40 protein-coding genes are annotated in these 41,581 nt (G+C 40.5%); 5 read left to right on the top strand and 35 right to left on the bottom strand.

All coding sequences use genetic code 11. The features are described 5' to 3' along the window. The 6 genes from L1264_RS21515 to L1264_RS16255 form a co-directional block, all read right to left on the bottom strand. Positions 1-347: DUF805 domain-containing protein (locus tag L1264_RS21515; RefSeq protein ID WP_235404227.1), on the bottom strand; the 347-nt coding region annotated here is incomplete at its 3' end. 213 nt (positions 348-560) lie between these two features. Beyond that, on the bottom strand, positions 561-1,088 hold the full coding sequence (locus L1264_RS16235) for a DUF4240 domain-containing protein (protein WP_199527696.1): 528 nt from the start codon (positions 1,086-1,088) through the stop codon (positions 561-563). After that, on the bottom strand, positions 1,085-1,279 hold the full coding sequence (locus L1264_RS16240; RefSeq protein WP_036971837.1) for a YwbE family protein: 195 nt from the start codon (positions 1,277-1,279) through the stop codon (positions 1,085-1,087). The genes L1264_RS16235 and L1264_RS16240 overlap by 4 nt, the downstream gene beginning before the upstream one ends. 59 nt (positions 1,280-1,338) lie before the next feature. After that, positions 1,339-1,779 (bottom strand): hypothetical protein, encoded by a 441-nt coding sequence (locus L1264_RS16245; RefSeq protein ID WP_199527697.1) that lies wholly within the window; start codon positions 1,777-1,779, stop codon positions 1,339-1,341. 2 nt (positions 1,780-1,781) lie between these two features. Continuing rightward, entirely contained in the window at positions 1,782-2,054 is a 273-nt protein-coding gene (locus L1264_RS16250) for a hypothetical protein (RefSeq protein WP_199527698.1), read from the bottom strand. Further along, positions 2,047-2,253 carry a hypothetical protein gene (locus tag L1264_RS16255; RefSeq protein ID WP_135926471.1) on the bottom strand — a complete coding sequence of 69 codons (207 nt, stop codon included), beginning with the start codon at positions 2,251-2,253 and terminating at the stop codon, positions 2,047-2,049. The genes L1264_RS16250 and L1264_RS16255 overlap by 8 nt, the downstream gene beginning before the upstream one ends. Positions 2,254-2,341: 88 nt before the next feature. Here L1264_RS16255 and L1264_RS16260 point away from each other — a divergent pair, with 88 nt between their 5' ends. Further along, positions 2,342-3,148 (top strand): ion transporter, encoded by an 807-nt coding sequence (locus L1264_RS16260; RefSeq protein ID WP_171040467.1) that lies wholly within the window; start codon positions 2,342-2,344, stop codon positions 3,146-3,148. Positions 3,149-3,235: 87 nt separating this feature from the next. On the opposite strand, the gene L1264_RS16265 is transcribed toward L1264_RS16260, so the two are convergent. The 19 genes from L1264_RS16265 to L1264_RS16355 all read right to left on the bottom strand — a co-directional run bounded on the left by L1264_RS16265 (position 3,236) and on the right by L1264_RS16355 (position 24,749). Further along, complete coding sequence (locus L1264_RS16265) at positions 3,236-3,661, bottom strand: hypothetical protein (protein ID WP_199527700.1); 426 nt, start codon at positions 3,659-3,661, stop codon at positions 3,236-3,238. Positions 3,662-3,731: 70 nt separating this feature from the next. Next, the gene (locus L1264_RS16270; protein ID WP_199527701.1) at positions 3,732-4,019 is read right to left on the bottom strand and encodes a hypothetical protein; all 288 of its coding nucleotides are present in this window, start codon (positions 4,017-4,019) and stop codon (positions 3,732-3,734) included. 6 nt (positions 4,020-4,025) lie between these two features. Beyond that, the gene (locus L1264_RS16275) at positions 4,026-4,406 is read right to left on the bottom strand and encodes a VOC family protein (protein ID WP_199527702.1); all 381 of its coding nucleotides are present in this window, start codon (positions 4,404-4,406) and stop codon (positions 4,026-4,028) included. Between the two features lie 152 nt (positions 4,407-4,558). After that, positions 4,559-4,762 carry a hypothetical protein gene (locus L1264_RS16280; RefSeq protein ID WP_199527703.1) on the bottom strand — a complete coding sequence of 68 codons (204 nt, stop codon included), beginning with the start codon at positions 4,760-4,762 and terminating at the stop codon, positions 4,559-4,561. A 14-nt stretch (positions 4,763-4,776) separates the two neighbouring features. Beyond that, complete coding sequence (locus tag L1264_RS16285) at positions 4,777-5,211, bottom strand: GNAT family N-acetyltransferase (protein WP_199527704.1); 435 nt, start codon at positions 5,209-5,211, stop codon at positions 4,777-4,779. Further along, entirely contained in the window at positions 5,208-6,746 is a 1,539-nt protein-coding gene (locus L1264_RS16290) for an EAL domain-containing protein (protein ID WP_199527705.1), read from the bottom strand. Before L1264_RS16290 ends, L1264_RS16285 begins: the two co-directional genes overlap by 4 nt. Positions 6,747-6,876: 130 nt before the next feature. Next, a complete protein-coding gene (locus L1264_RS16295; RefSeq protein WP_235404229.1) occupies positions 6,877-8,835 on the bottom strand; it encodes a methyl-accepting chemotaxis protein in 1,959 nt (652 codons plus the stop codon). A gap of 349 nt (positions 8,836-9,184) precedes the next feature. Then, a complete protein-coding gene (locus L1264_RS16300; RefSeq protein WP_199527707.1) occupies positions 9,185-9,808 on the bottom strand; it encodes an FMN-binding negative transcriptional regulator in 624 nt (207 codons plus the stop codon). A 61-nt stretch (positions 9,809-9,869) separates the two neighbouring features. Further along, positions 9,870-11,012, bottom strand: coding sequence for an aspartate-semialdehyde dehydrogenase (gene asd, locus L1264_RS16305; protein WP_199527708.1), 1,143 nt, complete (start codon positions 11,010-11,012; stop codon positions 9,870-9,872). A 122-nt stretch (positions 11,013-11,134) separates the two neighbouring features. Beyond that, the gene (gene yegS, locus L1264_RS16310; RefSeq protein ID WP_199527709.1) at positions 11,135-12,031 is read right to left on the bottom strand and encodes a lipid kinase YegS; all 897 of its coding nucleotides are present in this window, start codon (positions 12,029-12,031) and stop codon (positions 11,135-11,137) included. A gap of 127 nt (positions 12,032-12,158) precedes the next feature. Beyond that, the gene (locus tag L1264_RS16315; protein WP_199527710.1) at positions 12,159-14,849 is read right to left on the bottom strand and encodes a TonB-dependent receptor plug domain-containing protein; all 2,691 of its coding nucleotides are present in this window, start codon (positions 14,847-14,849) and stop codon (positions 12,159-12,161) included. Positions 14,850-14,914: 65 nt separating this feature from the next. Beyond that, positions 14,915-19,015: a hypothetical protein gene (locus L1264_RS16320; RefSeq protein ID WP_199527711.1), complete on the bottom strand. Its 4,101-nt coding sequence runs from the start codon at positions 19,013-19,015 to the stop codon at positions 14,915-14,917. Between the two features lie 290 nt (positions 19,016-19,305). Then, on the bottom strand, positions 19,306-20,613 hold the full coding sequence (locus L1264_RS16325; RefSeq protein ID WP_199527712.1) for a tetratricopeptide repeat protein: 1,308 nt from the start codon (positions 20,611-20,613) through the stop codon (positions 19,306-19,308). Between the two features lie 17 nt (positions 20,614-20,630). Next, positions 20,631-21,236, bottom strand: a complete 606-nt coding sequence (locus L1264_RS16330; protein ID WP_065979085.1) for an energy transducer TonB — start codon at positions 21,234-21,236, stop codon at positions 20,631-20,633. Positions 21,237-21,248: 12 nt separating this feature from the next. Beyond that, a complete protein-coding gene (locus L1264_RS16335) occupies positions 21,249-21,662 on the bottom strand; it encodes an ExbD/TolR family protein (protein ID WP_036971869.1) in 414 nt (137 codons plus the stop codon). 45 nt (positions 21,663-21,707) lie between these two features. Continuing rightward, positions 21,708-22,235: a MotA/TolQ/ExbB proton channel family protein gene (locus tag L1264_RS16340; protein WP_054552070.1), complete on the bottom strand. Its 528-nt coding sequence runs from the start codon at positions 22,233-22,235 to the stop codon at positions 21,708-21,710. A gap of 3 nt (positions 22,236-22,238) precedes the next feature. Beyond that, positions 22,239-23,606 (bottom strand): MotA/TolQ/ExbB proton channel family protein, encoded by a 1,368-nt coding sequence (locus L1264_RS16345; RefSeq protein ID WP_199527713.1) that lies wholly within the window; start codon positions 23,604-23,606, stop codon positions 22,239-22,241. A 10-nt stretch (positions 23,607-23,616) separates the two neighbouring features. Next, a complete protein-coding gene (locus tag L1264_RS16350; RefSeq protein ID WP_054552068.1) occupies positions 23,617-24,369 on the bottom strand; it encodes a DUF3450 domain-containing protein in 753 nt (250 codons plus the stop codon). A 209-nt stretch (positions 24,370-24,578) separates the two neighbouring features. Further along, a complete protein-coding gene (locus tag L1264_RS16355; RefSeq protein ID WP_199527714.1) occupies positions 24,579-24,749 on the bottom strand; it encodes a hypothetical protein in 171 nt (56 codons plus the stop codon). 105 nt (positions 24,750-24,854) lie between these two features. Here L1264_RS16355 and L1264_RS16360 point away from each other — a divergent pair, with 105 nt between their 5' ends. Beyond that, on the top strand, positions 24,855-25,664 hold the full coding sequence (locus L1264_RS16360; RefSeq protein WP_199527715.1) for a hypothetical protein: 810 nt from the start codon (positions 24,855-24,857) through the stop codon (positions 25,662-25,664). Positions 25,665-25,762: 98 nt separating this feature from the next. Here the strand turns inward: L1264_RS16360 and L1264_RS16365 are convergent, their stop codons facing one another. The 6 genes from L1264_RS16365 to L1264_RS16390 form a co-directional block, all read right to left on the bottom strand. Then, positions 25,763-26,233: an RES family NAD+ phosphorylase gene (locus L1264_RS16365; RefSeq protein WP_199527716.1), complete on the bottom strand. Its 471-nt coding sequence runs from the start codon at positions 26,231-26,233 to the stop codon at positions 25,763-25,765. After that, positions 26,233-26,685: a type II RES/Xre toxin-antitoxin system antitoxin gene (parS, locus tag L1264_RS16370; protein WP_135926452.1), complete on the bottom strand. Its 453-nt coding sequence runs from the start codon at positions 26,683-26,685 to the stop codon at positions 26,233-26,235. Before parS ends, L1264_RS16365 begins: the two co-directional genes overlap by 1 nt. A 185-nt stretch (positions 26,686-26,870) precedes the next feature. Continuing rightward, positions 26,871-27,476 (bottom strand): DsbA family protein, encoded by a 606-nt coding sequence (locus L1264_RS16375; protein ID WP_199527717.1) that lies wholly within the window; start codon positions 27,474-27,476, stop codon positions 26,871-26,873. Beyond that, positions 27,477-28,556 carry a GGDEF domain-containing protein gene (locus tag L1264_RS16380; RefSeq protein ID WP_235404231.1) on the bottom strand — a complete coding sequence of 360 codons (1,080 nt, stop codon included), beginning with the start codon at positions 28,554-28,556 and terminating at the stop codon, positions 27,477-27,479. A 21-nt stretch (positions 28,557-28,577) separates the two neighbouring features. After that, the gene (locus L1264_RS16385; RefSeq protein WP_138558693.1) at positions 28,578-30,467 is read right to left on the bottom strand and encodes a methyl-accepting chemotaxis protein; all 1,890 of its coding nucleotides are present in this window, start codon (positions 30,465-30,467) and stop codon (positions 28,578-28,580) included. 350 nt (positions 30,468-30,817) lie between these two features. Next, the gene (locus tag L1264_RS16390) at positions 30,818-32,089 is read right to left on the bottom strand and encodes a sugar MFS transporter (RefSeq protein ID WP_138558694.1); all 1,272 of its coding nucleotides are present in this window, start codon (positions 32,087-32,089) and stop codon (positions 30,818-30,820) included. A 137-nt stretch (positions 32,090-32,226) separates the two neighbouring features. Here L1264_RS16390 and L1264_RS16395 point away from each other — a divergent pair, with 137 nt between their 5' ends. Further along, on the top strand, positions 32,227-33,444 hold the full coding sequence (locus L1264_RS16395) for an AGE family epimerase/isomerase (protein ID WP_199527718.1): 1,218 nt from the start codon (positions 32,227-32,229) through the stop codon (positions 33,442-33,444). Further along, a complete protein-coding gene (locus tag L1264_RS16400) occupies positions 33,444-34,397 on the top strand; it encodes a carbohydrate kinase family protein (RefSeq protein ID WP_199527719.1) in 954 nt (317 codons plus the stop codon). Before L1264_RS16395 ends, L1264_RS16400 begins: the two co-directional genes overlap by 1 nt. Positions 34,398-34,448: 51 nt before the next feature. On the opposite strand, the gene L1264_RS16405 is transcribed toward L1264_RS16400, so the two are convergent. After that, positions 34,449-36,134, bottom strand: a complete 1,686-nt coding sequence (locus L1264_RS16405) for a M1 family metallopeptidase (RefSeq protein ID WP_235404233.1) — start codon at positions 36,132-36,134, stop codon at positions 34,449-34,451. 199 nt (positions 36,135-36,333) lie between these two features. On the opposite strand from L1264_RS16405, the gene L1264_RS16410 reads away from it, so the two are divergent. Continuing rightward, positions 36,334-38,070, top strand: a complete 1,737-nt coding sequence (locus L1264_RS16410) for a hypothetical protein (RefSeq protein WP_235404235.1) — start codon at positions 36,334-36,336, stop codon at positions 38,068-38,070. Between the two features lie 26 nt (positions 38,071-38,096). On the opposite strand, the gene L1264_RS16415 is transcribed toward L1264_RS16410, so the two are convergent. The 3 genes from L1264_RS16415 to L1264_RS16425 form a co-directional block, all read right to left on the bottom strand. Next, positions 38,097-38,621: an RNA methyltransferase gene (locus L1264_RS16415; protein ID WP_054552060.1), complete on the bottom strand. Its 525-nt coding sequence runs from the start codon at positions 38,619-38,621 to the stop codon at positions 38,097-38,099. Continuing rightward, the gene (locus tag L1264_RS16420) at positions 38,621-39,118 is read right to left on the bottom strand and encodes a YcgN family cysteine cluster protein (RefSeq protein WP_105173481.1); all 498 of its coding nucleotides are present in this window, start codon (positions 39,116-39,118) and stop codon (positions 38,621-38,623) included. The genes L1264_RS16415 and L1264_RS16420 overlap by 1 nt, the downstream gene beginning before the upstream one ends. A 343-nt stretch (positions 39,119-39,461) precedes the next feature. Next, positions 39,462-41,285: a DUF885 domain-containing protein gene (locus L1264_RS16425; protein WP_235404237.1), complete on the bottom strand. Its 1,824-nt coding sequence runs from the start codon at positions 41,283-41,285 to the stop codon at positions 39,462-39,464. Positions 41,286-41,581: the final 296 nt, after the last annotated feature.

Here is a 41,581-nt window from a genome sequence, read left to right on the forward strand (position 1 = left end):
GCCCAGATCCCACCGATTACAGGAACAAAACCAATTAGTACCCACCAGCCTGATTTATTACGGTCATGCCAGCGTTTAATTTGAATAGCTAGCGAACACCATATAAGTGGCACATATAAGATAAGCATAATTATAGAGATAGCTGATTCGCTACCACCCGAAAGCAATGCGGCAATAAACATTAAAACGAATGAAGCAGCAATCATCCCTAGTACTGAAAACCAATAGGTTTTGCGAGGAATGCGGCCGTTAAAAGAAAATAGTATTTCTTTTACACTAAGGCTTGTTGTTTCTGTTGAAGTTGATACTACATTTGATTCTGGGGCTTGATATACGTTTTCTGACACTGTCATTTCCTTTGAATTGTGTTTTAGTAAACTACTATTATTTGTTAGCTCACTGATTTATAACATTAACTAAACTAGTATTAGCAAGAATAAGATAACATAAATTTAGTTAATTTGGGTACTAATAAATTTCTTAGCTCTTTTTTATGTAACCTTTTACCCTAAGTTAGTAGCTTACAGAGCATAAAAAAAGCACCATGAAGGTGCTTTTAATTAACTCGGTTGTTGCCAATATTTGGCATATAAATTTGGGTATGTTTGTTTTAAATACTTGGTTTTATCTTTAAAACGTTTACCTTTTGGTTGCTCAAGGCCAGATGGAATAAAAGGTAACTCGTCGTCATTACGTTCTTCGTAAAGCATACCGGCAATTAAATCGTATTCGTCTAAATACGGGTAAGGCTGTTCGTTTAAATGATAAACCGGCGTACACTCTGCAATTGAGTCTGGGTTTTCAAGCGCCTTTAAAAAAGCCTGTTCACCACGTGAAATAAGCCAACATAAAAACTCAGAGAAACCATAATCGTCATTACAACCGGCCATTACATAAGCGGCACCAAATAAGTCCCAGGTATAGGCTTTGCGCATACGTAGGTTAAACTGCTTATCAAATTCCATCAGCTGTTCGTCAGATAAATCAGTCAGCTTTGCTTTTAATGCATTACAAACAGACTCAGGCTCAGCAGTTTTATCTTCGGCGGTCACGAGTTGCCAAAATTCACTTTCGCTTAAAACACTCATGATAAAATCTCTTTCACGCGCCCTACTTGACCATCATCAAGTTGAACTTTAATGCCATGCGGGTGATTCGGTGATTTAGTTAAAATACGTGACACCACGCCTTGAGTTAACTGACCTGTTCGTTGATCTTGTTTTAATACAATGTTGACTTCGCAGCCAATTGAAATTTGTGAACGCGTAGGCACTGCCATTGCAAAATCTCTTTCAATAATTTTTGCCGATTATAGCTATTTGCGGCTGGCTTACCAAATTAAACCTGTTTGATTGGGCTGTTTTTAAGCAGCTCCTTTGGCAATATCTCATTTAAGCGTTTAATGATAGCATCAGCCTTGCCTTTAATTTGAAAGTCGTAACCTTGGCCGTTGCCATCTAATATGACGGCTAAATAGTTATCAGCAACTTTCAGTTGGGTAATACGGCTTAATTCAAGTGTCTCTTCTTTATCACCATAATAAACCTGCTTAACTGTTAGGCTTGTGTCTGTTGTCGTGAGTGTTTTACTAAGGGCTGTTTTGGCTGCGAACTTTTCTGTTGAGCGATAGGCCTGCACCATAAAACCGATTGCAAATATAAACCCGTTATAAGATACAATAGTATTTGGTTCCGATTGCACACTATAGACACCGAACCCAACACATAGCACAGCCAGTGCTAAATTTAGAGTAACTAACTTTTTTGAGGTTAAATTCATCATTATTCCTTTAAAAATGAAATTGCTTTTGCATTAATAGCTAAATCTACAGCGCTCAATTCTTTGATAATTAGATTGGTAATTAACTGGGTTTGCTCAGCGGTTAACGGCGGTTCTTTACAATAACAACTTACTTTTAGTGATTGCGGTAGCTTTTTTAGATCAGCAGTATGAGTTAACCATGAAAATTCGTGTACCTGATCTTTTGCTAGTTCACACGCTTGTGTTAACGCAACTCGAATTGCTTTGTCTTGACGTTTTTCAGTTTTAGTCATGTTCTGCTTGTTGTTTTTTAAACTCTTCGTAACTGTCCTGCTGGCGCTTTACACACTCGTGATACTCTTTATCAGCCATATAATTGCATTCACTTAAACGTGCCGATTGAATTTCATGATAACGGGCATCTGAGCTACACGCTGATAAACACACAGCAACAGTCGCGATTACGGCCAATTTTAAAGCATTAAAAAACATTTAATTTCCTTTATGTAGTTATACATTGGTGCTGCATTTTCCTGTATATTGCGTGGGTTTAAATAATATTACCAAAGGGTTCTATATGATGTTGTCGCAGTTACAACAGCTGTTTCAGCGTATCGATAAAAGTAAAATTTTTCAATCATTTGTTATTGCTGTTATTGTTATTTCGGCATTAACAGTCGGGGCACACACCTATTCACTTCATCCAACGGCCGAGCTTGCCTTACATTGGATGGACTTAGGCATCACGGTTTTCTTTTTAGTTGAGCTAGTGATCCGCTTTATTGCAAGCCGGGGCTTTAAAGATTTCTTCAGCAAAGGTTGGAACATTTTCGATTTTATAATCGTAGTTGGTAGCCTTTACCCTGCAGCTGGTTCAACAATTTTTATCGCTCGATTACTGCGTATTTTCCGCGTGTTGCGACTTGTATCAATGATCCCAGAGCTTAGACTGCTGGTTAACTCACTTTTAAAAGCTATTCCGCAAATGGGCTATATCGCCCTGCTTATGTTTGTGATCTTCTATATTTATGCCGCTATGGGTAGCATGTTATTTGCTGATATTAACCCGGTATTATGGGGCGATGTATCTATTTCTATGCTCACCCTGTTCAGAATTGCCACGTTTGAAGATTGGACTGATGTTATGTACGAAACTATGGCTGTGTATGAGCTCAGCTGGATTTTCTACCTAACGTTCATCTTCTTAACAGCCTTTGTATTTTTAAACATGATGGTCGGCGCAATTTTAGAAGTTATGTCTGAAGAGCATCGCAACGCCCGAGAAGAGCAAACATCTGATGCCGACATGCCAGCTACCAAAGGGCAAATTGCTCAGCTACAAGCTGAAATGGCCGAACTCAAACAACTATTGAAAGAAAAGCAGTAAGGTTTTTAGCTATTAGGCGCTAGGACCTAGACCCTAGCGCCTGCATTTTAAAACTTATTAATATCAAGCAGCTTTTTGCAATCTAACTCAACCTGAATATTTACGAGCCAACTCTATAATCTCTTCTTTTATAGCTTTCACTTGTTCTTGAGCAGCTGGATGCTCTAGCAAACCCAATTCAATAATGCCTGTGCATTTATTTATAAATGTTTCAGTAGAATTATTTTTCGGTATAAAAATTACATATGCAAACCCAGGCATCAAACTTGGTGTACAACCACCTGGTTTAAGCAATATATTTTTAGGTATAGATTTATTAGCCGATAGAGTGTCAGTTAAATCAAAATCAACTTTAACGTTATTAGTCTCAGAGGTTTTTATTAGTTTTAAATTTGTGACCTTGATTAAGTGAACTGACTTAGATGTTTCGTAAAAATGTTCTAATGAATACCCACAATTACAAGCAATAGCTGAAAATGATTCAAAGCTGAGTAAAAAAAAAGCACCCGCCAAACAATTCTTTTTAATGTCATTAAGCCCTTCATTTAACCTCAAAGCATTTATTTAAATTCATTAATTACTCTCAAAATAAGCTTGATATCTGGCCTTCTGCTATTTTTGTATGACATATAAACAATTCAAAAGGCATACCAATATACATACCTTGATGAGCAGATGAATCCAACACTTCTATAAATATATCAGCAGTTTCTCCATCAAAGAACTCTTTACCCTCTTCAAAAATAAGTCTACAGCTGGTATCAACACGGTTCAAATACGAAATTCGAGTGTAACAACCACTTCCAGTATATCTAAATGCATGAGGGGGGCGTTTTATGACTAAGAATGTAACTTTTGCTGAAATATTCATTACATATCACCCTCTTTTTTCTACTTTCCATGGTGGGTTTAAGCGGTTTTCTCCGGCCCAATACAATTTAATTTTATTCCCTGATGGGTCTTTTAGAATTGCTTCTGTCCATAAATAACGCTGGGCGGTTGGTGGCTGTTCAAAACTAATGCCTTTTTCAACAAGGCTTGCATAAAGCTCATCGAGCTGCTCATGTTCAAAATAAATGACCGCATCATTACTAAACTCTTCAGTTTCTAATGACAACGAAAATGTGGCATCACCATCTGGACATTGAAAGCGTGCGTAATGCGGGGTATCCACAATCTGAATCATTCCTAATGTTAAATAAAAGGCCACCGCTTCGTTCATATCCTTTACAGGCAACGTCACCTGATTGAGATTCATTAGTCACTCCAATGTAATGCTTTATTCGTTGCTTCAGCATATCGCGTTCATTAAATTAAGCAAAAGATAAGTGACGAAAGTAAAGTTAGCGAGTTTCAAGTTTCAAGGAGGAAAGTTAGAAAGCTACAAGGTGAAAGTTTGTAGGAGGCGTTTTAACGCCGAACATCTAAATTCACGGCTGAAGCCGTTCCTACGTGATTCGTCGTGGGCGTGAAACTTGTTTCGCGCGTTTGTAGGTCGTGCTTTAGCGCGTAATTTGAAAAATGTTCAAGGTTTTGTCGCCATAAATGACGACCTACACCAATATCACCTTTCGGCTTGGGAGCCGTTTCAAAGCCTAATATTATATTGCTCACGGCTAAAGCCATTCCTACACAAGTTCCATATGCAATATTGGAAAAGGCTTGCCCATATCATCTAAAGGGGAACGTGAGGCAACTTTAAAACCCATGTGCTGATAAAACCCAACTGCAAGTGGGTTTTGCTCATTTACATCCACTTTGTTGGCAGCTAATTGCTCAATTGCATAGTTCAGAAGTGCTTTACCAACCCCCTTACCTCTTGCGGCATCTAAAATGAACAGCATTTCTATTTTACTAGCGTGTACACCAACAAAGCCTAAAATTGTTTTATGTTCACTCTTAATGCACTTTAAAGTTACGTTGGGAAAAGCTTGCTCAATAATAATTGGCTTAAAAAAGGCTATATCGTCTTCTGTTATAAAATCATGGGTCGCTCGTACTGAGTTTTCCCACACATCAAGTAGCTCTGGATAATCATCAGAGTTCACACTTTCTATTTTCACTGTAATCCTTTTTTATCATCAAGTACTTTATGTAGTTCGGTTAATGATAAAGATTTATAAAAATACCAACCTTGGACTTGATGATCAGAATTATATTCTTTTATAAAGCTGTATTCTTCAACCGTCTCAACACCTTCAAAAATGACCAGACGATTTAGATTTGAAACCAGAGACATGATGGCTAATACCATATCCTTTTTAAATTCATCTGTGATCGATTGGGTAAGTATTTTATCAATTTTAATGATATCGAAGTTAATCTCTGTCAGCCAAACAAGGTTAGATACCCCGGTTCCAAAATCATCAAGCGCTATGACGAAGCCAAAATCTTTTGCCCTTGTAGCAAAATCAGATAACTCTTTTAGAGGCAAACCTATACGCTCCGTTATTTCAATTTTAACTTGCTGAGGTTTTATCTGATACCTATCACAAAGCTTATTCAAGCGGTCTAAATATTCTGGAGTCTGAATTTCATAAGCATTTACATTAATGGCAACTGTGAATTCTGGGTCACGATGCAAAATCGGGGAAAGCTCTATAAATGCTCGTTTAACTGAGTCATATGCCAACTTTGAGTACAAACTTAACTGCTCTGCAATACTCAAAAATAGTTCAGGTGATACGTTTCCATGAACCGCGTCTTTCCACCTAACCAAGCTCTCAACACCGACAATTTTACAATTTTTTAATTCAATAATTGGTTGATACTCTAAATATAAATCGCCGCTTTGAATGGCCTTACGCAGCCTAAACTCGATTGAATGATTCTTATCTAAAAATGAAATAATAGAGTAAGCAATTAAAAAGCTGACTAACCCGATCAAACAAATAAGTAATGCAGATACATACACAGGTAAATAAAGTAATCCAGGACGATTATTCGTTGTTTCAACACAGTATTGAAACTTTTTACTACATATTTCTAATACCTGAGATTTCAAAAAAGTATTGTTTTTTAATTGGTACTGCGACGAGTAATTATGAAAAGTATGCTGCTTATTTTTTGACACAATTTTATAAGAAAACCCCTTATCTAAATGATCAAAACTCTTAAAAGGCTGATTGATAGTAAAAGCAATAACGTTATCTTTTTTTGTAATGTCATATTTAGCCGGAACAGGGAAAATACCACCAACTTTAGCAGCAAATTGATAACCAGAAGGTGAATGATAAAAAACCCCTTCAAGTAAAAAAGGAGCGTCTAATAATCCCCAGTTAGCTGAACACAAAACCCTATCATCAAAAATCAATCCTAAATCATGGGTGTATTCATATTTTGAAAGAATTATACGAAGTTCGTTTATTGTCGTTGCATCACACTGACTCGGGGATATAGCAGAAACATCTCGCATCGAAGCCGCTAAATCACTCGATATGCTTTCTGCTTTTAATAATAAAGAATTGGCAAACTGTTTTTGGTAATTTAGTTGTAGATAACTAACAATGAGGTGAAAGGAAAAGATAAAAAAAACCATGATAAAAACTATATAGATAGTTTGTTTATTATTGTTTGTCTTTAATGTTTTTCCTTTCATGCGTAACTTATCTTTTAGTTATATTATTACAAAAACTAAACCTTAATTACCATTAAATCAACAAATTCCAATAAAAAAGGAACAGAAAATCTGTTCCTGATATAGAAAATGCATTTTGACCCAATTTTAACTACACCTTAAACTTACCGACTAGGTCGGTAAGTAGATGAGATAGCTGATTCAACCGCTCGCCATTTTCACGCGCTCCCTGTGCAATATCACTAACATCGTCAGCGGCGTTTTTAATTTCTACAACATTACGATTAATATCTTCAGCTACGTGCTGTTGTTCTTCGGCTGCGGTCGCTATTTGTGTGTTTAAATCACTTATATTAACGATTGAAGCAGTAATTTCGCTAAATTGCTGCTGTGCAGAATGCGCCAACTCAACTGTTTTATTTGTACGGTTCAAGCTGGTTGTCATTTCTTTAGACACCTGATCAGACATCTTGCGCAACGTATCGAGTTGACTTGCTATTTCTTCTGTTGACTCTGATGTTCTTTGCGATAGCGCTCGGACCTCGTCTGCAACAACAGCAAATCCTCGACCATGGTCACCGGCACGTGCAGCCTCAATAGCAGCATTTAGCGCTAATAAATTAGTTTGTTCAGCAATGCCACGTATAACACTGAGAATCGACATGATATTTTCACTTTCAGCATCGAGTTGGTTTATATCTTGAGTTGCTTTGGTGATCACTTCTGACAAAGATACAACGCTATCAACCGTCTCAGTAATAACACTTTGTCCAAGTTCAGAGGCTTGTTGAGTTTGCGAAGCAAGTTCGGCTGCATTTGCACAACTGGCAGAAACCTCATTTGCTGTTGCCGCCATTTCATTAATAGCTGTTGCCGCCATTTCAAGAGCTTGCTGTTGTTGAGATGTTGAACCCGATAATTGAGAAGCTTGTGACGAGGTGTGTGCAGAAGTCTCACTAACATTCTGTGCGCAGTCATTAATTTGCTTAACCAAGTCCGATATCAAGTTTAAAAATAAATTAAAGCTGTTTGCTAGTTTTGCTGTTTCATCGCGTGTTTTAATAACTAAACGCTTAGTTAAATCACCTCCACCTTGGGATATCTCCGTAAGGCCATCACTTACCTCAGCAATTGGTGCAGAAATTAATTTAGAAATATAGCTAGCAACAAGAATGAATACAGCAATCAGAATTGCACTGATGACTAAAATGGTAATAGTCGTTGCGTTTGCTGCACTCATTACTTCAGATTTTTCAACTAGACCGATAAATTTCCAGCCTAGCTTTTGCGAAGTATAAATATTAGCCAAGTAATCTTTGCCATTAATGTCTATTTCAAACTGACCATGATTGTTATTGGCAAGCTGTTTGTATTTACCATTATCAATCTGGCTTAATTGTTTAAACCGATAATCAGCATTTTTAACATCAACCAGCACATTGCCACTATCTTCAATCAGCATTAGATAGCCGGTTTCACCAAGTTTAATGTTAGCAATAATATCCGTAAGGCCCTGCAAAGAGACGTCCATGCCCTGTACGCCAATAAACTCGCCAGCTTGTTTAATGGCTTTTACTGTGGACACTATAACCATGTCATCTGCCGCCCAATAATAGGCATTGGTTCTTACTGTTTTTCCATTTGCTGCTTTACCCGTTTTATACCAAGGCCTAACTCTTGGGTCATAATTTGCTGTCACTTCACCCTCTGGCCATTGAATATAACCACCTTGCTCGTTCCCCATGTAGATGTAAGCAAGGCCTGGATGGGTTTTGCCTAAATGATCAAATAAGTTAAATGCGGTTTTTTCTGTGTTACTGCCATTTGCGTGCTCAAGTTTCACTGAATTAGGCGATTGCATATGGGTTTTAACGCCTTGCTCGGCGTCTAAAATAGCGGAATGAGAAGCAAGATAATCGACGTTTTTCTCTATTTCGTCAAAAAACATACTAATGCCGTTATCGACTTGTCTCGCCTCTCGTTCGCTTAGTTCAGCGAAATTATCTAATGCCTGCTGTCTTAATTGAGTAATGACTAAAACGGCAATAATTATAAGAGGAAGCGCAATGGCCGATGCAAAAGATAACTTTAATTTTTTAGAAATGTTCATGGAGAGTTCTCAGCTAGGTACTTACGAAAATATAGTTAATCACTTAACTTTCAGCAAGCTATTTAACTTATATTCAATACAACTAAACCACCATTGATAGATTAATAAAATAAGCAATAAGAATTGATATGTACCTACACTTTATATTGACACAAACTTGTAATGTACTAACTTTAAATATTGTGATTAACACGATTTTAACAACAATGGACTTAGCGGTTTCCAACCAATTGGCAGCATTTGCAGGAAGCAAAATTGCTGCCTATTCTTCTCTTGATTTAATAAACAGCAGTGCAGTATAGATAGTATTAAAACAACTTAGCGTAGTAAGTCTTACTGAATCGATAAATCAGCTAGCGTCTAGATTGCCTATCCCTACCCCATATTTAAGCATATAGCTAAGTAAGGCCTGAGCATCTGGGTGTTTATCTGCTTTTAACCCTGTTACAACACCTTGTTGATCTTCATCCGATTTATGCTGGCCTAACTTCTCTTTTGCCTGAATTGAGTCAAGTTCAATTTTAATACCCACTATGCCACGTAATAACTTTGCTTGGTAATCGGCTGGCAACAAACTAGTGTCGTTTAAAATACTCGGCTCGTATTGGCTAATTAGCTCATCGAGGCATGCTAAGGTGTTGTCATCATCGAGGTACTCTACTTTCCCTATGGCATGAACTGCAGCGTAGTTCCAAGTCGATACAGCAGGTTTTTCTGCATACCAAGTGGGTGAAATATAACTATGCGGGCCATTAAAAACCACTAATACACGCTTATCTTGCAAGCTTTTGCCATGACGATTCGCTCGTGACACATGACCATATAAAGTGCCCAACTCGCCTTCATCGGGTTTATAAACTAAAGGCAAATGTGTTGCCTCAAACTCACTATCAACCATCAATGCAAAGCTGTAGTTTTTGATAAACTGCGACACTCGCTCTGGTGTCATTTTCCATTTATTGGGGGTGTGCATTACTTTCCTTTAGTGCTAAAAAAGGCCAGCAAACTGCTAGCCTTAATATTGAAATGTGTAATTAATGTTGGCCATCAACAATAATGCGTAACATACGACGAAGTGGCTCTGCAGCACCCCATAACAGTTGGTCACCAACCGTAAACGCACTGATATATTCAGGGCCCATCGCTAATTTACGAATACGACCTACCGGAATAGACAAGGTGCCGGTTACTTTTACAGGTGTTAAGTCTGTTGCAGTAATGTCACGATCATTCGGGATCACTTTCACCCACTCGTTGTGAGAGGCAAGGATTTCTTCAATTTTCTCAACGCTAATATCTTTGCGTAGCTTAATTGTCATTGCTTGCGAATGACAACGCATTGCACCAATGCGCACACATAAGCCATCAACAGGGATAGGCTGCTGGCTGCTACCTAAAATTTTGTTCGCTTCTACCTGCGCTTTCCACTCTTCTTTACTCTGACCGCTTGGCATTGGTACATCAATCCAAGGGATAAGGCTACCGGCTAAAGGCACACCAAACTGATCTTGTGGTAAATCGCTTGAGGCAATTTTTTCGGTAACTAATTTATCAATTTCAAGAATCGCAGCATTAGGATCAGCAAGTTTGTCTGCCACTGTTTCGTGAATTGCACCCATTTGCGCAATTAACTCTTTCATGTTACGTGCACCAGCACCCGAAGCGGCTTGATATGTCATTGGGCTAACCCACTCAATCAAGTCTTGTTCAAATAGACCGCCTAGCGCTAGCAGCATTAATGATACAGTACAGTTACCACCCACATAGGTTTTAACACCTTGCTCTAAGCCTTGATCAATCACGTCTTTATTGACTGGATCAAGAACAATAATGCTATCGTCACTCATACGCAGTGCCGATGCTGCGTCAATCCAGTAACCTTGCCAACCTGATTCGCGTAATTGCGGGTAAACGGCTTTGGTATAGTCACCGCCTTGGCAAGTGACAATAATGTCCATCTTCGCAAGCTCAGCGATATCATTAGCATCTAAAAGCGGTTTAGCAGGACCCGCAAGATCAGGGCCTAATTGACCGGTTTGTGAGGTGGTGAAAAAAGTGGTGTCGATTTTAGAAAAATCATTTTCTTGTTGCATACGATCTAATAACACAGAGCCAACCATGCCCCGCCACCCGACTAATCCTACTTTTTTCATTGTTTGTTCCACTGTTTGATTCATTCCAATTACCTAAACTGTTAAAAATTAAAGTCCATTGCGTGAGAGTTTAATTTTTACAGGGATAATCTAGCATTGCGGCCAAAGCAAAACCAGCGCAAACCGAGTAACATCAAAATTTTTCATCATCGTATTAGCGGACAACCGTCTGGCAGCACTAAGTTAAGCGCACCAGCATGCACTTCAAAACGTTGTTGTTTTGAGGTGATTGGCTCGCCATCTAAGTTTATTGGCATTTCTGTTTGTGTTTGCCATTCAAGCCATGGCACTTGAAAACGTTTTACCCATTGCTGTGATGAATTAGGATAGTTGCTTAGCTCTTCGATAACCGCTGGTACATCTGAAATTGTAAATGATGTAAACGCCACTAAATCAACCAAGCCATCGTTTATGTATGCATGTGGTGAAAGTTGCTGACCACCACCCGCTTGGCGGCCGTTACACACGGCAGCAGCAATAATATCGCCCGAAGTTCGTTCACCATCAGGGAGGGTAAGCTCGCCACTGTAAGGTACAAAACTCAGCGCTTGAACAAGCCCTGCCAAGGTATATGCGCCACCACCGAGTAAGTTTTTCAGTGCAGGTGGTGTGGTTGCGGTAATTTTTGCCCCAAAGCCCGCACTGGCTACGTTTACAAAATAACGTTTATCAACCTCAACTGTATCAATTGCATACGGCTGACCCTGTGCGGCAAGTTCAAGTGCTGGCAAGTACCCGTCAGGAATGTTAGCGGCTGTGGCAAAGTCATTTGCCGTGCCCATTGGTAAAATAGCAAGCTCTAAACGCTGTGATTTTTCCATTTTCATTAATGCATTAACGGCTTCATTAACAGTGCCATCGCCACCAGCCACAACAACACGTTTCACGCCTTCCTCAGCGGCCTCATTAATAAAGCGCTCAATGTCACCCCCTTCATAGGTAACACGCACAGCAAGAGACTGACTGGCTCGAAATTGACTAATTGCTTCACGAAGCTGCTCATCAGCCGCTTTTTTGCCATTTAAAATTAATCGTAAGTCCATTTTTAATCCCTGTTTTAACACTTAGAACTACCATAACACGCAATGGTTTTTAGACAAAAAAGCCCTGCTATTGCAGGGCTAAATCAACGTTAGGATTTATTATTGTATCCTTCCTTGGGGAGTTTAATTAAAACTCGTAGCTGAAGCCTAAGCTAAACTTAGTGCCTTCTTCTTTCTTCCAAAGTGATAAACCTTCTTGCTCAATTTCTTTATCTTGACCAAGGATGTTTTCAATTTTGAACTTCACTTTTGTGTTAAAGTTCGGGAAGTAAGAATAAACTAAATCAAGCGAATGGAATGGCTTCTCTTCTGCATCTTCATTACCGCGAGTACCCGGTACAATAATACGCGGACCAAACACGTTATATACAAGCGATGTCGAGTGGAAACCATCAGCAGAGTCATAACCCATCTGTAAGTTTGCTACCCACTCAGAGTGACCTACTAAACGGCGCTCATCATTAGTAACAATGTTAGACACGGTATCGGCATCAAGTGCATCTTTTAATTGCTGCTCAAACAACGAATCAACGCCGTCAGAATCATCAATACCTAGTTTCACACTTGAGTCAGATAGCGTAACGTTACCCGACAAGAACACACTCGACCAATCGGCACTGATAAAACTAAAATCAGTCAAGAAATCAACTTCAATACCCGTTAACTCACCCGATTCAGCGTTTGCAGTTAATAGCTGTGGCGCAGCACCACCTACACCTGCAAGCTCTACCATTTCGATAGGGTTTGTAATGTCTTTGTAGAACAATGCAACTGATAAGTTATTGCCCGATGCCATATACCATTCAAAACGGAAATCAGCATTTTTAAGTTTTGAGCTTTGTAATGTCGGTGAACCACGAACTAGGAATTCAGTTAACGGATCAACGAAGAACGTTGAGCTTACATCACGCATATCTGGACGAATGGTTGTTTCGCTTAAATTTAAACGAAATTGCATTTCTTCATCCATAATATAAGTCACAGCTAAAGATGGATAGAAATCATCTTCTTTAATTGCTACTTCAGCTAGCTCTTCTGTTGTCGCATCAAATAAATTACTGTGAGCCTTAAATGGAACCGATACTTGGGCAAAATCTTCCCAGCGAACACCACCAGTAATACGCCAAGTATTATTGATGAAATAATCAGCCATAAAGTAATAAGCATCTAACTTATGCGCCGCACTGTATTTATCACCGTCTGTTGTTCTGTCATCAAAAATGCCAGAACCGGTTGAACTTGCGTAAAAAGCATCATTGTTGATGTTATCGTAAGCGAAAATTTCATCTAAACGTGAGCCATAGGTAAAATCATCAGCAATACCACGGTGCGTAATACCAAATGTCGTATTATTTGCAGTACGTGTTTTCTCTGAGAAATCGCCACCCACTTTTAGTTCAAGCTCATAGCCTTCACCATAAAATGGCATGCCCATGTTCCAACCCCAAGTATCAACTTCATCATGAAGAACTTGGAATTCACGGGTTACGTTAGTAGCTGAAACATCTTGTAATTGCTCAGAAACAAACGAACCATCGTCGTAGTTACGTTGGAAAACAGCATCTACACCACCTGGTGCATCACGATTTGCACGACTTGTGCCGGCATACCAATCAACAAACAAGTTGTTAAAGTCGATAAAGTTGTGTGTGCCTTTTAATTGGCTAGAGAACATTTCACGCTCTTCGTACACAACATCAACGCGACGAAGGTCACGAACACCTTCTTCAGTTTCGTTGGCATCATAGAAATTACGATTACGAACACGGTCACGCATGTCATGCAGTGCAATGTTTGTCATCTCAATTTTATGGTTTGAATTAAACTCATAACCAATATTGAATGTACCACTCCAACGCACATTTTGTTCCGTTGATGTGCCATCGTAATACTGAGCAAAACACTTGTCTTCACAACCTAAGCTGCCAAGGTTAGTACCACTTTTTTCTTGTGCTACTTCCCACTCATTTTCGTACGAAACAGCGGCAAGTACACCAAACGTACCCATTTCACTTTCAAAGCGGTCGCCTAGCGACACTGAAAAGCTCATTTCAGGATCAACGTCTTTTTCAGTTGCTGAAATGTTCCAATCAAGAGCCGACATCAATGCTTGGCGTTCAGCCAGTGTTGTGTTGATATCGCCTTCAAGGCCCGCACCATAAAAGGCATCGATGAACTCACTTGGTAACGCACGAGTACCATCATCACGCCCCATCCAGTCATCATCACCACCTTCATAGAAGTAGCCTGTATCACTGTTATTGGTGTTATAAGAAGTACCAATATCGACTTTAAATAAAAAATCAGTCGGAATTGATTTGGTTCTAATATTTACGTTACCACCACCAAAATGCGCTGGCATATCAGGTGAAAACGATTTTTGAACACTTAAACTTTCAATAATATCTGATGGAAATAAGTCAAGCGGTACAACTGAGCGAGTTGGGTCAGGACTTGGTACATACATGCTGTTAAGCTGAGTACTCGAATATCGCTCACCTAAACCACGAACATAAATGAACTTGCCATCAACAAGTGTCAAACCTGTTACACGACGAAGTGCCGATGCAGCATCGCCATCACCAGTACGAGAGATTTGCTCTGCACCCATGATATCGGCAACGAAAGCTTGATTTTGACGCTCTTGAAGTACCGCCCCAGCACTCCCTTTTAAACGCTGTCCTACAGCAACCACTTCTTCAATTTCTTGTGCTTCATCCGCTGCATAGGCAGTATTCACTGATAAGCCAACTAATGCTGCAAGCACTGCGTGGTTTATCTTTGAACGCACAAGTTTAGAGGGGGTAAAAGATTTCATTATTATACTCCGAAAACAAAACTAGAAGCTGGCCGGGGTTGCCCCCGACCATGGATTAGAAGGGCTTAGTTAAGACCTACTTTTACCCAACCTGCTGTCCAGTCTGTTTGCGCATCCATTGCACCGATGTAATCTACTTTATCGAAGAAGCTATTTAGGCTTGAAGCATCGAAACCGTTACCAAGTAGTGCTGATTCTGCACTTGGTTGATAACCGTTGTCGCTAAGACCTAACATAGCTGCGTCCATGATAGAGTTACCTTCTTGGCCTTCGAACCAAGATTGAACATTACCCGTACCAATTGCTTGGCTTGAGAAGTTATTATCTGCTGTACATGCAACTACTGAGTGGCTGATTGTTAGTGAACCATCTTCAGCGCGAGGAGCTGAATCTGCACCCACTCGTAAGCAGTTTTTATAACCTTCACCACCTGTTACTACTACGTTTTTAAGCATACCCGCAGTACCTGCACGTAAACGGATACCGTTTACACCATCTGCACCGATGATAGTTACGTTAGAGATAGTAGGTGTAGTTAAAGGTGATGCATTTGAGTCAAACTCTGAGTTATCAGCTTCAATTGCATTATCACCTTCTGAAGAAGACTGCTTGATTAATACATATTGTGCATTACCAGTCCAACCGAATGACCAATCTAGCGAGTCATCACCGATGTTTGTCAGTACTAAGTGGCTGATGCTTGCAGTACCACCGAAGAACTCAACACCGTCATCCAGGTTTTCGTGAACGTGGATATAATCAAGTTCAGTTTGGCTACCAACACCTGCAAGTGAAATACCGTTAAGCTCATCACCGTTACCAAGTGTTTTACCGGCTTGTTTTACAACAACATACTTAAGTGTGCCTGAGTTATCTTCTGGTTGGTTACCACCGAATTGACCAGCATCACCTTCTGCAGCAACACCACAGTTTGCAAGTTCATCAGCTGTTGTTTCACCCACTTGGTCACCACAAGAGTTAGCTGGTGCGTTACCAAGAAGTACCACACCACCCCATTGACCAATGCCAGTTTCAGCACCTGTCATATCTTGGATTGATGTCATCACGATTGGTTGAGTTGCAGTACCTACCGCTTCAATCTTAGAATCACGACGAACAACTAAGAAGTCATCACCGCTTTCACCGATTAGCGTTGTACCAAATTGAACATAAAGAGTAGCACTATCAGTGCGGTCACCACCCACTGCTGTACGACCTTTAAGGATCCAGTGAGCATCGTTAGTTAGAGTTACGTCAGATGTGAAAACAACATCTTGTGCTAACTGATACACTGGCTTATCGGTAATTTGTGGGAAGCTTGCTGAAACATCAGTCGCTAGACCTTGTTCCATTGCGTTTGTGATATCTGTAGGGAAGCTAGGGTTAACAGCAACTGTCCAACCTTCCATCCAGTTATTGTCACCGTCAAATGCACCAATGTAGCTTGTTTTAGTGAAGAATGGGTCAAGCTCTGACGCATCAACACCTGCACCTAATAGCGGCGAGCTAGATTTAGGTGTGAAACCATCTGTAGCAAGGTTTAGTGTCGCTGCAGTAAGTGTTTGGTTACCAGTTTGACCTTCGAACCAAGATTGAACATTACCAGAACCAATTGCTTCAGTACCGAAGTTATTCTCTGCACTACATGCTACCACTGAGTTTTCGATAGAAAGCTCACCAGACTCAGCATTTGCAACAGAGTCAGAACCTACACGTAAACAGTTTTTGTAACCTTCTGGGCCTGTGATAACCATGTTACGGATAACACCCGCTGTACCTGCGCGAAGACGAACACCATTTTTACCGTCAGCACCAACAATCGTTACGTTTGAAAGTAATGGCTTAGTTAATGGTGTAGCGTTTGAATCGAATTCTGAGTTGTCAGCTTCGATTGCATTGTCACCTTCAACTGATGATTGTTGGATATATACGTTTTGTGCACGACCTGTCCAACCAAATGACCAGTCAAACGCGTCATCACCAATATCAGTTAGTACAACGTTACGAACGTTTACAGTACCACCGAAGAACTCGATACCATCGTCAAGGTTTTGGTGAACTTGGATGTATTCAACTTTTGTTTTAGAACCAACACCCGCGAATGAAATACCATTTAGCTCATCGCCGTTACCTAATGTTTTACCTGCGTGTTTAACAACAACATAACGAACAACACCTGAGTTGTCTTCTGCATCGTCACCACCAAATTGACCTGCATCACCTTCAGCTGCAACACCACAGTTTGCTAGCTCTTCAGCTGTTGTTTCACCTTGTTGGTCACCACATGAGTTAGCCGGTGCATTACCAAGTAATACTAAACCACCCCATTGACCGATGCCTGTTTCTGCACCTGTCATATCTTGGATAGATGTCATAGTAATTGGTGCTGTTGCATTACCATTAGCATTGATTTGTGAACCACGACGAACAACTAAGAAGTCATCACCTGTTTCACCGATTAATGTAGTACCTGCTTGAACATATAATGTTGCGCTATCAGTACGGTCACCACCCACTGCTGTACGGCCGTTTAAGATCCAGTGAGCGTCATTTGTTAATGTTACATCTGCTGTGAAGGTTGTATCTTCAGCTAAACGATAAACAGGCTTGTCAGTGATTTGTGGGAATTCAGATGAAACGTCTGTCGCAAGACCTTGCGCCATTGCATTTTCGATATCAGTAGGGAAGCCACCATTGATAGCAACAGTCCAACCTTCCATCCAGTTGTTTGTTGCGCTAAATGCACCGATTTGACCATTTGCTAATAATGGTGAACCAGCTAAAGGCATATAACCATTATCATCTAGCATTAAATCAGCCGGTGTTAGAGTTTGGTTACCATCTTGGCCTTCAAACCATGCTTTTACAGTACCGCCATTAATGGTTTCACTACCGAAGTTATTAGCAGGTGTTTGACAAGCAACAATAGAGTTAGTGATAGTGAGTGAACCATCTTCAGCGCGAGGAACTGAATCAGAACCAACACGTAAACAGTTTTCATACGTTGCAGGGCCTGTAATGAAAACGTTTTTCAGCATACCTGCAGTACCTGCACGTAGACGAATACCATTGTTACCTTCAGCACCCACGATTGTTACGTTTTCAATTGTAGGGTTAGTCAGTGGTGTAGCGTCTGAATCAAACTCAGAGTTATCCGCTTCAATCGCGTTGTCACCTAAGTTCGCAGCTTGTTGAATATATACATTTTTCGCAGTACCAGTCCAACCAAATGACCAATCTAGTGAGTCATCACCAATGCTTGTAAGTACCACGTTGCTTACGTTTACAGTACCACCAAAGAACTCAATACCATCATCTAAGTTTTCGTGTACTTGAATGTAATCAACAGTCGTTGCAGAACCAACACCTGCAAATGAAATACCGTTTAATTCGTCACCATTACCCAGTGTTTTACCTGCATGTTTAACAACTAAGTATTTCAATGTACCTGAGTTATCATCTGCAACATTACCACCGAACTGGCCTGCATCACCTTCTGCTGCAACACCACAGTTTGCAAGTTCGTCTGCCGTTGCTTCGCCTTGTTGGTCACCACATGAGTTTGCTGGTGCATTACCAAGAAGAACTAAACCACCCCACTGACCGATAGACGTTTCAACATTAGTCACATCTTGAATCGAAGTCATTGTGATTGGCTGGCTTACAGTACCTACCGATTCGATTTGTGAACCACGACGAACAACTAAGAAGTCGTCACCCGATTCGCCAATTAATGTAGTACCTTGTTGGATGTAAAGAACAGCATTATCTGCACGATCGTTACCAACCGCTGTGCGACCATTTAAAATCCAGTGAGCGTCATTTGTTAACGTTACATCTGCAGTAAAAGTAGTATCTGCTTTCAAACGGTAAACTGGCTTATCAGTGATCGTTGGGAATTCTGAAGAAACAACTGTCGCTAAACCTTGTGTTAAAGCATTTTCGATGTCAGTTGGAAAACCTGTTGTCGCATTTTGAGAATCATCACGACCTGACTGATCGCCGCCGTTATCACCATTGTCACCACCGTTATCGATGATATTAGTGATGTTATCGCCTTCATTTACAGTGGTGTCGCCTTCTTTAACGACTAAATCACCACCACAACCAGCTAAAGAAACTGCAGCAGCTACCAGACTAACTTTAAATAAGTCAGATAATTTCATTGTTCACTCCGTTAAGATAGATATTTAATTATTGTGTTAGCGCATAAACTCAAGTCACCGAAAAGCACTGAAACTTAATGCTTTTGGGTCACTTGAGTTTTAAACTGCGACTACCTTACGGGAGCTGTATGACAAACTAGTTACACTTTAATAAACATAAAATGACAATATTAATTATTTAAAAAAGAGGAAGTTAGTTAATTTTAAGAACGGAAAAAAGCCGCCCGAAGGCAGCTTTGGTGTTGCGATTATAAATTAGTTCTTTTGTACGCTTACCTGTTGAATACAATTTAGAGTAAAGCGGTACGTAATGTTTCGGCGTGCACTTTTTCACGCTTCACATACTTGATCCATTGCTCAGCTAAACGCTGTGACTTTTTGTGCTTTTCAGCTTGCTCAAACGCTAAAATCGAGGCATCAAAGTTTTGTAAATTATACTGCGCCATACCTAAGGCAACATACACATTTGATTCAAACTCTAAACCGCCTTTATCGAGAGCTTTACGCGCTGCATCCGCTGCTTCTTCGTATTTTTCAAGGTTGATACTCACCTCGGCAATACGCTGATCGTACTGGCCATGTGTTACTAAATCAGCTGCTTTTGCAAAGTATTGCAGCGACTTTTCGTCTTCTTTAGCTTGCACCATTGCTTCTGCAACAAAGGCGTAGTTTTTTGCTGATTTTTCAGCCACACCATCTTGCATTGCTTTACTCATCACTTTCGCAGCTTTAAAAGCCAGGCCGTTGTATAAATACACTTGTGATAATTGACGTAAATCTGATTTAGATTTCATGAAACCTTGTTGATAGGCCGCTTCTAAAATCGCTAATTGCTTTTTCTCTGCGCCCGTTTCACCGTACATGCCACCTAACTGAACCCAGTACTCTGGCTTGTTATAAAGTTTCACTAAGCGTTCAAGTACCTCGACCACCTTGTCAGACTGATTAAGTGAGTAGTACATAGCACGCTGTAAGATTAACCAGTTTTCTTTTGGCATTTCGCCTTTACTGTCGGCTTCTGCGATAGCTAAGTTAATGTTCTCAATGCCTTTTTGGTACTCTTTAAGCTGATAATAAGCTTGTGATTTCAATACGTAATAAGCATCTGTTTTAGGCTTGTCGTTAATCGCATCCCACTGTGCTAAATATTTGATTACCTTTTCGTAATCGCTATTGGCCATCGCAAGTTGCGCCAAGCTAAAGGTGGTGCTTACACGTAATGTTTCTGGGATCGCGTCTTCTTTTACTACTTTTTCAAACGATGCAATTGCTTTATCTAAGTCGTTTTCGTTGTAATAAATAAAACCGTAGAAATTATGCATCATGGCAATTTCATACGAGTTCATGCTTGAAGAGCGCTCTTGGATACTATCAAGTGCTTCTAGCCCTGCTTTTGCATCTCCATCATCAGCCAGCTTTTGTGCTCGTGCTAATTGGCTATACACTTTTTCGCGCAGTGCAGGTACTCGTTTGGTTTTTTGCTCCTCAGCGTAAGCTGTTGCCAGTGTGACACCTGGTAACATGCTAACAACGCTTGGGATTACCAGGCTGCTTGTGAAAGCAGCCGCGCAAATCACGGCAACTTTTAAAGGTTTCATAATCGCATTCCTCTTTTCTAACCGTTAATCTGGAAAGAAATTTTGTTCTGTACGCCCGCTACTTCAACGGCTTCACCGTTAACAACGCGCGGTTTATATTTAAATTTAAGTGCTGCATCCATCGCAGCGCGGTCAAACAGTGACTCAGGTTCAGCTTTAATCACTTTTGGGTCACGTACTGTGCCTTGCTTCGTTACTGTAAACTCAACAATCACATAGCCTTCGATTCCACGTGATAAAGCTCGGCGCGGATAAACAGGCGCTACTTTTACAATCGGTAGGTATTCACCGTCGCTTGATTCAAGCGCTAACCCCCCGGATAAATTAACGTCGGCTTCAACACTGGCACCAAAGTCAAAATTGGCATTGCTCGCGTTAGGATCACTGTTTTGCATTTGCGGTGATTCCATTGGCGGAGGTGGCTCTTTTGGCGTTGGTGGCTTTTGCGGTTTACGTTCTTTCTTTTGCACTGTCTCTTCTTTTTTCAGACGAACAAAATCAAGTACGTTTCCTTTTACGGGCTCAGACATGGCCCCTTCACCACCGGTGATCAGTGCCTGCATGCCTAAAAACAGCATGACAGTCACGATACCCGCGATGATTAATGCAACTATATAACGCATCGCTCACATTCCTTATGATGCTTCTTGCGCAGCAATCGACACATCAAATGCGCCTGCAGCTCGCGATGCATCCATTACTTTGATAAGTACATCGGTTGTGGCTTTTTTATCAGCTTGAATAACCACGCTACCTTGTGGGTTTTCTGCTTTTAAGCGCTCGATATTTGCTTGTACTGCACGAACATCGACTTGGCGTTTGTTGATCCAAATTTCACCTTTGTCAGAAATAGCAACTAAGATGTTGGCACGCTCTTTTTTCACTGCCGTTGCCGCTTCAGGGCGGTTTACATCAATACCGGCTTCTTTTACGAATGATGCTGTTACGATAAAGAAGATAAGCATGATGAAAACAACGTCTAGCATTGGCGTCATGTTGATTTCTTCAGCGTCGTCTTCTTGAAATAAATTACCTAGTGGCGCTCTCATTGTTAGTCTCCTAGTGGGTGATGCTTACATCACCCTAAAATTCGTTTAGTGGTCTAAGACCATGTTGTCTTCAAGTAATTGCACTTCGCGTTTTGCACGACGTTGTAAGAACGTTGATGCGAAAACCCCTGAAAGTGCACCCACCATACCGGCCATTGTTGGGATAGTGGCTTTAGACACCCCTGATGCCATCGAACGTGCACTGCCTGTGCCTGTGATTGCCATTACATCAAATACTTCGATCATGCCGGTTACGGTACCTAACAGACCTAAAAGTGGACATAACGCAACCATTACGTTGATTAGCGCAAGGTTATTATTTAGTTGCATGCCAGCGCGTGAAATCATCGCTTGGCGAATTTGCTCTGCGTTCCAGCTGTTACGCTCTGCTCTATTGCTCCAAGTGCTTTTTACGTCTTTCTTGTAGCGTTTAAAGCCACCAAAGAAATACATAAAACGCTCAAGTATCAATAACCACATCGCGAAGATGAGGACCCCGATGACCAAGAGAACTTGGCCACCTGTGTCGAGGAAATCACGTAGAGCATTGATTGCATCAATCAATAGCACCATGATTTATGCTCCTTTCTCGCTTCGCTCTGCGATGATACCTGCGCTTTGCTCTTGTAAAATCAACAGCATGTTTTTAGAACGCGTGTTAAGAAGTGTGTATAAGAATACTGTTGGGATAGCCACAACCAGACCAAGTACCGTTGTTACAAGTGCCTGAGAAATACCACCCGCCATTAGTTTAGGGTCACCTGTACCGAACAAGGTAATTGCTTGGAAGGTGTTAATCATACCGGTTACCGTACCTAGTAGACCAAGTAATGGTGCTACTACAGAGATAATCTTAATTAGCGTCAGGTTACGGGTAATTTTTGGCATTTCACGAATGATTGCTTCGCTTAATTTAAGCTCAAGTGTGTCGTACGCTACATCTGGGTACTGATCTTTCACTTTCATTACACGACCAAGTGGGTTGTCATCACGTGCCACTGTGTCTTTAAGCTGACGACGGATTTTGCTACCCATAATCATCAGAGATACAAAACGCTCAAGTGCAATTAGTAAAGCGATTAAACCAACACCTAAAATGATGTAACCAACTGTACCACCTTGGTGAACTTGCTCTTCAGTATCTGGTGCTTGTACTAAAAGACCTAAGATTGAACCACCTGTAGGGTCAAGTGCGAACGGTACAACACCTGATTTTGCTTGTTGTAAGTCTGTAGCAGTTGCTGTGTAACGGCTGCTTGGCTGACGCGTAAGCTGGCTGATTGTATTTGTAGCCGGTGTGTACTCTAGGTACTTACCATCTGCGATTAAGTTAAATGCACCAACACGCACCACTTCTTTTTGTGCTTTGCTGCCACCTTCAACGATTACATCTGTTGTAAAGCGAGATACTTTACCTTGCTCAGTCATTTCGCGTTGTAATTCAAACCATACTTTTTCGATATCATCGATTGAAGCAAGCTTTGACGTTGAACCCATTTTTTGTGCTAGCTCATCCATGAAGTTACTGCGTCCAGGAAGCTCAGCAGAAACAACTGACGTCATGAATTTATTGCTTGAATCGCCTGCTACTTGTTGTAACACACCGAATAGCTCTTTAAGTGAACCCATACGGTTTGAAAGCGTGTCTGTTAAGTTAGCTAGCTTTACTTCGTTTTCTTCAAACTGAGTTTCTAAACGCTCTGATTCGTTAAGCATTGCAGTACGTTTTGCTTGTGTATCTTTAAGCATTTGTACTTGTTCGTTTTGACGTGCCATGAACTCTTGTTCACGTTGTTTATTTTCAGCGCTTTGCTGTGCTTTACCTTGCTCTAATGTTTTTAGTAATGAGTCTAAATCCATTGGCTCAGCCGCTAGGCTGCTACCAGCAAAACCAAGGCCAGCTGCAAACACGGCCATTTTTGTCATTTTCGTTAATAATTTCATCTCAAACCTCTTATTCAGCAGCGTGGACTGGCAGTGTTAACATATCTGGGGCAAGTTGCTTACGTGCAATGCGTAAACCTTTATTGATTTGGCTGATTGCAGAATCTGGTAATTCAACAAACGATTTAGTTTCTTTATCCCAGCTACCTGCTTTTTTGCCGTCGCGTGTTAAATAAATAAGTTCTAAACGACCGATGCGTAAGAAATCCACTTCGCGCTCTTGGCCATCTACATTCAGTAATGATGTGTACGCTTCGATAGTACGACCGTAATCAACTTCTACTTGGTAAGCTTCAAGTAAGCGGCGGAATTTTTCACTTGAAGTGATGTCTGCGCGGTCCATCATTTCTTTTAATGATGCAATACGCTTGCTACGTTCTTCAGTTAAGAAAGGCACGTCTAGTGCAACAAATTGCTCAAGACCTGTGATCATACGCATCATTAACGGCGTGATTTGACGCTCAATAACTGATACCTGATCCATTGACTCGTTTAACGCGTCCATTTCTGCAATTTGGTTGTTTAATTGCTTAGTAAGTTGCGCGTTATAAACAGTTAAGCCATCAATTTCTTTATTAAGGGCTTTGAATTGTTGTAAACGACCTTGCATTGAATCTGCAATCTTGTCGATTTTAGTTTGTGATTGCGCTGCAGATTTGTTTATCTCGCTGCTTTTATCAATTACTTTATCTAGATCGTTTGCATGTACTGCTGCAGATGCCGCTACAATACCTGCTAAAATCAGTGGTTTAACGCCTTTCATCGCATACACCTTTACTCGTTAAGTTAGCTTAATTTGCTAGTTGGGTTGTTTTATTGTGCGAAAGGATAACGATGAAAAATGACAAGCATGTTGCGCAAAAAATACAAAAATATGACAGCTGTAACAATTAGTTTATATTGCGCAAGAATAAGGCAAAAGTTGCAGGGTTTCCGGGACTAAATATGGGATAGTATTTGCTGATAAGTGCTTTACCAGTCTTGATAATTAACCGGGATAGCAGCATACTTCCCTTTAGTTTCAAGGACTAAAGACGGAAAGCCTTGAATGGGTAAGCTTCTCGCTTGGTTTATTTCGGCCATAAGCAATGAATTTATTTTTTCACTTTCAATTTCTTTAATGAATACGTTTTTTTCTAGCAATTAGTTAATGACTCTGATACTAACTTAGCAGCACTTGGAGCCCGAAAAATATTTAGATGCACATATTTTTCTCATGGTAAATAAGTCAGTTTTATGGATGAGCATATGAAAGTCACCATTTTTTTAATTTCAGCCTATTTTGCAATTGGGGCGGCTTTATTACGCTTCGCGATTCCATTTTTTCTTTTCCCAACCATAGAGCTTGAGCAACCCACATTCGAAGTCGAAAAATATACAATTCAAGAAAATGGTTTAGAAATCATTGCACGATCATACGGTATGAAAGGAACTCCTTGCCTTTTTTTCTTTCCTGGCCAACATGGTGGCATAACTAGATATGAGAGAGAAATAGCAAATAACACCAAATTTAAATCTTTTAATACAATTATCCTTTCTTATCCATCTCAAGATGGTGCTTCAGGTAAAGTTACAAACTTGGAATCTTTTAATGACTTAGTCGTTCAGCTTATAAATAAAACTAAAAAAGATAGTGACTGTTCAAAAACCTTTTTTTATGGCCGCTCTTTAGGTGCGATGTTAGCTGCAAATGTTTCGGTGAATGTAAATTCTCAAGGAATAATTCTTGAAAGCGTAGCTCTCTCCCTTGATAGAGCAATAGAAACTAAACTTCAGAATAAATGGTATTTATACCCCTATCAGATTTTACCGATTAAGCTGTTATTACCACATAACTACATTATTGAAGACTTACTACAGAAACAAAAAACGGCAAATATATTAATAGTTCAAGGGAGTCAAGATAGCATCACGCCATTAAATCAAATTGAAGATGTTGTTACGCGTAATAGGATAAGTTTATTAAAAATTGAAAATGGCAATCATTCTTCAACGTTTTCTTTAGCGCAAAATCAGATCAGCTCAATCATTAGCCATTGGTCTCAACAGTCTGAATGAAATTCAAAGCTTAAATCAAATTGATACAGTGAAGTTATAAAGCGTTAGCCAGGCGCAGATATAAACTTGCTCAATAAAATTTTCGTTAATAATAAAGGCTATTTAAAAATTCGTGGATCGAACTCAAACTCAAGCTTTTCAAAATTTTTAAAACTTTCTTTCATTGCGGGATGGTTTGGATTTACAACATAGTTGTTATCTCTAGGAGAGATTATAGATGGCACCTGGAGTGCCGCAAATTGGGGCTGTGACACATTCAGAAATTCATCTCCAATTTCCTGTGTCTCCTCACTAACTGGTATATTTCTCCACGTGTTAGGTAAGTCTTCTTTATCAAGTTTTGCTATAAATTCGTCTGGAATTTCAATTCGGTAAAGATCATATTTATCGACAATATTTGGATCATTGTTTACATGAACAAAGACTTCTAATGAACAAAGGGATTCTGATTCAGCGAAATACAATGCTTCAGTTCCTTTTGAGTTCCATCTACCACCAAATAACTTTGCTCCAGCAGGACTAAAAGGTGTATCTGCAAATTTTTTTTGTGTTAAACGGTACATTTTCATTATGAAAATACACCGTGCTCAACTCTACCGATAAGATCTTTTACAATTTCAAAGTCTACAGTTGTAGACACCATATCTAACGGCCTTTTGCCTCCTAACCCATAGACACTTTCACGCATCCATTCTAATGCACGTTTCTCATCATTAAATAATTCAGTAGCTAACTTAATAAGCATTGCTAGCCTATAAATCGCGTCACTTTCCTGGGTGTTAAAGCGTTCTCCGTTTTTGAGTCGGCGCTTAATAGTGCTCACTGGTATATGAGTAACACTATGAAACTCGTTCTGAGACAACTTTGTTTTTTCGATAATATTGCGATATACCTTAGGTTTAAATCCTTGGTGTACCGCATCCATACGAGCTGTTTTGGCGTCTTCAATGCCTAGAGCAATCCAAAAACTAGATTTGTTATCGCGACTCGGTTTAAAACTTTTTAATTCAGCATTTGCCATAACAGCTCCCAAAAAAATAGACCATATGAGCTTGCAATATTGGCTCAAATGAGCCCGACTTGCAATAGCTGATCAAAAATAAGCCAAATGCAAAAAATATAAAACAATAATTATATTTGAGATAATCAATTTTTTAAGAGATAAAAACTTTCGCTCTCAGAAGAACATCAATGCAAAAAACGAGATTAAATAGTATCAATTAATTGCTGATAAGTGCTTTGCCAGTCTTGATAATTAACAGGGATAGCAGCGTATAGGCCTTTATTTTCAAGGACTAACGACGGAAAACCTTGAATAGGTAAGCTTCTGGCTTGGTTTATTTCGGCCATAAGTAACGAATTTATTTTTTCACTTTCAATTTCTTTAATGAATGCGTTTTTTTCTAACCCTATTTGCTCTGCAAGGCTTACAAGGGTGCTGATGTCCGATGGATTTTGTGCATTTAAGTAGTAAGCTTTTTGAATGGCGTAGAGCATTTTGTGCTCTTTATTGTGCTGCCTTGCCACAAGCACAGCGCGGCATGCTGGGTAAGTAGAGCGACGTGGTTGCGCGGTTTGCCAAAACTCATGATTAAACGGTGTGCCAAGTTGCTGCTCTATACGGTTCCAAGTTTGCTGTAAAAACTGCTGCATATCTTTTGGCATTGGCTCATCTGAATCGGGAGCAAGGCCACCCACTTTATATTCAATAGCAAGTTTACCACCAAGGGCTGCTTGGAGTTTTAACCAGGTTTCTCTATAGCCCCAACACCAACTACACATGGGGTCGTAAACATAAATTAGCTTTGCCATTTAGCTTATCTCACTCAATTCCGACACTACTAAGTTACGCCCTTTTGCTTTCGCTTTATAGAGGTTGTCATCAGCTTGCTTAATTGTTTTACTAAATTGGCTACCACGTTCTAGGCTAGCAATACCAATGCTGCAAGTAATGGTAACAGACTGCCCAACATCATAAGGGATTTGCTTTTGCGCAACATAAGCACGTAACTTTTCGGCTACAGCATGAGCAATCTGAATCCCTGCCTTAGGCAATAAAATGATGAACTCTTCGCCGCCATAGCGTGCTTTTATATCTGTGCCACGCAATTTATCGTGCAACATAGCAGTAAACGCTATCAAGACCTGATCACCAAAGTCATGGCCATAACTATCGTTGAGAGATTTAAAGTTATCCAAATCAATCAATAATACCGACATAGGTAAGTAGTTTGCCGCTTCAGCTTCAAGGCGAGGCTGAATATGTTCATAAATATAACGACGATTCGCAAGGCCTGTAAGGGGATCGGTCAAGGCATCGCGCTTTTCAATTAAAGTGATATCTGCAATCTTTTGATGGCTTTTTTGTCTGAAGTATTCACTAATTGCAGAAAACAAAATCACCATGGTAAAAGAAGCTAAAAAACGCGACATTTCGACTGGCCCGTATTTAGCTTGACCAATATCTGGCCCGAGTAATAAAACCAATGCACTTAAGTACATGCTACCGACAAGAATACTGCCCGTTCTTAAGCCTAATGTGACATAGCTGACAATAGGGTAAAACATCAACCAATACAGTGCCGTATTTTCTTTGCCACCGGTATAAACCAAAGACATGCATAACAACAAAATAATAGACAAAATGATACTGGTTACCAAAACCAGCGCACCAGTACGGAAGTAATACAACATACATAAAACAATGGTTATATCACTTACCAATAACATCACTGTCAATTGCACTGCGTAAATATGGTAGTTAGACAACACTAACGAAGTGATCAATACGATGGCAAAAAACGCCATAGTAAATAACGTGAAAGCACGGCGTTGTTTATCCGCCGTGTCGACACTGTTTATGGTGATGGCACTAAGCCAGTTTTGTTCCAATTGTAAATGCTCGGTGTAAAATTAAACTTTAAATTTCAAAACAAGTTTTTCTAATTCATAAAACTGTGCTTTTAGCTTAGTGCATTCATTAAGTGTATTGTTAAGGTTACTTTGACCTTGATTAGATAGTTCGCTAATCGAATGAATGTCACTGTCTAAGCTCTGGATCACGTGGTTTTGCTCAGTCGTAGCATTGGCAACACTGTGATTTACGTCGTCAATTGATTCAATAGCTCGTGTGACTTCAGCCATTTTATCGCCGGCAATACGTGCCTGCTCGACACTCTTTTCGCTATCGCGAATACTGGCAGTCATTACTTCTACCGCCGAGGCTGAGCCTTGTTGTAACTGAGAAATAGTGTCTTCGATTTCTTGGGTAGATTGTTGTGTACGATGGGCTAGTTGACGCACTTCGTCAGCAACAACCGCAAAACCACGACCCGCTTCACCTGCACGGGCCGCCTCAATTGCAGCATTAAGCGCTAGTAAGTTAGTTTGTTCACTAACACCTTTTATCACTTCGAGAACTTGGCCGATGCTTACTGTGTGTGCATCTAAACTATTAATAGTTTTTTGTGCTTGCTCCATATTACGAGACAAAGCATTAATAGCCTCTAAGTTATCAGCTAAGGCAGATTGGCTTTGTAAAGATTGGCTATTAGCACTGGTTGCTAACGTTGATGCATTACTAGCACTATTGGAGATTTCTACCGCGCTAGATGTCAGCTCATTGATTGCGGTGGCAACGTTATCAGTGCGTTTTGTTTGGTCTGCATACATGTCGAGGGTGCCTTGAGTTTGATTAACTAAACTCTCAACTAGGCGTTCAAGTTCAACGGTGGTATTTTTAACTTGCTCGATTGATGTATGAATTTTTTCGATAAACGCATTAAAGTAATGGCTTAGCTCGCCAAACTCGTCATTGTTTTCAACCTCAAGGCGGCGGGTTAAATCGCCCTCACCTTGCGCAATGTCTTTAATTGCATCGTTTAAGCGCTGCATTGGACGCATTAAATAGCGAAGTAAAAACTGCATCATTAATACAATCGCAACTATACCCATCAGCATGTAGATAGCCGCCATATTTCTAAATGAAGCAACTGATGAATAAGCAATTTCTTCGTTGATCACCACTCCTAAATACCAATCAACGTTTTGAATCCCTTTAATTTTAGTGAACGAAACAAGTTTATCTAAACCACCTACCTGTACTTCTACAAATTCAGATTTTAACGACAGGCTTTTGCCAAATAAGTCGCGCATGTTTTTATCGTTAAATTTAGTTTCTGGGTGGCTTAAAATTCGCCCTTCACTATCAAGTAAAAAACCATAACCGAAACCTAAAAAGTCAATTTCGTTGACGATTTTAGTTATGGTTTTCATATCGATATCGGCACCTGCAACACCACTAAATACGCCGTTTGCTTGCATTGGTGCTACAGCCGAAATTGTCAGTTCATTAGTTGTTACATCAATATAAGGGGCTGTAAATGCAGTATTGGTTTTGTTCTCAACCAGTTTGTACCATGGACGTGTTGTAGCGTCGTAATCGGGTGGCAACACAACAGATTGGTCATTCAACACAAAGGTGCCGTCAGTGATACCAATATAAGTATTTTTGAAATTACCGGCTTTGTCAGCTGTATTGAGTTGTGTGAGTGTCAGTTCTTTACTGTCGCCAAGTTGATATGTGTCTGCAACCGACGAGACAATCGCTAACTTAGCATTCAACCAGTTGGCTATGTTTTGCGACACTGACTGAGAAATCTCTTGTAGAACCAGCGAAAGCTGCTCCTGCGTTTGGCTGCGCATAGAGATGAAGTTGTTAATCGTGAATAAACCGAGCACGATCACTAAAACCAGTGATGCAGCCACAGTTACCTTGGTGGTAAATTTAAGAGTGCTTTGCATGACAAACCTGTTTGTTATTTTTTTCGTTGTTAGCGCATTTATATTTAACAAATTTAGAGCTCTTTGTCTTATAAATTTAAGCTAAAACTAGAAAAAACGTTCATTATTGAAAATAAACGCTTTCCATAAAAATCAATTACTTTGTTAACGGCAGCAAATCCTGCATCTAAAGTAAATTATTAGATCAATTTAAAAAACACAGTACTGGAACGTTCCTAAAAAACAGGTAAAAAATACATTCTGAATACGTATTCATTAAATCTATTTGTCATTTAACTTTGTTTATAAGACTGAATTACAAACATAAAAAACCCCGCATCTCAGTGCGGGGTTTTTTATTAAATAGCTATTTAAGCTATGCGTTTCTTCCAGCTATCAGCCAAACGTACAACGTTTAAGCCATACCAAGCGATAAATGCATAACAAATCACTGGTACAAAGAAGCTTTGCTGAATACTAACCGTATCTGCAACCACACCTTGTACTAATGGTACTAAGGCACCACCAACGATTGCTAAGCATAACCAGCCCGAACCTTTACTAGTAAGTGAGCCTAAGCTTTCGATTGCAACAGAGAAAATAGTTGGGAACATAATTGAATTGAATAAACCAATCGCTAGTACTGAGTAAAGCGCTACATCACCTTCAGTGAAAATAGTCACTAATAGCAATACAATAACCATCATGGCATTAAAGAATAACGCTTTTGAAGGCGCAATCTTTTGCAGTGCAGCAGAGCCAATAAAACGACCCACCATAGCACCACCCCAGTAGTAAGCAATTAGGCTTGCAGCCGCATGCTCTTCAAGGCCAGCAATATGCTCTTCACCAAAGTAATTTACTAAGAAGCTACCAATTGAAACCTCAGCACCTACGTAACAGAAGATACCCACAACACCCATCATTAAATGAGGTGCTTCAGCTAGGCTGTGGCCTTTCGCTTTACAGTCTTGCTCTTCTGTATGCTCTGCAATTACTGGTAATTTAAAGAAGGCAAATACCACAGCAATAGTCAGTAATGCTGCTGCAAGCATAAGGTAAGGTACTTTAACCGACTCAGCGGTTGCTGCGTTTGCAGCTAACGTACCCGCTGTACCGAAGAATAAAATACCACCCACATATGGGCCAACTGTTGTGCCTAGTGAGTTAAGTGCTTGTGCTAAATTTAAACGTGACGATGCCGTTTTTTCAGGACCTAACGCCACAACATACGGGTTAGCTGATACCTGTAATACGGTAATACCGGCTGCAAGTACAAATAATGCACCTAAGAATAACCAGTACTCATGCACAACAACCGCTGGGTAAAATAACATACAGCCGATTGATGCCACGACTAAGCCAGTTAGTACACCGTTTTTGTAGCCCATTTTTTTAACCAACATACCCGCTGGTAGCGAAACGATAAAGTAAGCACCAAAGAAACAAAACTGAACCAGCATTGCCTCTGTGTAGGTTAGATCGAATACCCCTTTTAAACGCGGGATTAAAACGTCATTTAAAACTGTAATGAAGCCCCATAAAAAGAACAGGGTTGTCATTGCCGTCAGTGGTAGCAGGTAGTTTTTATTTTGCTGCGAACCATCGGCGACAAACGATTGGTTTGTATTTATTTCACTCACGTGGTTTTCACTCCGTTAACAAGTTACCCTTGATTCTACACATTGAAGCAAAAATAGCACAAAGATTTACTAGGAACGTTCCAATATTTTTATTTCCTGCTATAGTTGCAAAACGAACATAGATTTATTGATACACCATGGCCACAGTTGACTTTAAAAGCCCTGTTTTTCTTAAACAGCACATAAAAGACATCCTTGCTTTTTATCATCCTCATTGTGTTGATCATACAGCCCATGGCTTAGCTGGGTTTTATCAGTATTTTAAAAATGATGGCGCAATTTACGATAAACAAACTCGTCATTTAGTATCGAGTACCCGCTTTGTTTTTAACTACGCGATGGCGTATATCGAGTTCAAAGAACCTGAATATTTAAGCCTTGCTAAACATGGTTTAGCCCACCTTGAACATGCGCATAAGCAAGCATCCGGGGGTTATGCTTGGCTTATAAAGCAAGATGAGAGCGGCAAGGTAACTGTTTTAGACGATACCAACCATTGCTACGGGCTTGCCTTTGTATTGCTTGCAAACGCAGTTGCGTTAAAAGCAGGCATTAGCGATTGTAAAAATACCATTTCGCAGGTATGGGACTTATTAGAGCAGTACTACTTTGAACCCCAGCATAATGCCTACTTAGATGAACAAAATGCCGACTTTAGCCATGCAGATGACTACCGAGGCCAAAATGCCAATATGCATTTATGCGAAGCCTTACTCATGTGTTTTGAAGCAACCAACGAGACCCGTTATTTAAAGCGTGCTAAACAGCTTGCCGAGACCTTTACAGTAAAACTAGCTGCACACAGCCAACAGTTTGTCTGGGAGCATTACAATAAAAACTGGCAAATCGATTTAGATTACAACAAAGATGACCCACAGCATTTATTTAGACCTTGGGGATTTCAGCCAGGTCATCAAACTGAGTGGGCAAAACTGTTACTTATTTTACACCGCCATATTGATGAACCTTGGTTGGTAACGCGCGCCAAAAGCCTGTTTGATGAAACCCTAAGCATTGCATGGGATCAGCAACATAGTGGCATTTTCTATGGCTTTGCACCAGATAAGCAAATTTGTGATAGCGATAAATACTTTTGGGTGCAGGCCGAGTCATTAGCGGCAGCGGCCCTACTCGCTGATGCCACAAATGACGAAAGCTATTGGCAATGGTACGAAAAAATTTGGCTGTACAGTTGGCAGCATATGGTAGATCACCAATATGGTGCTTGGTATCGTATTTTATCTGCCCAAAACCAACCTTACAGTGACGAAAAATCGCCAGCAGGCAAAACTGACTACCATACTATGGGTGCCTGCTACGAAGTATTAAGAACCTTAACCTTGAGGAATGCATAATGAGTTTAGTGTGTTTTGGCGAAGCATTAATCGACTTTTTATCAGATGGTAAACAACCAGAGTCATTTACCAAATACGCAGGTGGCGCACCTGCCAATGTGGCTGTTGCAGCAGCAAAACTAGGCCTAAACACCAGCTTTTGCGGCATGTTAGGCGATGATATGTTTGGCCACTTTATTAAAGGTGAGCTAGATCAACATAGCGTTAATACATCTTATTGCCGCTTTACTGATGCAGCCAAAACAGCGCTTGCATTTGTATCACTTGATGAAAGTGGTGAACGCTCATTTAGCTTTTATCGCCCACCAGCGGCTGATTTACTTTATAGCGTAGACGACTTCGACCATGCAATGTTTGCAAATCACGCCATCATGCATGTATGCAGCAACAGTCTGACTGAGCACAACATCTATCAAACAACAATTTATGGTTTAACTCAGGCGAAAAAAGCCGGTGCAATTTGTAGCTTTGACATGAATCTGCGCGAAAACCTATGGCCAAGTATGCGCCATACACTCGATAGAATGTGGCATGTTATATCTCTTGCAGATATCGTAAAACTGTCATTTGAAGAGCTTGAGTTTTTAAATCAAAAAAGCCATCAAGAAATGCCTCTTGAGCATACTATCGATGCCATTTTAAAGGCAGGTGTAACCTGTTTGCTAGTTACCAATGGCGGCGAAGCAATCAGCTTTTACCACGCAGACTTTAAAGGCCAAGTTAGCCCACCAGCTACAAAAGTGGTTGATACCACAGCCGCTGGCGATGCCTTTATTGGTGGTATGCTGTCAAAGATTGGTCAGCATTGTGAAAACAAACAAAGCTTTAAAGCGTTTTGCCAAACCCCAGCAAATATTGAACAAACCATTGCTTATGCAGCTAAAGCCGGCGCTTTTGCAGTAAGCCGCTATGGTGCATTTGCTTCATTGCCGAGCGCGGCCGATTTAGGCTAAGAATGTTGAGTTTAAAGCCCAGCATTAAGTAATTAATGCCGGGCTGATTCGCTATTGCTCAGTTTTACATTTATCGATAATTGGTAAATACCTAAACACCTTCATGTTTGGATCGATCACCACATGATCCCCCGCTTTTAAAGCAATGCTAATCTCGCCACTTTCAACAGAATAAGTTTGTATCGAGCCATTTATTTGCACCGGAACTGGCATAGGGAATGACTTTCCTTGCAAAGAGTTCTTGTTCCATTTAAGTGTCAATCTGTTAGCTGATTGAACAACATCAAGTTTAGGTAATTCAGCCTGCTTAAGATACATATTAAAAAACCATTGATAGTCTTTACCCGTTAAACGATTAACAATGCTAATAAACTCGTCGGTATTTCGATAGCGCGGTGAAATTGGATAAGCCAATTGCTTAGTGTCGTTCACACCATAAAGTAGCTCACGTGTTGCTTGCCAAAATATATCTTCACCAACTAGCCAGCGAAGAGTGTGTAATGTCCAGCCACCCTTGCCATATATATCAGAGTTAAACGCTTGGTCAGATGTTACTTGTCCATCAAGCACAATGGCTTTACAGTTTTTCAGCCCTAAATACGACTTATACATGCTGTGGTTATAAGCTGCGTCACCAAACTTATATAGGCTGTAACTTGGTTGCATATAAAAACCAAACCCTTCATGAAGCCATGCATCATTGAGCTTCTCATGAGTCATTAAGTTGCCAAACCATTCATGAGCTAATTCGTGTTGCAGTAACCAATCATAACCATTTGGGTCGCGTTTGTATTTTTTACCATACGCGTTGATTGTTTGATGTTCCATGCCTAAATGTGGCGTCTCAACAAAACCTAACTTTTCACCGCCCCATGGATATGGACCAAGCATCTTTTCAAAAAACATAACCTGTTGGCGTAAATCATTTTCGATAAGCTCGCGTGCTTTTTGCTCATTTTTTTTGAGTGACCAAAATTCGATGGGCACAGTCGCGCCGTTAACACTGGTGTAATCGGTTTGAATTCGCGTATAGGGGCCAATATTAATTGCAATGTTATAGTCACTGGCTGGCACTGATAACAGCCAATCAAACTGCTGTTTATTACCATCAACTGGCTTCACTTCTTGTAAAACGCCATTAGTCACCGCACTCAGTCCTTCTGGTACTGTTAGACGAATGCGCATACTATCTGCTTTGTCTGCAAAATGATCTTTACATGGCCAAAATAAGTCGCAGCCTTCACCTTGTACAGCCGTTGCTATCCAAGGTTCACCTTCCTCTGTTTTTGAAAATACAAAACCGCCATCCCAAGGAGCATTTTTAGCTATATGAGGAAACCCTTGATAGGCTATAGCAATGCTTACCATGCTGTCTTTTGCTTGTTGTTCACCTAAGTCAACCCGAATTACACCGCCATCACGTTCATATTTAAGAGCCTCCCCTTTTGAGCTCACTTCATTAATTGTAAAGCGGCTATCCAATTTTAATTCTACAAATTGAGTGGCTTCTAGCACTTTAAACTCTGTTCTAGCAACACCTTCAATACGTTGGTTATCTGGAAATACCTCAAGTGCCAAATCGTAGTGCTTAACATCACTTTTAAGTGCAATTGTCGATAAAGCTTGCCCTGTATCACCAATAACAGGATCCAACGCAACAGGTTGTGAACTACAAGCGGCTAACACAGCCGATGCTACGAGGGTTGTTGCTACTTTAAAAAATTGATTTAGTTGCAAAATCCTTTTCCTTATCGTTATTTTTATTTATTCAAAATGACATGAGCAATTATTTATTACTAAGATTTGCGATGAAATTCAGACATAATTTGAAACAAACAAAAATAATGATCTCACTCTAAGAGGTATCTAAACCTAGAACTGTTGATGATAATCATGGTATGTTTTTCAACTAATTAAAGAAAAAGGAATTCATCCTATGAATAATAAGCTTCTTGCTGGAGGCGCGATTGCCATTGTTGCAGGTGCATTGTTGTACTCTCAAAATAAAGCCAGTGTTGATGTAGATTTACCTGAGCTTGCTTACGTGCCTGCCGATACGGCGGTTTTTTATGGTCAACTTAAGCCGTTTCCGTACAGCAAATACTTTGCCCTTATGCCAGATGCAATGAAAGGCACGAGCGATTTAACGCCCATCATTGCTGAGCTTAAAACCGTTGATGATAAGAATGCCCTATTCCTTGCATCACTGATGGAAAAATACCAACAATCACTGAGCTCTTACGATGCCTTCAAATCGATTTGGGGCTTTGGTGATGACTACAAAGGCATGATGTATGCGCAAGGTTTAATGCCGATTGTACGTTTTCAGGTCGCTGATCAAAGCAGCATTATCAATAGCATTAAGCAATCTGCTGATGAAACAGGTATTGCGTATACAACAGAAAGCCTTGAAGGCGTAAGCTACACCCGCTTTGCGATTGAACTTGAAGGCTTAGATAACTTCAACCTAATTGCATCAACTCACAACAATTGGGCTACCTTAACGCTGACCACTGCGCTTTCTAATGATCAAGATTTACGTATTGCCCTTGGTGTAGAAAAGCCGGCTCAATCATTGGCTGAGACTAAAAAACTGCCTGAGCTTATTAAAACTTTCTCGCTTGATGGCAACTCGGTTGGCTTTGTTGATCATCAACGTATCGCCAATGCAGTAACTGGCAAAGAAGACTCTCGCTTACACCAGATGCTCAAAGAGCTACTTGATAAAGCCCAGCAATCAAACGCATTTGCAGCGATTTCAACTCCTGAGTGTCAAGATGATATTGCAGCCATTGCCGCAAAATGGCCTGCAACAGTATCTGGCACAACAAAAACCCGTATTACCGCCGACTACGCCGACTTTGACGTAAAAGCAATATTGCAAAGCACAGATCAAGACTTACTAAATACCCTACAAGCCGTGCGTGGTTTTGTGCCAAAACATACCACTGGGCTTGACGGGCAAATGATGAGTGTTGCTTATGGTATTGATGTAGCAAAAGTCCTGCCGCTAGCGAATACATTAACGGGTGCAATTAAGTCAGCTGAGTTTAACTGTGGCCCAATTGTCGCACTACAAAATGAAATGCAAGAAGTAAGCACCGCTGGCCTTGCTATGATGTCGGGTTTTGCAAACGGCGTGCAAGGTATGAGTGTGAGTGTTCAAGACGCTGCATTGACCATTGATGACTACAACGGCCCACAAATAGACAAACTTGATGCCATCGTTACCCTATCTGCGACCGACGCCCATGGCTTGTATTCAATTGCGCAAGGTTTTGTGCCGCCACTTGCGAACATAAAACTACCAGCCAATGGTGATGCAGTGCTGATCAATGAATACATTCCATCGCCTGTGCCACTTAACTTTGATATTAAAATGGCCCTTAAAGGAAATCATATTGTGATTTTCACGGGTGATAAGTCAGCGCAGATAGCCGAGACTTTAGAGTCGCAAAGTGTCACTAAAAATGGCTTTGTGAACATGGCATTCGACGTACAAAAAATCTTATTACCTTTGCTTGATACGATTGCATCAATGGGTCAATTAAGTGATGAAGAAATGGCTGAGCTTGATTCGCTACGCGACCAACCTGTAGGTGTGTATTTTGCCACAGACATTACCGACAACGGCATTGGCCTTGAAAGTAACGTACAAATTACTAAAAAGTAGTTTTGAGTTTGAATCTAAAAAGAGCGCTATTTAGCGCTCTTTTTTTGTTGCCATTTAAGTGAGTTGTTAGTGTCTCGACTATTACAAATGGTGTCGTTTGAACTCTCAATACCACCGAGTTTGGCAAGTCGGTCGTACAGCACAACATTGCAGGTTGCGGCTAGGTTCATACAGCCTATGGTTGGTACATACACTACTTCATCACACCATTTCAACACGTCTTTACTGACCGAGCCATCTTCAGGGCCAAACACATAAAATGCGTTTTCAGGGTGCTTAAATTCAGGCAGTGGCGTTGCACCTTCAACAAGCTCAATCACCACCGTTGTGGCACCTTCAGGCTTTGCTTGCTCTAGGCTTTCAACTTGCGTGAGCGGAATATGCTCAAGCACATTTTTGGTATCGGTATGATACTTATTAGCGCGTAAATAGCGGCTACCAGTAAAAAATACTTGCTTGGCGTTGTAACAACCCGCGGCACGTAATACGCCTCCCACATTGGTTGGGCTTTTTGGGTTTAACAAGCCAATGCTTGCTTTAAGGGCGCTCATTAATCAATGTCTCTAGTTGGCCACTCGGCCACGTAAAGGTCAAAATCATCTAAGTCTACATCGCAGTCTTTCACTGTTTTGTCACGCACAGAAATACCTAACTCATGCATTAAATCTTTACTACCACCGTTCAGTAGCGGGTGCCAAGACGCAAGGCCACGGCCTTCGTAAAGGCGGCGGTAGCTACAGCTTTGCGGCATAAAAAAGATATCTTTGAGGTTTTCTTTAGTGAGCTTTACACATGAAGGCACCAAGGTTTGGCGGTTCGCATATTCACTGCAACCACAGGTGTCGTTGTCTAGGTATTGGCAAACGATATTAGTGAAGATGAGTTCTTCACCCTCGCGAAGTTGATCCGTAGCGGTAAATTCATCTTCGTCTTCACTGTCGATAAATGTGTTTAAACAACATTTACCACAGCCGTCACAAATGGCTTCCCATTCGGGTTGTGACATTTGCTCAAGCGAGCGCTTAAGCCAAAATTGATCTTCTAACATGGTATTACTCAAAGCCCCTAAACAGCGCGCATTCTAGCGTAAAGCCAGCATGCGCGCAAAGTTTAGCGAGTTTGGGCGATACCCAAGCCATCTCAAGATGCAGAATTCAGCGTTTCACAGGTGCCTTAATATCAAGGCGTTACTTTGCAAGAATGGCATTCCCTTTTAAGAAGTAACAACGATGAGAGTAAGTGCCTGTGAAGCGCCCAAGGGGTTGGTTTAAAAGCGATTTATACTGCGTTATTGATTTTAACAATAGAACCACTATTACTTGCAATCAATGCCTTGCCTAAATCGCTTTTAATTCCAACTGAAACTCGCACCTTGAGGTGGTTTGGGTATTTTACTTTTGCTCGTTAACCCAACGCTTAATTTTCTCTTCAAGAATAGGCATAGGTAATGCGCCATCAATCAGAACTTGCGTATGGAAAGCTTTAATGTCGAACTTATCGCCTAGTTCTTTGCTAGCGTAGTCACGTAGTTCTTGAATTTTGAACTGACCTAACTTGTACGACAACGCTTGGCCCGGCCATGCAATGTAACGCTCAACTTCGGCAATAATGTCGCTTTCGGCCATTGATGAGTTAGCCAACATGTAATCAATACCTTGTTGACGTGTCCAACCTTTTGCGTGGAAACCAGTATCAAGCACTAAGCGCATTGCACGTAATTGCTCATCTGATAAACGGCCGTACCACATGTAAGGGTCGGTAAATAAGCCAAGCTCTTTACCTAAGCTTTCTGCATACAATGCCCAACCTTCTGCAAATACCGTGTAGCCACCAAATTTACGAAACAGCGGTAATCCTTCAATTTCTTGCTGCAAGGCAATTTGAAAGTGGTGACCCGGCGCGGCTTCGTGAATAGATAAGGTTTCAAGTAAAAACTTAGGCTGTGCTTTTAGGTTAAAAGTATTGATATAGAAAATACCTGGGCGCGAACCATCTGGTGCTGGCGACTGATAAGATGCTCCCGCAGCTGATTCAGCGCGGAAATCTTCAACTGCTTTTACAACGTATGGCGCTTTTGGCGCAATATCGAACATTTGCGGCAGCTTAGCATCAATCTTTTCTTTTACTGCTTCGTACGCGGCAATTAACTCTTCTGGCGTATCGTAGTAAAACTCATCTGAGGTTCTTAGGTGTTCAAAAAACGCTTTTAAGTCGCCTTCAAAACCGACAGTCTCTTTAACTTTTTTCATCTCAGATAAAATGCGCGATACTTCGCTTAAACCAATATCATGAATTTCATCGGCGTTTAAGCTCAGCGTTGTATGCTGTTTAATTTGGTACTCATACCATGCTTTACCATTTGGTAGGTCACTGTAACCAATGCTTTCACGGGCATTTGGAATATATTCATTCGCTAAAAAGTCAGCCATTTTTTGATACGCAGGCACTAGACGCTCGCTGATCATCGCCGTGTACGCGCTTGTTAGCTGTGCTTTTTGCTCGTCGCTGAAAGACTCAGGTAACTGAGCAATTGGCCCCCAGAATAATGACTCTTCTGGTTTTTCTACAATATGAGTTTGAAATTGCGGTAATAGTTTTTCAGCAAGCGGTTTAGGAAGAACCACTTTGTCTTTCATGCCTTGGCGCATTGATTGTTCAACACTGTCTAACCAAGCGATAAAACCATCAGCACGTTTTTCAAATGCTTGATAATCTTCAACCGTGTTAAAAGGTTGTGCACTTTGCCCAGAACCTAACGCAGCAAAGGTATTATGCGCCCCGCCCATTTGGTTAATTGGCATTAAGTAACTTGGAAACTGAGCGCCTTCAATCGCAAGATCTAAATCGCGGGCTAGAATTTCGTAGCTCAATAATGACTGACCTGATAATTGCGCTTTGTCGATATTTGCTAGTTTGTTTTTGTATTCTTTAACAAAGTTAAGCTGCTCGTCGCGGTTTGCTTTACTAATAGGTGCAATAAATTGGTCGTTATATTCGCTGCGACCAATGTAAGTACCGCCAATTGGATTAAACTTTAAGCCTGCTTCAAAGTAGTCTGCTAGTAATGTATCAAGTTGCTCTTTGGCTAACGTTGCGCTTGGTGCTTGTTTGCTTACTTCTTGAGTTGGTTTTTCGTTGCTTGGTGTTGATTCATTACAACCAAGTAATGCAAACATCACCGCCGAACTAAGTAGTGCTAGTTTTACGTTTTTCATTCTTTCCCTGCCCTTATATTAAGTACGCGTAAATTATGAGGGTTTAGTTCCCTATTTAGCAAGTAGCGCTGCAACTTATCGCAGTTTATTTACACTTAACAAGCTGATTGCTAGAGTGGCGGCTCGACTTACCAATTTTGAATAAAAATGAAAAAGACAGCTCTTGCTATTAGCCTAGGCCTTGCTTGCCTAACCTCTTTAAATACCTACGCAACCACCTACTTATCGGCAAAAGCCATGGTAGATGTAAATTCAGGTAAACTGATTAAATCACCACTTATCAGTATAGATAACGG

This window comes from Pseudoalteromonas sp. APAL1 (assembly GCF_021532475.1).
GTDB lineage: Bacteria > Pseudomonadota > Gammaproteobacteria > Enterobacterales > Alteromonadaceae > Pseudoalteromonas > Pseudoalteromonas lipolytica_C.

What these genes read in the sequence shown, in the direction of transcription:
- L1264_RS16235 (WP_199527696.1), bottom strand. Translation starts at nt 1,088, where the DNA reads ATGAGTGTTTTAAGCGAAAGTGAATTTTGGCAACTCGTGACCGCCGAA.
- L1264_RS16240 (WP_036971837.1), bottom strand. Translation starts at nt 1,279, where the DNA reads ATGGCAGTGCCTACGCGTTCACAAATTTCAATTGGCTGCGAAGTCAAC.
- L1264_RS16245 (WP_199527697.1), bottom strand. Translation starts at nt 1,779, where the DNA reads ATGAATTTAACCTCAAAAAAGTTAGTTACTCTAAATTTAGCACTGGCT.
- L1264_RS16250 (WP_199527698.1), bottom strand. Translation starts at nt 2,054, where the DNA reads ATGACTAAAACTGAAAAACGTCAAGACAAAGCAATTCGAGTTGCGTTA.
- L1264_RS16255 (WP_135926471.1), bottom strand. Translation starts at nt 2,253, where the DNA reads ATGTTTTTTAATGCTTTAAAATTGGCCGTAATCGCGACTGTTGCTGTG.
- L1264_RS16260 (WP_171040467.1), top strand. Translation starts at nt 2,342, where the DNA reads ATGTTGTCGCAGTTACAACAGCTGTTTCAGCGTATCGATAAAAGTAAA.
- L1264_RS16270 (WP_199527701.1), bottom strand. Translation starts at nt 4,019, where the DNA reads ATGAATATTTCAGCAAAAGTTACATTCTTAGTCATAAAACGCCCCCCT.
- L1264_RS16275 (WP_199527702.1), bottom strand. Translation starts at nt 4,406, where the DNA reads ATGAATCTCAATCAGGTGACGTTGCCTGTAAAGGATATGAACGAAGCG.
- L1264_RS16290 (WP_199527705.1), bottom strand. Translation starts at nt 6,746, where the DNA reads ATGAAAGGAAAAACATTAAAGACAAACAATAATAAACAAACTATCTAT.
- L1264_RS16295 (WP_235404229.1), bottom strand. Translation starts at nt 8,835, where the DNA reads ATGAACATTTCTAAAAAATTAAAGTTATCTTTTGCATCGGCCATTGCG.
- L1264_RS16300 (WP_199527707.1), bottom strand. Translation starts at nt 9,808, where the DNA reads ATGCACACCCCCAATAAATGGAAAATGACACCAGAGCGAGTGTCGCAG.
- asd (WP_199527708.1), bottom strand. Translation starts at nt 11,012, where the DNA reads ATGAATCAAACAGTGGAACAAACAATGAAAAAAGTAGGATTAGTCGGG.
- yegS (WP_199527709.1), bottom strand. Translation starts at nt 12,031, where the DNA reads ATGGACTTACGATTAATTTTAAATGGCAAAAAAGCGGCTGATGAGCAG.
- L1264_RS16315 (WP_199527710.1), bottom strand. Translation starts at nt 14,849, where the DNA reads ATGAAATCTTTTACCCCCTCTAAACTTGTGCGTTCAAAGATAAACCAC.
- L1264_RS16320 (WP_199527711.1), bottom strand. Translation starts at nt 19,015, where the DNA reads ATGAAATTATCTGACTTATTTAAAGTTAGTCTGGTAGCTGCTGCAGTT.
- L1264_RS16325 (WP_199527712.1), bottom strand. Translation starts at nt 20,613, where the DNA reads ATGAAACCTTTAAAAGTTGCCGTGATTTGCGCGGCTGCTTTCACAAGC.
- L1264_RS16330 (WP_065979085.1), bottom strand. Translation starts at nt 21,236, where the DNA reads ATGCGTTATATAGTTGCATTAATCATCGCGGGTATCGTGACTGTCATG.
- L1264_RS16335 (WP_036971869.1), bottom strand. Translation starts at nt 21,662, where the DNA reads ATGAGAGCGCCACTAGGTAATTTATTTCAAGAAGACGACGCTGAAGAA.
- L1264_RS16340 (WP_054552070.1), bottom strand. Translation starts at nt 22,235, where the DNA reads ATGGTGCTATTGATTGATGCAATCAATGCTCTACGTGATTTCCTCGAC.
- L1264_RS16345 (WP_199527713.1), bottom strand. Translation starts at nt 23,606, where the DNA reads ATGAAATTATTAACGAAAATGACAAAAATGGCCGTGTTTGCAGCTGGC.
- L1264_RS16350 (WP_054552068.1), bottom strand. Translation starts at nt 24,369, where the DNA reads ATGAAAGGCGTTAAACCACTGATTTTAGCAGGTATTGTAGCGGCATCT.
- L1264_RS16360 (WP_199527715.1), top strand. Translation starts at nt 24,855, where the DNA reads ATGAAAGTCACCATTTTTTTAATTTCAGCCTATTTTGCAATTGGGGCG.
- L1264_RS16365 (WP_199527716.1), bottom strand. Translation starts at nt 26,233, where the DNA reads ATGAAAATGTACCGTTTAACACAAAAAAAATTTGCAGATACACCTTTT.
- parS (WP_135926452.1), bottom strand. Translation starts at nt 26,685, where the DNA reads ATGGCAAATGCTGAATTAAAAAGTTTTAAACCGAGTCGCGATAACAAA.
- L1264_RS16375 (WP_199527717.1), bottom strand. Translation starts at nt 27,476, where the DNA reads ATGGCAAAGCTAATTTATGTTTACGACCCCATGTGTAGTTGGTGTTGG.
- L1264_RS16385 (WP_138558693.1), bottom strand. Translation starts at nt 30,467, where the DNA reads ATGCAAAGCACTCTTAAATTTACCACCAAGGTAACTGTGGCTGCATCA.
- L1264_RS16395 (WP_199527718.1), top strand. Translation starts at nt 32,227, where the DNA reads ATGGCCACAGTTGACTTTAAAAGCCCTGTTTTTCTTAAACAGCACATA.
- L1264_RS16400 (WP_199527719.1), top strand. Translation starts at nt 33,444, where the DNA reads ATGAGTTTAGTGTGTTTTGGCGAAGCATTAATCGACTTTTTATCAGAT.
- L1264_RS16410 (WP_235404235.1), top strand. Translation starts at nt 36,334, where the DNA reads ATGAATAATAAGCTTCTTGCTGGAGGCGCGATTGCCATTGTTGCAGGT.
- L1264_RS16415 (WP_054552060.1), bottom strand. Translation starts at nt 38,621, where the DNA reads ATGAGCGCCCTTAAAGCAAGCATTGGCTTGTTAAACCCAAAAAGCCCA.
- L1264_RS16420 (WP_105173481.1), bottom strand. Translation starts at nt 39,118, where the DNA reads ATGTTAGAAGATCAATTTTGGCTTAAGCGCTCGCTTGAGCAAATGTCA.
- L1264_RS16425 (WP_235404237.1), bottom strand. Translation starts at nt 41,285, where the DNA reads ATGAAAAACGTAAAACTAGCACTACTTAGTTCGGCGGTGATGTTTGCA.